Annotated in this window: 37 protein-coding genes and 1 tRNA gene (1 of these 38 cut by a window edge); 27 read left to right on the forward strand and 11 right to left on the reverse strand. The window is 73.0% G+C overall.

Annotated elements, in window-relative coordinates:
* On the reverse strand, positions 1 to 126 hold the start of the coding sequence (locus tag ACPXCB_RS19315) for an HNH endonuclease family protein (protein WP_425877029.1). 528 nt of this gene lie to the left of the window's left edge; only the first 126 of its 654 coding nucleotides appear in the window; it begins with the start codon at positions 124 to 126; the stop codon falls past the left edge of the window.
* 453 nt (positions 127 to 579) lie between these two features.
* Complete coding sequence (locus ACPXCB_RS19320; RefSeq protein ID WP_425877063.1) at positions 580 to 2,199, reverse strand: dolichyl-phosphate-mannose--protein mannosyltransferase; 1,620 nt, start codon at positions 2,197 to 2,199, stop codon at positions 580 to 582.
* A 162-nt stretch (positions 2,200 to 2,361) separates the two neighbouring features.
* On the opposite strand from ACPXCB_RS19320, the gene rsmI reads away from it, so the two are divergent.
* Positions 2,362 to 3,228, forward strand: coding sequence for a 16S rRNA (cytidine(1402)-2'-O)-methyltransferase (gene rsmI, locus ACPXCB_RS19325; protein ID WP_425877030.1), 867 nt, complete (start codon positions 2,362 to 2,364; stop codon positions 3,226 to 3,228).
* 84 nt (positions 3,229 to 3,312) lie between these two features.
* Here rsmI and ACPXCB_RS19330 read toward each other — a convergent pair whose 3' ends face one another.
* Entirely contained in the window at positions 3,313 to 4,311 is a 999-nt protein-coding gene (locus ACPXCB_RS19330; protein WP_425877031.1) for a hypothetical protein, read from the reverse strand.
* Positions 4,312 to 4,460: 149 nt separating this feature from the next.
* Here ACPXCB_RS19330 and metG point away from each other — a divergent pair, with 149 nt between their 5' ends.
* On the forward strand, positions 4,461 to 6,263 hold the full coding sequence (gene metG, locus ACPXCB_RS19335) for a methionine--tRNA ligase (RefSeq protein ID WP_425877032.1): 1,803 nt from the start codon (positions 4,461 to 4,463) through the stop codon (positions 6,261 to 6,263).
* Positions 6,264 to 6,357: 94 nt separating this feature from the next.
* Here metG and ACPXCB_RS19340 read toward each other — a convergent pair whose 3' ends face one another.
* Both ACPXCB_RS19340 and ACPXCB_RS19345 read right to left on the reverse strand, forming a co-directional pair.
* On the reverse strand, positions 6,358 to 7,209 hold the full coding sequence (locus ACPXCB_RS19340) for an alpha/beta fold hydrolase (protein WP_425877033.1): 852 nt from the start codon (positions 7,207 to 7,209) through the stop codon (positions 6,358 to 6,360).
* A gap of 89 nt (positions 7,210 to 7,298) precedes the next feature.
* Positions 7,299 to 8,408: a hypothetical protein gene (locus ACPXCB_RS19345; protein WP_425877034.1), complete on the reverse strand. Its 1,110-nt coding sequence runs from the start codon at positions 8,406 to 8,408 to the stop codon at positions 7,299 to 7,301.
* 82 nt (positions 8,409 to 8,490) lie between these two features.
* Between ACPXCB_RS19345 and ACPXCB_RS19350 the strand changes: the two genes are divergently transcribed.
* The 6 genes from ACPXCB_RS19350 (at position 8,491) to ACPXCB_RS19375 (ending at position 14,563) form a co-directional block, all read left to right on the forward strand.
* On the forward strand, positions 8,491 to 9,417 hold the full coding sequence (locus ACPXCB_RS19350) for a TatD family hydrolase (RefSeq protein ID WP_425877035.1): 927 nt from the start codon (positions 8,491 to 8,493) through the stop codon (positions 9,415 to 9,417).
* Between the two features lie 51 nt (positions 9,418 to 9,468).
* Positions 9,469 to 10,338, forward strand: a complete 870-nt coding sequence (rsmA, locus tag ACPXCB_RS19355; RefSeq protein ID WP_425877036.1) for a 16S rRNA (adenine(1518)-N(6)/adenine(1519)-N(6))-dimethyltransferase RsmA — start codon at positions 9,469 to 9,471, stop codon at positions 10,336 to 10,338.
* Positions 10,339 to 10,348: 10 nt separating this feature from the next.
* Positions 10,349 to 11,305 (forward strand): 4-(cytidine 5'-diphospho)-2-C-methyl-D-erythritol kinase, encoded by a 957-nt coding sequence (locus ACPXCB_RS19360; protein ID WP_425877037.1) that lies wholly within the window; start codon positions 10,349 to 10,351, stop codon positions 11,303 to 11,305.
* A 172-nt stretch (positions 11,306 to 11,477) separates the two neighbouring features.
* Positions 11,478 to 13,283, forward strand: coding sequence for an ABC-F family ATP-binding cassette domain-containing protein (locus ACPXCB_RS19365; protein ID WP_425877038.1), 1,806 nt, complete (start codon positions 11,478 to 11,480; stop codon positions 13,281 to 13,283).
* Between the two features lie 115 nt (positions 13,284 to 13,398).
* Complete coding sequence (locus ACPXCB_RS19370) at positions 13,399 to 13,854, forward strand: DUF4383 domain-containing protein (protein WP_425853989.1); 456 nt, start codon at positions 13,399 to 13,401, stop codon at positions 13,852 to 13,854.
* Between the two features lie 232 nt (positions 13,855 to 14,086).
* On the forward strand, positions 14,087 to 14,563 hold the full coding sequence (locus tag ACPXCB_RS19375; RefSeq protein WP_151453465.1) for a DUF4383 domain-containing protein: 477 nt from the start codon (positions 14,087 to 14,089) through the stop codon (positions 14,561 to 14,563).
* 12 nt (positions 14,564 to 14,575) lie between these two features.
* On the opposite strand, the gene ACPXCB_RS19380 is transcribed toward ACPXCB_RS19375, so the two are convergent.
* Both ACPXCB_RS19380 and ACPXCB_RS19385 read right to left on the reverse strand, forming a co-directional pair.
* Positions 14,576 to 15,265 (reverse strand): TetR family transcriptional regulator, encoded by a 690-nt coding sequence (locus ACPXCB_RS19380; RefSeq protein WP_425877039.1) that lies wholly within the window; start codon positions 15,263 to 15,265, stop codon positions 14,576 to 14,578.
* 71 nt (positions 15,266 to 15,336) lie between these two features.
* Complete coding sequence (locus tag ACPXCB_RS19385; protein ID WP_425877040.1) at positions 15,337 to 16,293, reverse strand: acyl-CoA desaturase; 957 nt, start codon at positions 16,291 to 16,293, stop codon at positions 15,337 to 15,339.
* A 135-nt stretch (positions 16,294 to 16,428) separates the two neighbouring features.
* Between ACPXCB_RS19385 and ACPXCB_RS19390 the strand changes: the two genes are divergently transcribed.
* From ACPXCB_RS19390 to ACPXCB_RS19430, 9 genes are all read left to right on the forward strand, one after another.
* Positions 16,429 to 17,295, forward strand: coding sequence for a helix-turn-helix domain-containing protein (locus ACPXCB_RS19390; RefSeq protein WP_425877041.1), 867 nt, complete (start codon positions 16,429 to 16,431; stop codon positions 17,293 to 17,295).
* Between the two features lie 8 nt (positions 17,296 to 17,303).
* Positions 17,304 to 17,375: transfer RNA gene (locus ACPXCB_RS19395), tRNA-Gln, on the forward strand.
* Positions 17,376 to 17,438: 63 nt separating this feature from the next.
* On the forward strand, positions 17,439 to 19,016 hold the full coding sequence (glmU, locus tag ACPXCB_RS19400) for a bifunctional UDP-N-acetylglucosamine diphosphorylase/glucosamine-1-phosphate N-acetyltransferase GlmU (protein ID WP_425877042.1): 1,578 nt from the start codon (positions 17,439 to 17,441) through the stop codon (positions 19,014 to 19,016).
* Between the two features lie 55 nt (positions 19,017 to 19,071).
* Complete coding sequence (locus ACPXCB_RS19405) at positions 19,072 to 20,052, forward strand: ribose-phosphate diphosphokinase (protein ID WP_151453461.1); 981 nt, start codon at positions 19,072 to 19,074, stop codon at positions 20,050 to 20,052.
* Positions 20,053 to 20,487: 435 nt separating this feature from the next.
* On the forward strand, positions 20,488 to 21,177 hold the full coding sequence (locus ACPXCB_RS19410; RefSeq protein WP_311413706.1) for a 50S ribosomal protein L25/general stress protein Ctc: 690 nt from the start codon (positions 20,488 to 20,490) through the stop codon (positions 21,175 to 21,177).
* Between the two features lie 105 nt (positions 21,178 to 21,282).
* On the forward strand, positions 21,283 to 21,873 hold the full coding sequence (gene pth, locus ACPXCB_RS19415) for an aminoacyl-tRNA hydrolase (protein WP_425877043.1): 591 nt from the start codon (positions 21,283 to 21,285) through the stop codon (positions 21,871 to 21,873).
* Positions 21,874 to 21,995: 122 nt separating this feature from the next.
* Positions 21,996 to 22,829: an inositol monophosphatase family protein gene (locus ACPXCB_RS19420; RefSeq protein ID WP_425877044.1), complete on the forward strand. Its 834-nt coding sequence runs from the start codon at positions 21,996 to 21,998 to the stop codon at positions 22,827 to 22,829.
* Between the two features lie 81 nt (positions 22,830 to 22,910).
* On the forward strand, positions 22,911 to 23,822 hold the full coding sequence (cysD, locus tag ACPXCB_RS19425) for a sulfate adenylyltransferase subunit CysD (protein WP_425877045.1): 912 nt from the start codon (positions 22,911 to 22,913) through the stop codon (positions 23,820 to 23,822).
* Positions 23,822 to 25,126: a sulfate adenylyltransferase subunit 1 gene (locus tag ACPXCB_RS19430; RefSeq protein WP_425877046.1), complete on the forward strand. Its 1,305-nt coding sequence runs from the start codon at positions 23,822 to 23,824 to the stop codon at positions 25,124 to 25,126. The genes cysD and ACPXCB_RS19430 overlap by 1 nt, the downstream gene beginning before the upstream one ends.
* A 126-nt stretch (positions 25,127 to 25,252) precedes the next feature.
* On the opposite strand, the gene galK is transcribed toward ACPXCB_RS19430, so the two are convergent.
* Entirely contained in the window at positions 25,253 to 26,413 is a 1,161-nt protein-coding gene (galK, locus tag ACPXCB_RS19435) for a galactokinase (protein WP_425877047.1), read from the reverse strand.
* The gene (gene galE, locus ACPXCB_RS19440; protein ID WP_425877048.1) at positions 26,410 to 27,393 is read right to left on the reverse strand and encodes a UDP-glucose 4-epimerase GalE; all 984 of its coding nucleotides are present in this window, start codon (positions 27,391 to 27,393) and stop codon (positions 26,410 to 26,412) included. Before galE ends, galK begins: the two co-directional genes overlap by 4 nt.
* A 175-nt stretch (positions 27,394 to 27,568) precedes the next feature.
* Here galE and ACPXCB_RS19445 point away from each other — a divergent pair, with 175 nt between their 5' ends.
* The 6 genes from ACPXCB_RS19445 (at position 27,569) to ACPXCB_RS19470 (ending at position 32,227) form a co-directional block, all read left to right on the forward strand.
* Entirely contained in the window at positions 27,569 to 28,594 is a 1,026-nt protein-coding gene (locus ACPXCB_RS19445) for a hemolysin family protein (RefSeq protein WP_425877049.1), read from the forward strand.
* 33 nt (positions 28,595 to 28,627) lie between these two features.
* Positions 28,628 to 29,653 carry a tryptophan--tRNA ligase gene (gene trpS / locus ACPXCB_RS19450; RefSeq protein ID WP_425877050.1) on the forward strand — a complete coding sequence of 342 codons (1,026 nt, stop codon included), beginning with the start codon at positions 28,628 to 28,630 and terminating at the stop codon, positions 29,651 to 29,653.
* A 46-nt stretch (positions 29,654 to 29,699) separates the two neighbouring features.
* Complete coding sequence (locus tag ACPXCB_RS19455; protein ID WP_151453451.1) at positions 29,700 to 30,257, forward strand: 2'-5' RNA ligase family protein; 558 nt, start codon at positions 29,700 to 29,702, stop codon at positions 30,255 to 30,257.
* Between the two features lie 134 nt (positions 30,258 to 30,391).
* Positions 30,392 to 31,315, forward strand: coding sequence for a YihY/virulence factor BrkB family protein (locus ACPXCB_RS19460; RefSeq protein WP_425877051.1), 924 nt, complete (start codon positions 30,392 to 30,394; stop codon positions 31,313 to 31,315).
* Between the two features lie 14 nt (positions 31,316 to 31,329).
* The gene (locus ACPXCB_RS19465) at positions 31,330 to 31,698 is read left to right on the forward strand and encodes a GntR family transcriptional regulator (RefSeq protein ID WP_425877052.1); all 369 of its coding nucleotides are present in this window, start codon (positions 31,330 to 31,332) and stop codon (positions 31,696 to 31,698) included.
* Positions 31,699 to 31,786: 88 nt separating this feature from the next.
* Positions 31,787 to 32,227: a hypothetical protein gene (locus ACPXCB_RS19470; protein WP_425877053.1), complete on the forward strand. Its 441-nt coding sequence runs from the start codon at positions 31,787 to 31,789 to the stop codon at positions 32,225 to 32,227.
* A 159-nt stretch (positions 32,228 to 32,386) separates the two neighbouring features.
* Here ACPXCB_RS19470 and ACPXCB_RS19475 read toward each other — a convergent pair whose 3' ends face one another.
* Entirely contained in the window at positions 32,387 to 34,021 is a 1,635-nt protein-coding gene (locus ACPXCB_RS19475; protein WP_425877054.1) for a glycoside hydrolase family 13 protein, read from the reverse strand.
* 203 nt (positions 34,022 to 34,224) lie between these two features.
* Positions 34,225 to 35,313 carry a LacI family DNA-binding transcriptional regulator gene (locus ACPXCB_RS19480; RefSeq protein ID WP_425877055.1) on the reverse strand — a complete coding sequence of 363 codons (1,089 nt, stop codon included), beginning with the start codon at positions 35,311 to 35,313 and terminating at the stop codon, positions 34,225 to 34,227.
* 200 nt (positions 35,314 to 35,513) lie between these two features.
* Between ACPXCB_RS19480 and ACPXCB_RS19485 the strand changes: the two genes are divergently transcribed.
* The 4 genes from ACPXCB_RS19485 (at position 35,514) to ACPXCB_RS19500 (ending at position 41,273) form a co-directional block, all read left to right on the forward strand.
* A complete protein-coding gene (locus ACPXCB_RS19485; protein WP_425877056.1) occupies positions 35,514 to 36,767 on the forward strand; it encodes a sugar ABC transporter substrate-binding protein in 1,254 nt (417 codons plus the stop codon).
* Positions 36,767 to 38,398, forward strand: a complete 1,632-nt coding sequence (locus ACPXCB_RS19490) for an ABC transporter permease subunit (protein ID WP_425877057.1) — start codon at positions 36,767 to 36,769, stop codon at positions 38,396 to 38,398. The genes ACPXCB_RS19485 and ACPXCB_RS19490 overlap by 1 nt, the downstream gene beginning before the upstream one ends.
* Positions 38,395 to 39,318, forward strand: coding sequence for a sugar ABC transporter permease (locus tag ACPXCB_RS19495; protein ID WP_425877058.1), 924 nt, complete (start codon positions 38,395 to 38,397; stop codon positions 39,316 to 39,318). The genes ACPXCB_RS19490 and ACPXCB_RS19495 overlap by 4 nt, the downstream gene beginning before the upstream one ends.
* Positions 39,319 to 39,461: 143 nt before the next feature.
* Complete coding sequence (locus ACPXCB_RS19500; protein ID WP_425877059.1) at positions 39,462 to 41,273, forward strand: glycoside hydrolase family 13 protein; 1,812 nt, start codon at positions 39,462 to 39,464, stop codon at positions 41,271 to 41,273.
* Positions 41,274 to 41,346 lie beyond the last annotated feature (73 nt).

Consider the following 41,346-nt stretch of genomic DNA (forward strand, 5'->3'; position numbering starts at 1 on the left):
CAGGTTGGCGACGAGGGTGCGCAGCGGCACCGAGACGGTGGCCGCGTGGGCGGGGGCCGACAGGCCGAGGGTGGCGGCGGTGACGGTGGCCAGCAGGCCGCCGGTCCAGCGGAGGGTACGGGTCATCGTGAACTCCGTCCGATCGATCGGGATGGCTGACAGTGCAACCGGCCCGGATGCCGACGGACCGGACCCAGGGTTACTGGAGAACCAAATCGATCGATACGTTACGGGAAGTCCCCATCGATGGGAATCCCGACGGCTGCGAAATCTGGCAGAGCCAGGTCCCGTTGGCGCTGCCGATCCGTACCGTTTGCGCAAGATGACGGACCGTTAGTGCCGGATGTAAACCCTCCGTGCGGTGTCGTGTTGGTCGGAAATCTGACCGAAGTCGACCCGTTGTGCCAGTGGTAGGTGGTGGTTAAGCTTCTGATGCGCGCCCCAATCGCCCGCTTCCCCCGTGGCAGGCGATCGGGGCGCGCATCTACGTCGAACGGGCCCACACGCCACCGCGTGTGGGCCCGTTCTCCGTGCACCCACCGCGCCGCCCGGGCCGCGCGGCGGGTGCCGTGCCGTCCGTCAGATCCAGCGGCCGTCCAGCCACATCCGCGCCGACCACTCGGCGTACGGCAGCAGCTTCCCGACGAAGATCGGATGGAAGTACGCGAAGCAGAGCGCGACCAGCAGGACGTACGCCCCGGCGATCACCCCGCCGACCAGCCTGCGGTCCCGGATCTCGTCCGACTCCCCCCGCACGGCCTCAGGGCCGCCGTCTCCCGGCTGCGCGGCGACGACGCCCGGTGGACCGGCCGGCGTGATGATCGCGCCGAGCACGTAGACCACCGCCAGCACCAGGAACGGCAGGACCGGCGCGGTGTAGAAGGAGAACATCGTCCGGCCGTCGAGCGCGAACCAGAACCAGGGCAGCAGCCCGGCCGCCACGACGAGCAGGATCGCCCCCGCCCGCCAGTCCCGCCGGGCCAGGCCCAGCCAGGCCAGCGCCGCCAGGGCGGGCAGGAACGACCACCAGAGCAGGGGGGTGCCGAGCAGCAGGACCTCGGAGGCGCAGCTCGGCGCCCCGCAGGACCCGTTGCCTGACCAGTAGAAGGCGACCGGCCGGCCGAGCAGCAGCCACTGCCACGGCCACGACTGGTACTTGTGCGAGTCGTCGAGGCCGGTGTGGAAGCCGTACGCGGCCTTGTGGTACTCGATCAGGTTGTTCAGCGCGCCGAAGACCGGGGTGTCGCTCAGCGGGGCGTTCGGGTAGCGCTCGGCGAGCCGGTAGTAGCCCTCGTCGCCGAGCAGCCAGCCGGACCAGGTGCCGACGTAGGTGACCACGATCAGCACCCCGGCCAGCACCAGCCACGGCACCTCGTCGAGGAGGGTGTCCCGCCACGGCCGGCGTACGCCGGCGGAGCGGCGGACCCCGACCTCCCAGAGGATCACCAGCAGCGCGAAGACGGGCAGGAAGTAGAGCGCGCTCCACTTGACCGCGCAGGCACAGCCGAACAGGACCCCGGCGGCGAGCCGCCACCACGGCCAGTTCCGCCAGCCGCCCGCCGGCCGTCCGGCCCGCCCGGGCCGGCCCGGGTCCAGGCCGGCCTCCAGCGCCCGGGCCCACCGGCGGCGCCGGGCGTCGCGGTCGAGCACCAGGGCGCCGAACGTGGCCAGCACGAAGAACAGCAGGAAGATGTCGAGCAGCGCGGTGCGGGACAGCACCAGGTGGAAGCCGTCCAGCGCGAGCAGCAGGCCGGCGGCGCAGCCCAGCGCGGTCGAGCGGAACATCCGCCGGCCGATGCGGACCAGCAGCAGCACCGACAGGGTGCCGACGACCGCCGCCGAGACCCGCCAGCCGAACTCCGGGGCGGTCGTCATCAGGTGCCCCGGCACGGAGATGCCGTGCTCGGCGTCGGCGTAGCCGAAGGCCCACTCGCCGAGCCCGATCAGCCACTTGCCCAGCGGCGGGTGGACCACGTACGACGCGCCGCCGTCCTTGTAGTTCCACTCGACGCCCTTGTCGATGAGCCCCCAGCCCTCCCGGGCGTAGTAGGTCTCGTCGAAGATCTTGCCCGGCGGGTGGCTCAGGCCGACGAAGCGCAGGATCGCCGCGATGGCGACGATCACGCCGGTGGCGAGCCAGGAACGCCCGTCCAGCCGGGTCTCGACGGTGGCCAGCCGCCGCCGGACCACGCCGGGGATCCCGCCGGAAGCCGGGGACCTGCCCTCCGGCGGACTCCCGTCCGTGAGGTCCTGCCCCGCCTGGTCCGCGCTCTGTGCTGTCGACGCACTCGTCACCCGGCGATCGTAGGCTGCGAAGGTGCCCGGTGGCGCCCGTCGTCTCCGATACCGGTAAAGCCGTCGATGAAGGAGTTGCATCTCGTGGGTGAAAAGTCCGAAACCGGGCGCCTGGTCCTGCTCGGCGCGCCGCTCGGCAACCCCGCCGACGCCTCCGCCCGGTTCCGCGAGGTGCTCGCCGCCGCGGACGTGGTGGCCGCCGAGGACACCCGCCGGCTCACCCGGCTGGCCCGGGACCTCGACGTCACCGTCGGCGGCCGCATCGTCTCCTACTTCGAGGGTAACGAGGAGCGGCGCACCCCCGAGCTGGTCGACGTGCTGACCGCCGGCTACCTGGTCGCCCTGGTCACCGACGGCGGCATGCCGAGCGTCTCCGACCCGGGCTACCGGCTGGTCCGGGCCGCCCTCGACGCCGGCGTGCCGGTCACCGCCGCGCCGGGTCCGAGCGCGGTCACCACCGCCCTGGCGCTATCCGGCCTGCCCTGCGACCGGTTCTGCTTCGAGGGCTTCCTGCCGCGCACCGGCGGCGCCCGCCGGTCCCGCCTGCGGGCGCTGGCCGCCGAGGAACGGACGCTGGTCTTCTTCGAGGCGCCGCACCGGATCGCCGCCGCGCTCGCCGACCTGGCCGCCGCGTTCGGCGCCGACCGGCCCGCCGCGCTCTGCCGCGAGCTGACCAAGACGTACGAGGAGATCGTCCGCCGCCCGCTCGGCGAGCTGGCCGGCTGGGCGGCCGAGGGGGAGCCGCGCGGCGAGATCACCCTCGTCGTGGCCGGCGCGCCCGAGTCGGCCCCCGAGCGGCCCGACGACGACACGCTGCGTGCCGCCGTCGCCGCCCGCGAGGCCGCCGGGCTGTCCCGCCGGGACGCGATCACCGAGGTCGCCACGGAGTACGCGCTGCGCCGGCGCGACGTCTACGCCGTCGTGCACGCCTGACACCCGACTGGAATCCCGACCAGGACTGGCCGGGCACCCTCGGCGGCGGCCCGGCCGTCGGGCGCTTGGCAGCACCCGACGGGTTCACCAGGCGGCGACGAGGAAGCCGAGGGTGATCGCCAGCGGGCCAGCCACGGCGCCCGTCACCGCCCAGCGTCGCAGCCGGGGGTCGGCGATCCGGGCGGACCCGGTCCACCGGACGATCCCCGCGCCGCAGCCCAGCACCACCAGCAGGCCGAGCAGCCAGCGCAGGTGCCCGGCCGTGCCGGTGTCCGTGTACGCGGTGCCGCCGTCCGGGCCGGTCATCCGGGCCGGCAGGATCGTGCCGGTCGCGGTGCGCTCCGCGGCCACCCCGCTCACCCGCACGCCGTACGCGGTCCACGTCTCGTCGGCGGGGGCGAAGTTGCCCCGGCAGCGCTGCGCGAGGCCGCCCCCGGTGCAGTCGGCGATCACCACCGTGCCCCGGGTGGCGTGCCCCACCGCCAGCCAGAACGGGCCCGCGCTGACCCAGGCGAAGAACGCCGCCACCAGGCTCAGCGCCAGCAGGACGGCCAGCCCCGGCAGCGGATCGGGCGGACGCGGGGTGCGCCGGGCCCGCCGCCGCGCGGCATCCTCCCGGGCCGACCGCTCCCGCTCGTGCGGCGGTTCCTCTCGGATCGGCGTGCCGTCCCAGTGCACCAGCTCGATCGGCGGCCAGTACGCCCCGTCGGCACCGTCGGACCCGTCCCCGCCGTCCGGCGTACGCCCGCCGTCGCCCCCGTCCGGCGGGTCACCGGCGGAAGGACGCCCCCGGCGGGGCCAGCGGTTCGGCTGCCGGACGGGGACCCGGCGCGGCAAGGCGTCGACCGGCGCCCCGGTCGTGGGCTCCACCTCGACGGCGGGCGCGGTGGACGGCGGGGCTGCCACCGGTCCGGCGGCCTCGACGGGCGGTTCCGGTGGCGACTCCGGCGGCGCGGCCGGCTGGACCGCCCGGGGGTGTGGCGCGCGGGTGCCGCGCGGCGCCCTCCCCGCGCCGCCGTCCGCCGGGCCGGAGGGACGGTCGTCACGATCCCGGGCCGCTCGTCTGCCAGTCACGGCGTTCATTGCACCCCGCGACCAGGGTGTCCGTCGGCAGCTCAGGCCGCGTGTCGGCGACAAATCGGGTGAACAGCGGACCCGGTTCCGCCGGGCCGCCGGGCCCGGGGCCCTATTGGTTCGCGGTCACCGCGAGCGGGTCACTAGGCTTGCTGGTCATGAGTCACGTTCTCGCGGCGGTCGCCTGGCCGTACGCCAACGGCCCGCGCCACATCGGCCACGTCTCCGGTTTCGGCGTTCCCTCCGACGTCTTCAGCCGGTACATGCGGATGGCCGGGCACGACGTGCTCATGGTGTCGGGCACCGACGAGCACGGCACCCCCATCCAGGTGCAGGCGGATGCCGACGGCGTCACCCCGCGCGAGCTGGCCGACCGCTACAACCGGGTGATCGTGGAGGACCTGCACGGCCTGGGGCTCTCCTACGACCTGTTCACCCGCACCACCACCCGCAACCACTACGCGGTGGTGCAGGAGCTGTTCGAGGGGATGTACCGCAACGGCTACATCGTCCCGAAGACCACCATGGGGGCGATCTCCCCGTCCACCGGCAGGACGCTGCCCGACCGCTACATCGAGGGCACCTGCCCGATCTGCGGCTACGACAGCGCGCGCGGCGACCAGTGCGACAACTGCGGCAACCAGCTCGACCCGATCGACCTGATCGACCCGAAGTCGCGGATCAACGGGGAGACCCCGAAGTTCGTCGAGACCGAGCACTTCTTCCTCGACCTGCCCGCCCTCGCCGACGTGCTGCGACAGTGGCTCGACACCCGCGAGGGCTGGCGGCCCAACGTGCTGCGCTTCTCGAGGAACCTGCTCGACGACCTCCAGCCCCGGGCCATCACCCGTGACCTGGAATGGGGCGTGCCGATCCCGCTCGACGGCTGGCGGGACCGCCCCGACAAGCGCATCTACGTCTGGTTCGACGCGGTGATCGGCTACCTGTCCGCCTCGATCGAGTGGGCCCGCCGCTCCGGCGACCCCGAGGCGTGGCGCCGGTGGTGGTCCACCGACGGTGAGGGGAAGGACGCCCGCGCCTACTACTTCATGGGCAAGGACAACATCGTCTTCCACTCGGTGATCTGGCCGGCGCTGCTCTCCGGCTACTCGGGCGAGGGCAGCCGGGACGGCGAGCCGGGCAACCTGGGCCGGCTGAACCTGCCCACCGAGGTGGTCTCCAGCGAGTACCTCACCATGGAGGGGAAGAAGTTCTCCTCGTCGCGCCGGGTCGTCATCTACGTCCGGGACTTCCTGGAGCGCTACGACGCCGACGCGCTGCGCTACTTCATCGCCGCCGCCGGCCCGGAGAGCAACGACACCGACTTCACCTGGGCCGAGTTCCTCCGCCGCAACAACGACGAGCTGGTCGCCGGCTGGGGCAACCTGGTCAACCGGTCCGTCTCCATGGCGGCGAAGAACTTCGGCGCGATCCCGCCCGTCGACCCGGCCGGCCTCACCGAGGCCGACGAGGCGCTGCTCGCGGTCGCCCGGGCCGGCTTCGACACCGTCGGCGACCTGATCGCCCGGCACCGCCAGAAGCAGGCCATCGGCGAGGCGATGAGGGTGGTCGCCGAGGCCAACCGGTACCTCTCCGAGCAGGCGCCGTGGAAGCTCAAGGGCGAGGACGACAAGCCGCGGATGGGCACCATCCTGCACGTCGCCCTCCAGGTGGTCAGCGACGCCAACACGCTGCTCACCCCGTTCCTGCCGCACTCCGCGCAGCAGGTGCACGAGCTGCTCGGCGGCACCGGCGTGCACGCCCCGATGCCGGTCATCGAGGAGGTCGAGGACCTCGACGGCGGGCCCGCGTACCCGGTGCTGACCGGCGACTACACCGTCGGCGCGCGCTGGGAGTCCGTACCGCTGGAGGCCGGCCGGCCGCTGGCCGCGCCGAAGCCGGTCTTCCGCAAGCTCGACCCGTCGATCGTCGACGAGGAACTCGCCCGCCTGGCCGGCTGACGGCCACCTGCGTGCCGACGGGCGCGACCCCCGAGGGGGCCGCGCCCGTCACCGTCGTGCCGGCTGCCGCGCCCGGACCTGGCGCCGGTGCGCGTCAGGCCCTGGCCATCGCCGGCGCGCCGATGAAGTCCATGATGCTGCGGTTGACCTCGGCCGCGTTCGTCCACGGGGTGCCGTGCGGTGCGCCCTTCAGCGTGACCAGCTGGCTGCCGGGCAGCATCGGCGCGAGCCGCTGACCGGTCTTCGGGTACGGCAGCACCGCGTCGGCGTCGCCCTGCACGATCAGCACCGGCACGTCGATGCGGGACACGTCGCCCCGGAAGTCGGTCTGCCAGGCGTCCACGCTGTCGTGGGTGCCCTTCGCCGAGGCCCGGGCGCCGATCTCCCAGTGCGCGCGGAACGCCTCCTCGCTGACCAGCCTGCCCTTGTTCTCCTGGTAGTTGAAGAACGCCTCGCAGAAGGTGGTGAGGTAGGCGAACCGGTCGTCGATGATGGCCTGCTGGAAGCCCTGGAAGAGGCTCTTCTCGACCCCCTCCGGGTTGTCGGAGGTCTTCAGCAGGAACGGCGCGAGCGGGGCCAGCAGCACCGCCCGGTCCACCCGCTGCGAGCCGTACACGCCCAGGTAGCGGGTCACCTCGCCGGTGCCCATCGAGTGGCCGACCAGGATCGCGTTGTGCAGGTCCAGCTCCGTCATCAGCACGTCGAGGTCGGCGGCGAACGTGTCGTAGTCGTACCCGGACGCCGGCTGCGCCGAGTTGCCGAAACCCCGCCGGTCGTACGTGATCGTCCGGTACCCGGCAGCCAGCAGCGGTCCGACCTGCTTCTCCCAGGTCGCCCCGTTGAACGGGAAGCCGTGGATCAGCACGATCGGCTGACCGGAGCCGTGGTCCTCGTAGTACAGGTCGACGGGGGCGGAGTTCTCCGTCCCCACGGTGATGAAAGGCATGCGCGTCTCCTGGTCACGTGACGGTCGGACGCCCGCGCTTTCCCACCCCACCCGGGGTTATGCCGCCCGGAACCGGCGCCCAGCCCCGCTCACAGCGCGTACGGCAGGTCCACCACCCGGTCGTCGGTGATCTCGGACGCGGGCGCCCACGTCTCGTAGACGCCCCGCTCCTGGCACTGCGCCCCGGTCTCCGCCACCGCGTCCGGGCCGGGCCGACGCAGCCGCAGGCGCAGCCACCCGGACTCCTCCCGCAGCACCAGGCAGGGCACGCCCCGCCAGTCGACCAGCCGCGTGGAGCGGGGCGCCTCGCCGGTCGGCACGTACTCCTGGTCGGGGGAGAGCCCCGGCACCGCCGCCAGCAGGTGCCGCCACTGCGGGCCGGCCATCCGCAGCCAGCCGCGCTGCTCGGCCTGGTAGCTGTAGAGCACCACCTCCACGCCGTCGGCCGGGTACGCGAGCAGGGTGGCGTTCGCCGGCATCGGCAGGTCCGCGAAGTCCCGGGTGACGAACTCCGGGACGAGCTGGGCGCTGCTGGGCACGAAACCGGTGCCGAGCACCGCCCCGCCCAGCCGGTCCCGGGGCGCCAGCGCGGTCAGCCCCCGGTGCGCCCCGCCGACCGGCACGTCGTAGTCGGCCGGGTCGGCCGCCCGCCAGCGCAGCGCGTACGTCACGTCCGCGCCGTCGGGACCGTCCGCGCCGTCGGTGCGCAGCACGGCCGTCGCCGACGGCGTACGCAGGTGCGCCACGTCGTGCTCCCGGTGGCAGAACCCGTGCGGCAGCCACCCGCGCACGTAACCGGCGAGCTGCCGCGCGGAGAGCACCTTCACCATCCGGGTGCCCCGCCGGACGACCGCGGAGGCGCGCACCGCCGCCAGCGTCGGATCCCCGGCCGCCGCGGGCTGCTGGCTGAGCCGCTGCACGTACGCCCAGCCCCGCTCCCGGTGCAGCGGCACCAGCAGCGGGGACTCCGCCTCGTCGCCCGGCTCGGCCACGGGAGGCACGACGGTGACCTCGGTGGCGTGCACGAACCTGCGCCACGGCAGCGCGGCGCCGGACCCGGGCGCCCACTCGAAGCCGGGCGCCTCCTCGGCACTGAACAGCTCGTACGCCGCGCCCCGGGCGATCTCCTCCGCCGGGTACACCACGCCCCCGTACGTCACACGCGGGCCGTTTCCGCTGGCCTGAGGGGTGATGGTCACGCCGACGACGCTAGGCGCGAGATGTGCCGTTCCGGTGAACGGCCGGTGGCGTCCCCGGAACACGGGCCACCGGCGGTGTGTGATGCTGGCCGCGATGAGCGAGCCCACCGAAACCCGCAAGCAGCGCGCCGCCCGCCGGGCCGGGGAGTTCCCGCCCGTGCCCGAGCCGCTGCCCCGCCCCGTGCTGGACAGCCACACCCACCTCGACATCACCGTCAGCGAGGCCGGCGTACCCCCGCAACCGCGGGCGGACCGGGACGCGGGCGTCGTACCCGTCGAGGACCCCGTCGCCGTGGCCGTGGCCGTCGCCGCCTCGGTGGGCGTCGACCGGCTGGTGCAGGTGGGCGTGGACGTCGCCTCCTCCCGCTGGGGGGCCGACGTCGCCGACAGCCACCCGGCCGTGCTGGCCACGGTGGCGCTGCACCCGAACGAGGCCCCGCGCCTGCCCGACCTGGACGAGGCGCTGCGCGAGATCGAGGCGCTCGCCGCCCGGGACCGGGTGCGGGGGATCGGCGAGACCGGGATGGACTTCTTCCGCACCGGCGAGGAGGGACGCGCCGTCCAGGAGGAGAGCTTCCGGGCGCACATCGCCATCGCCAAGCGGTACGGCAAGGCCCTGGTCGTGCACGACCGGGACGCGCACGCCGACGTGCTGCGGATCCTCGACGACGAGGGCGCGCCGGACACCGTGGTGCTGCACTGCTTCTCCGGCGACGCGGACTTCGCCCGCGAGTGCGTCCGCCGGGGCTACCTGCTCAGCTTCGCCGGCACGGTCACCTTCGGCAGCGCCGCCGCGCTGCGGGAGGCCGCCGCGCTGACCCCGGTCGAGCAGATCCTGGTGGAGACCGACGCGCCCTACCTGACCCCGATGCCGCACCGGGGCCGGCCGAACGCCTCGTACCTGATCCCGCTGACCGTACGGTCGCTGGCCGAGACGACGGGCACGGACCTGGACGAGCTCTGCGCCGCCGTCTCCGCCACCGGCGACCGCGTCTTCGGCCCCTGGTGAAAGGAAGGGCCCCTTCCTTTCACCTACGGCGGTCCGCATAGGCTACGGGGCGTGACCGGTCTCCTCGGCCCGGCGGAGATCCGGGAACTGGCCGCCCGGCTGGGCGTCACCCCCACCAAGAGGCTCGGCCAGAACTTCGTGCACGACCCGAACACCGTCCGGCGCATCGTCACCGCCGCCGGGCTGGCCCCGGACGACGTGGCGCTGGAGGTCGGCCCCGGCCTCGGCTCCCTCACCCTCGCCCTGCTCCCGGCCGCCGCGCACGTGCACGCCGTGGAACTCGACGCGACGCTGGCCGGCGCGCTGCCCGACACCGCCGCCCGGCACGCCGGGCCCGACGCCGCGCGGCTGACCGTGCACCACGCCGACGCGCTGCGCGTCCGCGCCGCCGAGCTGTCCGACCCGCCGCCGACCGCGCTGGTGGCGAACCTGCCCTACAACGTGGCCGTGCCGGTGGTGCTGCACCTGCTCGCCGAGCTGCCCAGCCTGCGGCACGGGCTGGTGATGGTGCAGAAGGAGGTCGCCGACCGGCTCGTCGCCGGCCCCGGCTCCAAGGTGTACGGCGTGCCGTCGGTCAAGCTCGCCTGGTATGCCTCGTCCCGCGCCGCCGGGAAGGTTCCGCCGAACGTCTTCTGGCCGGTGCCGAACGTCGACTCCGGGCTGGTCGCCTTCACCCGCCGCGAGCCGCCCCGCGCCGACGTACCCCGGAAACGGGTCTTCGCCGTGGTGGACGCGGCCTTCGCGCAGCGCCGCAAGACCCTGCGCGCCGCGCTGGCCGGCTGGGCCGGCGGCGCGGACCGGGCCGCCGAAGCGCTCACCGCCGCCGGCGTCGACCCCGGCGCACGCGGGGAGTCGCTCACCGTCGAGCAGTTCGCCGCCATCGCCGCGTCGGCCCCGGCCGCCCCACCCGCCGCGCAGTAGGCTGACGCCCGTGACCGAGGCCTGGGGACCGGACGACGAGGACGAGCAGCGCCGGCGCGGAGCCAGCGGACCGGTGCGGGTCCGGGTGCCCGCCAAGGTCAACCTGCACCTCGGGGTGGGACCGCTGCGCCCCGACGGCTACCACGAGCTGAACACCGTCTACCACGCCATCTCCATCCACGACGAGCTGACCGCCCGCCGGGGCGACACACTCACCCTGACGATGGAGGGCGAGGGCGCCGGCGAGCTGGCCCTGGACGACACCAACCTGGCCATCCGGGCGGCCCGCGCCCTCGCCGGCTACGCGGGGGTGCCGCCGCACGCCCGGCTGCACCTGCGCAAGCAGATCCCGCTGGCCGGTGGGCTGGCCGGAGGCAGCGCCGACGCGGCCGCGGCGCTGGTCGCCTGCGACACGCTCTGGGGGACCGGGCTGTCCCGCGACGAGCTGGCCCGGATCGCCGCCGATCTCGGCTCCGACGTGCCGTTCCTGATCCACGGCGGCACCGCGCTCGGCACCGGCCGGGGCGAGTCGGTCAGCCCCGTGCTGGCCCGCCCCACCACCTGGCACTGGGTGGTGGCCGTGGCCGACGCCGGCCTCTCCACCCCGGCCGCCTACCGGGAACTGGACCAGCTGCGCGCGGCCGGCACCGCCGGTGAGCCGCTGGGCAGCACCGACGCGCTCTTCGCCGCGCTGCGCCAGCGGGACCCGCGGGTGCTGGCTGCGGCCCTCGGCAACGACCTCCAGGACGCCGCCCTGGCCATGCGCCCGTCGCTGGCGGAGACGCTGAAGGCCGGCGAGGCGGCCGGCGCGCTGGCCGGCATCGTTTCCGGCTCGGGGCCGACCTGCGTCTTCCTCGCGACGGACGCCGCCGACGCCGAGCGCATCGCCGCGGAGCTGACGTCCGCCGACGTGTGCCGTGAGGCGCGTACCGCGTACGGTCCGGTGCCCGGCGCGCGGATCGCCTGACCAGCCCACCCCGCCCCGATCCCGCGCTCCCGGCCCCCGGGTACCGCCTCTCCAGGCGGCGCCGGGCGGAGCCCGCGCCCGGCGGGCGGCGGGGCGGTCCGCGTACGCTGGAGGCTCAGGCGTCCCAGGTGCCGGCCGGCACCGGGACGCCTTGATCATGGGAGGTGAGGTCGTGGCCAACATCGTCAACCTGGACCGGGTGTCCAAGGGCTACGGGGCCGCCGGGCCGCTGCTCACCGACGTCTCGCTCGGCCTGGACGACGCCGACCGGATCGGCGTGGTCGGCCTCAACGGTGCCGGCAAGTCCACCCTGCTGCGGCTGCTCACCCGCATCGAGGAACCGGACGACGGGCGGGTCACCCACCGCCGCGACCTGCGGGTCGCCTGGCTGCCGCAGAGCCTCCAGCTCACCCCCGAGGCCACCGTCCGGGACGTGGTGCTCGGCACCGCCTGGCTCGGCGAGAGCATGGGCGCCGAGCACGAGTGGGCCGGCGACGCCGGCGTGCGGGCCATCCTCGACGGCCTCGGCATGCCCCACCTCGGCCTCGACCAGCCCGTCGGCCCGATGTCCGGCGGCGAGCGGCGGCGGGTCGCGCTGGCCGCGCTGCTGGTCCGCGAGTCCGACCTGCTCATCCTCGACGAGCCCACCAACCACCTCGACGTCGGCGGCGTCGACTGGCTGGCGAAGTACCTCGCCGGCCGCAAGGGCGCGCTGGTCGTGGTCACCCACGACCGGTGGTTCCTCGACGCCGTCTGCACCACCACCTGGGAGGTCGCCGACCAGACCGTCCGGGCGTACGAGGGCGGCTTCGCCGCCTGGACCCTCGCCCGGGTCGAGCGGGAGCGGGTCGCCGCGGCCACCGAGGCCCGCCGGCAGAACCTGCTCCGCAAGGAGATCGCCTGGCTGCGGCGCGGGCCGCCCGCCCGTACCTCCAAGCCGCAGTTCCGCATCGACGCCGCCAACGCCCTCATCGCCGACGTCCCGCCGGCGCGCGACACCATGTCGCTGCAACGGCTCGCCACCGCCCGGCTCGGCAAGCAGGTGTACGACCTGGCGCAGGTCACCCTGCACGCCGGCCCGAAGGAGATCCTGCGCGACACCACCTGGCAGGTCGGCCCCGGCGACCGGATCGCCATCCTCGGCCGCAACGGGGCCGGCAAGACCACCCTGCTGCGGATGCTGGCCGGCCTCACCCGCCCCGACGGCGGGCGCTTCGCCACCGGTTCGACCGTCCGGCCGGCCTTCCTCTCGCAGGAGCTGGCCGAGCTGCCCGGGCACCTGCGGGTGCTCGAAGCGGTCGAGGAGGTCGCCCGGCGGGTGCAACTCGGCGACCGGGAGGTCTCCGCCTCCCAGCTCGCCGAGGTGTTCGGCTTCGACGACCGGCGGCTCTGGACGCCCGTCAGCGACCTCTCCGGCGGCGAGCGTCGCCGGTTGCAGATGCTCCGGCTGCTCGCCGGGGAGCCGAACGTGCTGCTGTTCGACGAGCCCACCAACGACCTGGACACCGACACCCTCGCCGCGCTGGAGGACCTGCTCGACTCCTGGCCCGGCACCATCATCGTGGCCAGCCACGACCGGTACCTCATCGAGCGGGTCACCGACGTCGCGTACGGGATGTTCGGCGCCGGCCGGCTGGTGCACCTGCCCGGGGGCGTCGACGAGTACCTCGCCCGGGCCGCCGGCCAGCCCAGCCCCGCGATGCCGGGAACGGCCCCCGGGACCGGCGCCGACACCACCGCCGCGACCGGCATGTCCGCCGCCGAGGCGCGGCAGGCCCGCAAGGAACTGGCCCGGCTGGAACGGCAGGTCGGCAAGCTGGAGCAGAAGGAGGCGACGCTGCTCGACCAGCTCGCCACGCACGCCACCGACTACGCGAAGGTCGCCGAACTCGACGCCCAGCTCAAGGAGCTGCGGGCCGAGCGGGAGCGGACCGAGGAGTCCTGGCTGGCCCTGGCCGAGGAGATCCCGGCGACCTGAGTCGCCTCCCTGGTCGCGGCGCCGCACACCGGAGGCCCCCGTGTGCGGCGTCACACCTCGGGGTGCGGGACAATCGTCGGCGACCCCTCACCCGAACGGCGTTGGAGACTCAGACATGGCCCACACCCCCGTCAACCACCCCGCGCGGCCGGTCTACCGGGCGATCGGCGGGCTGACCGGTCTGTACCTGGTGGCCTTCGGCGTGCTCGGCATCATCGCGAGCGCCGGCAACGAGGCCCTCGCCCAGGATGACACCCAGGTCCTCGGTCAGGGCACGAACCTCGGTTTCTCGCTGCTCAGCGTCCTGCTGGGGGCCGCGGTGCTGGCCGGCACCGCGATCGGCCGCAACATCGACGTCATGATCAACCAGTGGCTGGCGTACGCCATCATGGTGATCAGCCTCGCCGGTCTCGCCTTCATCCAGACCGAGGCCAACATCTTCAACTTCAGCATCTTCACCGTCATCGCGCTGATGGTGGTCAGCCTGGTCCTGCTGATGGTCGGCATGTACGGCAAGGTCGGCACGGACGAGGAGCAGGAGGCCTGGCAGAAGGCCCGGCTCGTGCTCTGATCTCTTCTGCTGCTGGGTTTCGCCGGAGCCCGACCCGCTCCGGGCGGTCAGGCTTGATCCCTGCGCGGGTCGGGCTCCGGCGAAAACCTGTCGTGGTCCCGCTCCCGCCTGGCCGTTGCTGCCCGGTGGGGGTGGGACCTTCGTGGTTTCCACCTCTGTCGGGCGGTTTGGCGGACGGGTGACCTCCTCCTCCGGGACAATCGGGGCGAATGTCCTGACTGGTGGAGGAGTCATGCCGCACTTTCCCGTGAACCATCCGGCGCGGCCGGTCTACCGGGTCCTCGCCGGCCTGGTGGGGCTCTACATCCTGGTCTTCGGGGTCTGGGGCGTCGCCCTGACGGCGGGCGACCCGCTCTTCGACCGGGGCGACAACTGGGCCCTCGGGCTCCGCACCAACCTGGCCTTCTCGCTGGCCTCCGTCGCCTTCGGGATCGTGCTCATCGTCGGCGCGTCCCGGCGCGGCAACCTCGGTCACTACATGAACCTGACCGCCGGGGTCGTCTTCCTGGTCACCAGCGTCCTCATGATGTCCGTGCTCCAGACCGAGGCCAACTTCCTCAACTTCTCGATGTCCACGGTCATCGTCTCGATGCTCTTCGGCCTGCTCCTGCTCGGCACCGGCCTGTACGACAAGGTCGGCACCGACGAGCACGCCGAGGAGGAACGGCGGCTCCGGCACCACCCGGTCTCCGAGGCCCACGGCCGCTGACCGACGTCGGGGTCAGCGACCCCGTACCGTGATCAGGGTCGGCTTGGCCTCCAGGTGCGACAGCCCGCTCCAGGCAAGGTTGACCAGGTGCGCCGCCACCGTCTCCTTGCGCGGCTTGCGCACCTCCAGCCACCAGCGGCCGGTCAGCGCCACCATCCCCACCAGCGCCTGCGAGTAGAGCTCGGCCAGCTTCGGGTCGTAGCCCCGGCTGGAGAACTCGGCGCCCAGGATGTGCTCCACCTGGTGCGCCACGTCGTTCATGACGCTGCTGAAGTTGCCCGCCGCCGACAGCACCGGCGACTCCCGGACCAGCACCCGGAAGCCGCTGGTCTCCTCCTCGATGTACGTCAGCAGGGCCAGCGCCGCCTGCTCCAGCAACTCGCGGGGGTGCCCGGCGGTCAGAGCCGTGGTGATCCGGTCCAGCAGGGCGCGGACCTCCCGGTCCACCACCACCGCGTAGAGCCCCTCCTTGCCGCCGAAGTGCTCGTAGACCACCGGCTTGGAGACCTTCGCGCGGGCCGCCACCTCCTCGATGGAGGTGGCGTCGAAGCCGCGCTCGGCGAAGATCTGCCGGGCGGTCGAGATCAGCTGCTCCCGGCGCTGGGCCGCCGACATGCGTACGCGTGAGGAGGGTTTGGGGGCCGCGGCGGGAATCGCCCGCCGCCGGCCGGTCGTGCCGTCGTTGCCAGGGACATCCGCCATGTTCTCGTCATTCCGCCGGCGCTCGGTCACCCGGCCATCCTGCCAGGCGACCTCCGCGCCCATCGACCGCTCTACCGCCCAGTGGCCGGTTCGACGAGCTTGGCCGCGATGCGGTCGGGCTTCGGCCAGCGCACGTCCCACGCCGCGCCGAGCCTCTCGAACAGCCAGATCACCCGGGCCGAGATGTCCACCTGGCCGCGCAGTACGCCGTGCCGGGCGCTGGTCGGGTCGGCGTGGTGCAGGTTGTGCCAGCTCTCGCCGAACGACACGATCGCCAGCGGCCAGAAGTTCGACGCGCGGTCGCCCTGGCGCATCGCGAACGGCCGCTCCCCGTAGACGTGGCAGACGGAGTTGATGGACCAGGTCACGTGGTGCAGGAGCGCGATGCGCACCAGGCCGGCCCAGAAGAGCGCGGACAGCGCTCCCCGCCACGACCAGGTGAGCAGGCCGCCCATCAGCGCCGGACCGAGCACCGAGACCACCACCAGCAGCGGGAACAGCCGGTCCACCCGGTTGATGTCCCGGTCGGCGAGCAGGTCCGGGGCGAACCGCTTCCGGTTGGACAGCTCCCGGCCGAAGAGCCAGCCGACGTGCGCGTGGAACAGGCCCTTCGTCAGGCCGCGGACACTCTCCCCGAACCGCCACGGCGAGTGCGGGTCGCCCTCCAGGTCGGAGAAGGCGTGGTGGCGCCGGTGGTCGGCCACCCACTGGATGATCTCGCCCTGCACGGCCAGCGAGCCGGACACCGCCAGCGCGATCCGCAGCCAGCGCTTCGCCTTGAACGACCCGTGCGTGAAGTACCGGTGGTAGCCGACCGTGATGCCCAGCCCGGAGAGCACGTACCAGAACCCGGCGACGGCCACGTCGGTCCAGCTCAGCCAGCCACCCCAGGCGACCGGTACGGCGGCGACGAGGGCCAGGAAGGGGATCACCACGAACGCCCAGAGGGCGATGAGGATGCCCCGGGACTGGGTGCCCTGGGTGAGGGGCTTCGGTCCGGCGGCGGGATCGAGGGACGTAGCGGACATGGGCACCTCGCAGAGGGACGGAGTGATCACGAAGTTACGCCTACGTCACCGTAACTTAGGGGCTGGCGGAGCGCATGGGACAGCGTCAGGGATGAATGTCTGACGCTGTCGTACGTCCGTTCTAAAGTGCTGCTCATGGACGATCCCATGGCTGACGAGGTGCGCCGGCTGCGCACCGTCGAACAGCTCTCCGTCCGCGAGATCCGGGCGCGGACCGGGCTCGGCCGCAACCGGGTCCACGACCTTCTCCGGGGCGTGCCGCCGCCCGAGCGGACCCGTCGGCCCAATGCCAAGGACGACCTCAGGGCGGCGGCGGTCGAACTGCGCGCCGAGGGGCGTTCCGTCAACGACATCGCCCGCCAGCTCGGCGTGGCGAAGTCGACCGCCTACCAGTGGGTCAGGCACCTGCCGCTGGTCGAGGAGGGGGCGGGCGCTGAGCGGCGCCGGGCCCACGCGGCGCTGATGACCGAGGCGCGGTGGTCGGCGCATCGGAAGGCCCGCGACGCGGCCCGGACCGCGGAGCAGGTGCGCGCGGCCCGTCTGGTGGGCTCCCTCGCCGACCGGGATCTCCTGCTCCTCGGTGCGGCGGTCTACTGGTGCGAGGGGACGAAGTCCAAGCCGTGGCGGCGGGACGACCGCCTCCAGTTCGTCAACAGCGATCCGGGACTGCTCGCGCTCTTCCTGCGTTTTCTCGAGGTGTGCGGGGTCGACCGTGCCGTGCCCAGCTATCGCATCAGCATCCACGAGACGGCCGACCTCGACGCGGCGCTGAAATGGTGGGCCCGGAAGCTCGACCTGCCGGTCGGTCGTTTCCAGCGCGCCAACCTGAAGAAACACCGTCCAGCCACGCTGCGGCGCAACGTCGGAGACGACTATCGTGGCTGCCTGGTGATCACCGTGCCGCGTAGCCGCGAGCTCTACTGGCGGATCGAAGGTATGATCGCCGAGCTGTTCCAGACCGTCGGGCAAGGCGCACCGTCATTGACGGTGCGCGAAGCTTGACGTCTTTATGGGGTGTGGGGTAATGGCAACCCGCAGGCCTTTGGAGCCTTGAGCTCCTGGTTCGAATCCAGGCACCCCAGCTCACACCGCGTCTCACGGCATTCGTGTGGCCATGCCGAACGGCGGCTCGATGTCTGGTTAGCATGGCCGCGAGACTGTTCGCCGTCCCGACGGGAGCCCGTGTCGTGTCCCAGCCCCACCTCCGCACCGTTGTCGTGCTCGCCGCCGGTGAGGGCAAGCGGATGAAGTCGGCGCTGCCCAAGGTGCTGCACCCGCTGCTCGGCCGTACCCTCGTCGGCCACGTGCTCGCCGCCGCCGCTCCGCTGGCCGCGGACCGCACGGTGGTCGTGGTGGGGCACGGTGCCGACCAGGTCCGCGCGCACCTCGCGGAGATCGCCCCCGAGGCCACCCCGGTGCTCCAGGCCGAGCAGCTCGGCACCGGGCACGCCGTCCGGATCGCGCTGGACGCCGCGCCGGACGCCACCGGCACCGTGGTCGTGATCAACGGTGACGTGCCGCTGCTCCGCCCGGAGACGGTGGCCGCGCTGGTGGCGGCGCACGAGGAGGCACGCGCGGCGGCGACTGTGCTCGCCGCCGAGGTGCCCGACCCGACCGGCCTGGGCCGGATCGTGCGCGACACCGACGGGCGGCTGGAGCAGATCGTCGAGGAGCGCGACGCGACCCCCGCGCAGCGGGCGATCCGGGAGATCAACGCTGGCATCTACGCGTTCGACGCCGCCCGGCTGCGCGACGCGCTGGGCAAGCTGTCGACCGACAACGACCAGGGCGAGGAGTACCTGACCGACGTCTTCGCCCTGCTGGGCTCGGCCGGCGAGCCGGTGGCGGTGCACGTGGCGGCGGACCACGTGGAGACGCTGGGCTGCAACGACCGTGTCGAGTTGGCCGCCCTGCGCCGGCTGCTGCGCGACCGGGTCAACGAGGCGTGGATGCGTACCGGGGTCAGCCTGCTCGACCCGGACACCACCTGGATCGACGTGACGGTAGCTCTCGACCGGGACGCGGTGGTCGACCAGAACACCCAGCTGCGCGGCGGCACGGTGGTCGGCACGGGCGCGGTGGTCGGGCCGGACGTGACGCTGATCGACACCGTCGTCGGCCCGGGCGCCACGGTGCTGCGCAGCCACGCGGTGGGCGCGGAGGTCGGTGCGGGCGCCAGCGTCGGGCCGTACGCGTACCTGCGGCCGGACGCCCGGCTCGCCGAGAAGGCCAAGGTCGGCACGTTCGTCGAGGTGAAGAACTCGGAGGTGGGTGCGGGCGCGAAGGTGCCGCACCTGTCGTACGTGGGGGACGCGACGATCGGCGCGAAGGCGAACATCGGCGCGGCGACGATCTTCGTGAACTACGACGGGGTGAACAAGCACCGCACCACGGTCGGCGAGGGTGCGTTCGTCGGCTGCGACACCAGCCTCATCGCGCCCGTCGAGGTGGGTGCCGGGGCGTACGTGGCGGCGGGCAGCGCGATCGCGCAGGACGTGCCGGCGGGCGCGCTCGGGGTGACCCGGGCGCCGCAGCGCAACCTCGACGGCTGGGTGGCCCGCAAGCGGGCGGGCACGGTCTCCGCCGAGGCGGCAGCGCGGGCCCAGGCGGCGGATGAGGGTGCGTCGGCGGCGGGACTCAGGGCAAGTGAAGGTGAGGCAATCCACGGGGACGCCGAGCCGGTCAGGTCGGCCTCGGGCGCGGGGGATACTGCAACCGAATAGTCCCCGGCCCACCACCACCGCCGGGTACCACCGACCAACGGGAGCAGACGGGCCCATGGGCAGCATCGTCGCCGAAAACCGCAAGAGCCTGATGCTTTTTTCCGGACGTGGCTTTCCGGAGTTGGCCAAGGAGATCGGTGAGGTGCTCGGCGTCGCGCCGACGCCGGCCGACGCGTACGAGTTCGCCAACGGTGAGATCTTCGTGCGGTTCAAGGACTCGGTACGCGGTTCGGACGCCTTCGTGGTGCAGTCCGTCACGCACGGGGTCAACACGTGGGTCATGGAGACCCTGATCATGATCGACGCGCTGAAGCGCGGTTCGGCCAAGCGCATCACCGTGGTGCTGCCGTTCTACCCGTACGCCCGGCAGGACAAGAAGCACCGCGGCCGGGAGCCGATCTCGGCCCGGCTGGTGGCGGACCTGCTGAAGACGGCCGGGGCGAACCGGATCCTCACCGTCGACCTGCACACCGCGCAGATCCAGGGCTTCTTCGACGGCCCCGTCGACCATCTCTTCGCGATGGACATCCTCGCCGAGTACGTCCAGCACAAGTACGCCGGCCGCCCGATGACGGTGGTCGCGCCGGACTCGGGCCGGGTACGGGTGGCCGAGCGGTGGACGGACCGGCTGGGCGGCTGCCCGCTGGCGTTCATCCACAAGACCCGGGACCCGCTGAAGCCGAACCAGGTGGTGGCGAACCGGGTGGTCGGCGAGGTCGAGGGCCGGGTCTGCCTGATCGTCGACGACATGATCGACACGGGCGGCACGATCTGCGGGGCGGCGGACATCCTCCGGGAGTCCGGCGCGGCCGACGTGATCGTGGCCTCGACGCACGCGCTGCTCTCCGACCCGGCGACCGAGCGGCTGAAGAACGCCCCGATCAGCGAGGTCCTGGTGACCAACACGCTGCCGTTGCCGCCGGAGAAGCAGCTCGACAAGATCACCGTGCTGTCGATCGCGCCGCTGCTGGCGCGGGCGATCCGCGAGGTCTTCGACGACGGCTCGGTGACGACCCTCTTCGGCGGCCTGAGCTGACTGTCTGACGCCGGGCCGGGCGGGCACCGCCGCCCCCGGTCCGGCGTCGGCGCTCCGACAGCGGCGACGCTGCGTCGACCGGTCAGGGGCGGGGAGGCCGGTCGGCGGCGGGCCGGCCCGGCGGCCGAGCGGTCGCCCTACGGCGGCGACGGGCGTCGCCCGGTGACGGTGCTGCCAGGGCAGGTCCAAATCGCCCTGCGGGCCTGCGGGAACGGTGATAAGGGGACTGCCGGAACGCGCGGAATCAGCTCGGGTAGACTGGTGCGGTTGCCACGGCGAGGGTGCCCGGCGGGCCGCTGCGAAGCGCCGCACGGAGGCACCGTCATCGACGCGGTGCTCCGGGCAGTCGTTCTCGACGCATGAGCCCCAGCGAGCCCCTCGCCCCAGCACCGCCAGACGACAAGCCGCCGCAGCGAAAGCATCAGGAGTTCTCCCGTGTCCGAGGTAAAGATCAGCGCCGAGCCCCGCACCGAGTTCGGCAAGGGTGGTGCCCGTCGTACCCGCCGGGCCGGCAAGGTGCCCGCCGTGCTGTACGGCCACGGCGAGAAGCCCAAGCACATCGCGCTGCCGTCGCGTGAGTTCGCCGCCGCGATCCGCAAGGGCGGCGCCAACCAGCTCTTCGCGATCGAGGTCAGCGACGGCACCCAGGTGCTGGCGCTGCCGAAGGCGATCCAGCGCGACCCGATCAAGGACACCTTCGAGCACGTGGACCTGCTGCTGGTCCGCCGGGGCGAGAAGGTCACCGTCGACGTCCCGGTGCAGCTGACCGGCGAGGCCGCGAGGGACACCCTGATCGTGCACGACCACGACACCCTGTCGGTCACCGCCGACGCCACCAAGGTGCCGGACCACCTGGAGGCCTCGATCGAGGGCCTGGAGGCCGGCACCCAGGTCACCGCCGGCGACGTGGAGCTGCCGGCCGGCGTCGAGCTGGCCGCCGACTCGGAGCAGACCGTCGCTTCGGTGACCGCCGCGCCGACCGCCGAGCAGCTCGAGGCCACCCTCCCCGAGGTCGAGGAGGCCGCCGAGGAGGCCGAGGCCGGTGTCGGCGAGGAGACCGCCGAGGCCGCCGAGGCTCCGGCCGCGGAGGGCGAGGAGAACGCCGAGGCGAAGACCGAGGCCTGATCGGTTCGCATCGTTGCGACAGGCGTCCCCGCGCGGTCGGGGGCGCCTGTCGGCGTATCGGTGTCCGGGCGGGCGGGTGACGGCGAGCAGCGGGAGGGGCGGGGCGTGACGGACGAGACGGGGCCGTGGCTGGTGGTCGGCCTGGGCAACCCGGGTCGGGAGTACGCCGGCAACCGGCACAACGTCGGCTTCATGGTGGCCGACCTGCTGGCGGGTCGGCTCGGCGCGAGGTTCGGCCGGCACAAGCGGGCGGTGGCGGAGGTCGCCGAGGGGCGGCTCGGTCTCGGCGGGCCGAAGCTGGTGCTGGTCAAGCCGCTGACGTACATGAACCTCTCCGGCGGGCCGGTGACCGGTCTGGCCCAGTTCCACAAGGTGCCGCCGGGCCGGGTGGTCGCGGTGCACGACGAGTTGGACATCGGGTACGGGCAGGTGCGGGTGAAGTGCGGCGGTGGCGAGGGCGGGCACAACGGCCTGCGCTCGATGTCGAAGTCGCTGGGCACGAAGGAGTACGTCCGGGTGCGGTTCGGCATCGGCCGGCCCCCGGGGCGGCAGGACCCGGCGGACTACGTACTGTCGGATTTCGGCGCGGCGGAGCGCAAGGAGCTGGAGTTCCTGGTGGACCGGGCCGCGGATGTGGTGGAGTCGGTGATCACCAGGGGCGTGGAGCCGACGCAGAACCTCTTCCACGGGGTGTGAGGGCCGGCTCGGGCGCTGGGGGCCGGTAGTCTTCGCCTTTCGGCGCGACGGGACCGTCGGGGCGGCTCGTCGGCGGCGGCGTGCCGGGGTGCGGAGCACGCGAGGCGACGGGAGCAGGAGTCATGGGCAGTCCTCCGATGATCGACGGCGCTTTCGCCCGGTGGCTGGCGGCCCGGGCCGGTCAGGCGCTGCTCGGCCTGCGGTCCGAGATGGGGTTCGCCGACGCGGGGGCGTTGAAGTCGGCGGGCGACAAGGTCTCGCACGACCTGATCCGCACCGAGCTGGCGAAGTGGCGGCCGGCTGACGCGGTCCTCTCCGAGGAGGACGAGGGTTCGCGGCTGGCCTGGGCGGCGGAGGTGAACGTCGAGGCGGTCTCCCGGCTGACGGCCGACCGGGTGTGGATCGTCGACCCGCTGGACGGCACCCGGGAGTTCGCCGAGGAGGGCCGTTCGGACTGGGCGGTGCACGTGGCGCTCTGGGCGCGTGACGCGCCGACGCCACACGGGCTGGTGGCGGGCGCGGTCGGGCTGCCGGCGCAGCAACGGGTGCTGGGCACCGACTATCCGCCGGCGTACCCGCAGCTGACCCCGGAGGCGGCCGCGGCGCCCGGCGGGCGGACGATCCGCCTGGCGGCGAGCCGGAGCCGGCCGCCGGTGTTCCTGACCGACCTGGCGGAGGACGTCGGGGCGCACCTGGTGCCGATGGGCTCGGCCGGGGCGAAGATCGCCGCGGTGGTCACCGGTGAGGTGGACGCCTACATCCACGCGGGCGGCCAGTACGAGTGGGACTCGGCCGCGCCGGTCGCTGTGGCGACGGCCACCGGGCTGCACGCTTCCCGGATCGACGGTTCTGCGCTGAGATACAACGAGGCGGATCCGCGCCTGCCGGACCTGCTGGTCTGCCGCAAGGATCTCGCCAGTCGGTTGCTTGCAGCGTTGCAGCGTCATTCCGGGTAGCCTGAGCGGCACTTCTTGGCATGCCCGACCGGAAAGGTCTGGAATATCGATGAGCGGATTCGAGCGAAGCGAGCCCGTGTCATGACCGCCCCCGCCGCCTACCAGGTGTCGCACCTCGACGCGCTGGAGGCCGAGAGCATCTTCGTGATGCGCGAGGTGGTCGCCGAGATGGAGCGGCCGGTGCTGCTCTTCTCGGGCGGCAAGGACTCGATCGTGATGCTCCGGCTGGCCCAGAAGGCGTTCGCCCCGGCCAACATCCCGTTCCCGGTCATGCACGTGGACACCGGGCACAACTTCCCCGAGGTCCTGGAGTACCGGGACCAGCGGGTCGCCGAGCTGGGGCTGCAACTGGTGGTGGCGAGCGTGCCGGAGGCGCTGGCCAGCGGTCTGGTGCGGGAGTCGGGCGACGGGATGCGTAACCGGATCCAGACGCCGGTGCTGCTGGACGCGGTGGAGAAGCACCGGTTCGACGCGCTCTTCGGCGGCGCCCGCCGCGACGAGGAGAAGGCCCGGGCCAAGGAGCGGGTGTTCAGCTTCCGCGACGAGTTCGGCCAGTGGGACCCGAAGAACCAGCGCCCGGAGCTGTGGTCGCTCTACAACGGCCGCCACCACCCGGGCGAGTCGATCCGGGTCTTCCCGCTGTCGAACTGGACCGAGCTGGACGTCTGGCACTACATCGCCCGTGAGCGCATCGCCCTGCCGTCGATCTACTACGCCCACGAGCGCGAGGTGGTCGAGCGCGACGGGATGCTCTACGCGGTCAACGAGTTCTTCCGTCCCCGGGCGGGCGAGGACCGGTTCAAGGAGCGGGTGCGCTACCGGACGGTGGGCGACGCGTCCTGCACGGCGGCGGTCCGTTCCGACGCCGACACGGTCGAGAAGGTCATCGAGGAGGTCGCCGCCACCCGGATCACCGAGCGCGGCGCGACCCGGGGTGACGACCGGGTCAGCGAGGCCGCCATGGAGGACCGCAAGCGGGAGGGCTACTTCTGATGACCACCGAGACCGTCGCGCCCACGGCCGCCGAGACGCCCGGCAGGCCGATGGACCTGCTGCGCTTCGCCACCGCCGGCAGCGTCGACGACGGCAAGTCGACCCTGATCGGCCGGCTGCTCTACGACACGAAGTCGCTCTTCACCGACCAGCTCGCCGCCGTCGAGGCGGTCAGCGCGGCCCGGGGCGACGAGTACACGAACCTGGCGCTGCTCACCGACGGCCTGCGGGCCGAGCGCGAGCAGGGCATCACCATCGACGTGGCGTACCGCTACTTCGCCACCCCCCGGCGGAAGTTCATCATCGCGGACACCCCGGGGCACATCCAGTACACCCGGAACATGGTCACCGGGGCGTCGACGGCCGACCTGGCGCTGATCCTGGTGGACGCCCGCAAGGGCCTGGTCGAGCAGTCCCGCCGGCACGCGTTCCTCTGCTCGCTGCTGCGCGTGCCGCACCTGGTCCTCTGCGTCAACAAGATGGACCTGGTCGACTTCTCGCAGGAGGTCTTCGAGCGGATCGCGGACGAGTTCACCGCGTTCGCCGCGAAGCTCGACGCGCCCGACCTGACGGTGGTGCCGATCTCGGCGCTGCGCGGCGACAACATCGTCACCCGGTCGGAGAACATGCCCTGGTACGAGGGCCCGTCGCTGCTGCACCACCTGGAGCGGGTGCACATCGCGAGCGACCGCAACCTGGTCGACGTCCGGTTCCCGGTGCAGTACGTGATCCGCCCGCAGTCCACCACCGTCACCGACTACCGGGGCTACGCCGGCCAGGTCGCCTCCGGCGTGCTGAAGCCGGGCGACGAGGTGATGGTGCTGCCGTCCGGGTTCACCAGCCGGATCGCCGCCGTGGAGACCGCCGACGGGCCGGTCGCGGAGGCGTTCCCGCCGATGTCTGTGACCGTACGCCTGGAAGACGAGATCGACATCTCCCGGGGCGACATGATCTGCCGTCCGAACAACGCCCCGGCGGTGTCCCAGGACATCGAGGCGATGGTGTGCTGGATGGACGAGACCCGTCCGCTCCAGGTCGGCGGCAGGTACGCGATCAAGCACACCACCCGCTCCGCGCGGGCGATCGTGCGCGGGCTGCACTACCGGCTGGACGTCAACTCGTTGCACCGCGACGAGTCCGCCGACGGGCTCGGGCTCAACGAGATCGGCCGGGTGCGGTTGCGGACCACCGTGCCGCTGCTCGCGGACGAGTACCGCCGCAACCGCACCACCGGCGGCTTCGTGATCATCGACGAGGCCACCAACCGCACCGTCGGCGCGGGGATGATCGTCGAGGCGCAGTGAGTCCCGCCGACGGGCGGGTGCCGACGCCCGCCCGTCGCCTGCCGGGCTGACCGCGCCCGGCGCAGGGCCCCGGGCCGGCAGTCGCCGCTGCCCGCCGGGCGGCCGGCGGGGTCGCCGCGTCGGTGCTCAGTCCAGCCGGGTCGCGCCGGGGCCGGGCAGGACGGTGACGTGGCCGGGCGCGGCGAAGCCCCGCTCGGCGTACGCGGCCGTGACGGCGGCGGCGACCGCGTCGGCCCGCTCCGCGTCGACGAGGGCGAGGACGCAGCCGCCGAAGCCGCCGCCGGTCATCCGGGCACCGAGCGCCCCGGCGCCCAGGGCCGCCTCGACGGCCGTGTCGATCTCCGGGACGGTGATCTCGAAGTCGTCGCGCATCGAGGCGTGCGAGGCGGTCAGCAGCGGGCCGATCTCGCGTACCCGCCCGGCGCGCAGCAGTGCGACCGTGTCGAGCACCCGCTGGTTCTCGGTGACGACGTGCCGTACCCGGCGGCGGGTCTCGTCCTCGTCGAGTCGGGCCAGGGCGTCGGCCAACCCGTCGGCCGGGACGTCCCGTAGCGCCGCGACGCCGAGCAGCCCGGCCGCCCGCTCGCAGGAGCCGCGGCGGGCGGCGTACTCGCCGTCGGCGTGCCGGTGCGGGGCCCGGCTGTCGACGACCAGCACGGCGAGGCCGGCGGCGTCCAGGTCGAAGGGGACCTGCTCGACGGACTCGTCCCGGCAGTCGAGGAAGAGCGCGTGCCCGGCGCGGCACCGGATCACCGCCGACTGGTCCATGATCCCGGTCGGCGCGCCCACGTAGTCGTTCTCCGCGCGCTGGGCCAGCCGGGGCCGTCGCTCGGCGGGCAGGTCCAGCCCGCCCAGGTCGACCAGGGCGGCCAGCACGGCGGCCTCCAGCGCGGCCGAGGAGGACAGCCCGGCGCCCAGCGGCACGTCGGAGGCGATCGCCAGGCGCGCGCCGGGTGCCGCGTGCCCCGCCTCCCGCAGCGCCCAGACGACCCCCGCCACGTACGCCCCCCAGCCGTCGATCCGGCCGGGCTCGGCGAGCTCGTCGGCGCCGAAGGTGATCGTCTCGCCGGTGAGCTCGGAGCAGACCGTCCAGGTGTCGCCGGGCTGCGGGGCGGCTGCCACCACCGTGCGCAGCGGCAGGGCGAAGGGGAGCACGAAGCCGTCGTTGTAGTCGGTGTGCTCGCCGATGAGGTTCGCCCGCCCGGGAGCCGCCCAGCGGCCGGCGGGCGGCTCGCCGTACGCCGAGCGGAAGCCGGCGGTGGCGCGGGCAGCGACGTCGTCGGTCACCGCGGCCCCACGACGTGCGTGCGGTAGAAGGCCCAGGCGTCGGTGACGATGTCGGGCAGGGTCGGCTTCTGCGGCACCCAGCCCAGCTCCTCGCGGGCCAGCGCGGACGACGCGACCAGCTCGGCGGGATCGCCCTCGCGGCGCGGCGCCACCTCGACCGGCACGGGGTGGCCGGTGACCTCGCGGACCACGTCGACCACCTGCCGGTTGGTGAAGCCGTTGCCGTTGCCCAGGTTGTAGATCCGGTGCTGACCGGCGGTGGCGGCGCCGAGCGCCAGCAGGTGGGCGCGGGCCAGGTCGGCGACGTGGATGTAGTCGCGCACGCAGGTGCCGTCGACGGTCGGGTAGTCGTCGCCGAAGAGCTGGAGCTTCTCCCGCCGGCCGGCGGCCACCTCCAGCGCGATCGGGATCAGGTGGGTCTCGGGGTCGTGCCGCTCGCCGAGCGCGACGTCGCCGTCGAGGTACGCGCCGGCCACGTTGAAGTAGCGCAGCGAGACGGCGGCCAGGCCGTGCCCGATCGCCTCGGAGGTGAGGGCCATGTCGACGGCGAGCTTGGTGGCGCCGTACGTGTTGGTGGGGGCCTTGACCGCGGTCTCCGGGATCGGCAGCTCGGTGGGGTTGCCGTAGACGGCGGCGGTGGAGGAGAAGACCAGGCGGGGTACGCCGGCGGCCCGGACGGCGTCGATCAGGGCGATCGAGCCGACCGTGTTGGCGTGCCAGTAGAGCTCGGGCCTGGTCATCGACTCGCCGGCGGCGATCAGCGCGGCGAAGTGCAGCACCCCGTCGAAGCCCGCGCCCGGGGTGAGCACCCGCGCGGCGTCGTGGATGGACGCGTCGACGTACGTCGCGTCGGGGGCGAGCGCCTCCCGGTGGCCGGTGCGCAGGTCGTCGAGCACCACCACCTCGTGGCCGGCGTCGAGCAGCATCCGGGTCACCACGCTGCCGATGAAGCCGGCGCCGCCGGTGACGAGCAGTTTCACGTCGGTCTCCTCCTGCCTGGCCGCCCGGTCGCGGCCCGTGTCGTGATCACCCTACGGCCGGTCGCCCGGTGGCCGCCCTCCGTCGGCGACCTTGCTATTCCACCATGATTCCCCAACTTCGAACAGAGCCGAACACGGACAGCCCGCCGGCGTCGTGCTGTCTACCATCACAGTCATGCGGGAAGCGGGTCCTCCCGGGCCGCGGCGACGCGCCCGGAGCCGGCCAGGCCGCGAGCCGGGGCCGCTGCCCCGGGCCGTCGGCCGGATGGTGGTGCGCGCCGCCGACGCCGCCACCCGGGCGGTGACGGCCCTGCTCGGCACCAGCCCGGCGGCCGGCCGGGAGCGGATCAGCGAGGCGGAGCTGCGCGACCTGGTCGCCGCCAACACCCTGCTCGACCCGGTCGAGCGCCGGATCATCGACGAGGTGCTGGTCGCGGGCGCGAGCCTGGTCCGCGAGGTGATGATGCCGCGCACCGAGGTCGTCTTCCTCTCCGCCCGGCTCACCATCGCCGAGGCGGAGCGGCTGGTCCGGGCCGAGACGCACACCCGCTACCCCGTGGTCGACGGTACCCACGACGACGTGGTCGGCTTCGTGCACCTGCGCGACGTGCTGCTCCGCCCCGACCTCGACCCCTGCACCACCGTCGGCGAGCTGACCCGGGAGGTGAAGCGGCTGCCCGGCAGCAAACGGGTGCTCGCCGCGCTCAGCGAGATGCGCCGGGAACGCCACCACCTCGCCGTGGTGGTCGACGAGTACGGCGGCACCGCCGGCATCGTCACCCTGGAGGACCTGATCGAGGAGCTGATCGGGGAGATCCACGACGAGTACGACACCGCCCCCGACCCGGTGCACGCGGGCCTGCCCGCCGTGGTGGACGGCCGGCTCAACCTCGCCGACTTCGCCGAGCGCACCGGGGTGAGCCTGCCGCCCGGCCCGTACGAGACGGTCGGCGGATTCGTGATGGCCGCGCTGGGCCGGCTCCCGGTCGCCGGCGACGAGGTGCCGGTGACCGCTGGCCCGTCCGGCGACGGCGGCGCGGCACCCGACGACCCGTCCGGCGGATGGCTGCTGCGGGTGCTCACGCTGGAGGGACGACGGGTGGCCCGGCTCACGGTCACCGCCGGGCGCCTACCGGAGCCACGGCGCGAGGCCGCCGCCCCGACACCGACGGGGCGGAGCCGACCCGCCGGCCCGTCATGACGCGCACCGGGTCTTGCTGACAGAATTGCCGCCATGTCCGACGTACCCGCCCGCCCGCGCGTCTTCTCCGGCATCCAGCCGACGGCCGACTCGTTCCACCTCGGCAACTACCTGGGCGCCGTGCGGCACTGGGTGGCGTTGCAGGACACCCATGACGCCTACTACTGCGTGGTCGACCTGCACGCGATCACCGCGGGGCACGACCCGAAGACGCTCATGCAGCGCTCCCGGATGGCGGCCGCCCAGCTCTTCGCCGTCGGCCTCGACGCGGAGCGCAGCACGCTCTTCGTGCAGTCGCAGGTGCCCGAGCACTCGCAGCTGGCCTGGGTGCTGGGCTGCATCACCGGCTTCGGCGAGGCGAGCCGGATGACGCAGTTCAAGGACAAGTCGCAGAAGCAGGGCGGCGAGCGGGCGAGCGTGGGCCTGTTCACCTACCCGGTCCTGCAGGCCGCCGACATCCTGCTCTACCAGGCCAACGCCGTGCCGGTGGGCGAGGACCAGCGCCAGCACCTGGAGCTCTCCCGCGACCTGGCCCAGCGGTTCAACTCGCTGTTCGGGCCGACCCTGACCGTGCCCGCGCCGCACATCGTCAAGGACACCGCGAAGATCACCGACCTCCAGGACCCGACGGCCAAGATGTCGAAGTCGTCCTCGTCGCCGGCCGGCATCGTCAACCTGCTGGAGGACCCGGCCCGCTCGGCCAAGAAGATCCGTTCCGCGGTCACGGACACGGGGCGGGAGATCGTCTTCGACACCGGGACCAAGCCCGGCATCTCCAACCTGCTGACCATCTACTCGGCCCTGAGCGGGCGCAGCGTCGACGACCTGGTCGCCGCGTACGCAGGCAAGGGCTACGGCGACCTGAAGAAGGACCTCGGCGAGGTGGTGCGGGAGTTCGTCGGCCCGATCCAGGAGCGCACCCGGACCTACCTCGACGACCCGGCGCAACTGGACAAGCTGCTCGCCGCCGGCGCGGAGAAGGCCCGCGCGACCGCCGGCGAGACGCTACGCACCGTGTACGAGCGGGTGGGCTTCTTCCCGCCGGTGCGCGGCGAGTAGCGCCCCGGCGGGACGGGTGAGGGCGGACGGGCCGGTGGCCGGAGGGATGACGCACAGCGTGGATCGCAGGGACGGGACGCCGGACGCCGGTGACACCATCGAGATCGGCATCGCGGTCGACATCCCGGAGCCGTGGGGCGGCATGCTCACCCGGCGGCGGGTCGAGGCCGGCGACCCTCGGGTCGTGCCCGCGCACGTGACCCTGCTCGGGCCGACCGAGATCCCGGTGGCGACGCTGCCGGCGGTGGAACGGCACCTCGGGGCGGTCGCCGCCGCCCACCTGCCGTTCACCCTGCACCTGCGGGGCACCGGCACGTTCCGGCCGGTGACCCAGGTCGTCTTCGTGGCGGTGGCCGCCGGGATCAGCGAGTGCGAACTGCTCGCCGCCGCGATCAGGGCCGCCCCCGAGCTGCACCGCGAGACGCGCTTCCCGTACCATCCGCACGTCACGGTCGCGCAGGACGTCGCGCCGGAGGCGCTGGACCGGGCGTACGAGGACCTGGCCGACTTCTCGGCCATGTTCGAGGTCGAGGCGTTCACCCTCTTCTCGCACAGCGGGCAGACCCGGTGGCAGCCGCGCCGGGACTTCCGGCTGGGCGGCTGAGCGGTCGCCCGGGTGCGCCACGAGCGCCACGGTGCCCACCTCCCCGACGCCGGCCCACGCCGGACGACCGACGCCCGGTGCGGGCCGGCGTCCGGTTGCCCGCGCGGGGGCGAAAGATCGGCGAGGATGACGGCGTGAACGTGCTGGGCCGTATCGAGGCGGGCATCGACCGCAGGATCAGCGCCGCGCGCCGCCGGTGGGGCGTCGCGGACCACCTGTGGCGGGCCGGCGTGCTCTACACCGACGTGCTGGGCGGGCGGCTGGCCGCCGCGATCGCCTACTACGGCTTCTTCGCGGTCTTCGCGCTGGCGCTGGTCGGGTACTCGATCTTCGGGGCCATCCTGGAGGACAACGACGAGGTCAGCGACGCCGCCGCCGACTTCCTCCGGGAGAACCTGCCGTTCCTCGACCCCGTGCAGATCGCCGACAGCAGCGGCACGGTCGGGGTGGTCGGCCTGATCATCCTGGCGTTCACCGGGATCGGCTGGGTGGAGGCGATCCGCTCCTCCCAGCGGCTCATGTACGGGCTCAACCAGCAACCGGGCAACCTGGTGGTCCGCCGCCTGGTCGACCTCGGCGTGCTGGTGATCATCTTCGTGCTGCTCGGCGTCTCGGTGGCGGCGGTGGACACCCTGGAGTCGCTGCTGCGCTTCCTGCTGCGCAGCACCGGCTCGGCGGGCCTGACCACGGTCAGCGCGGTGCTCAGCGTGCTGGTCAACGCGGTGCTGGCCACCCTGCTGCTGGTGGCGGTGCCGAGGCTGCGGATGACCCGGTCCCGGCTGCGCCCCGTGGTGCTGCTGGTCGCGGTCGGCATCACGCTGCTGAACACCGTCGGGCGCTTCTACGTGGTACGCACCGAGCGGAACCCGGCGTACACGGTCGTGGCGGGCGCCGTGGGTCTGCTGCTCTACCTCTACCTGCTCAACCAGCTGGTGCTCTTCGGCGCGGCGCTGGCCGCGACGAGCCCGCGCGGTCGGGTGGTGGACCTGGCGGCGAGCCCGGCGCCGGCCGAGACGGACGCGGAGACGGATCCCGGCACCCCGGGCGGGGCCGGATGAGCGGGGGAGCGGGCGTGCGGATCTCGGTCGACCAGGCCTCGGCGGTGCCGCCGTACGAGCAGGTGCGCGGGCAGCTCGCGGAGCTGATCGGGACGGGCCGGCTGGCGGTGGGCACCCGGCTGCCCACGGTCCGAGGGTTCGCGGCCGACCTCGGGCTGGCGGTCAACACCGTGGCGCGGGCCTACCGGGAGCTGGAGGCGGCCGGTCTGCTGGAGACCCGCGGCCGGCACGGCACTTTCGTCGCGCCCGGGCGCGACGACGCGACGGACCGGTTGCAGCGGGTCGCGGCCGACTACGCCGCCGAGGCCGCCCGGTTGGGCGTGCCGCCCGCGGCGGCGCTGGCTCTGGTCCGCGCGGCGTTGGACGCGGCCCGACCGGGCTGACGCGCGTGGGAGTCCCGACAGCCACGACGGCGGTGAAATAGGGGCGAATGCCTCCCGGTCCGGGGGCGTGACGGACCATGATGGGCGCGTGGGCGCACTCGTGACACTGGACCTGCCGGACGACTCGCCGATGCTCGGCCTGCCGTGGATCATCACCTTCGGTCCGCTCGGCGACGCCGACGAGTGGGAGCCGGTGGTCTGCGGCCCCTACGAGCGGCCGCACGCCCTCGCGCTGGCCGAGGCGATCGTCGCCGAGGAGCAGCTGATGGCGGTGGTCGAGCCGCTGCTGCCCGCGGTCTCGGCCGAGGAGATCCGGGGCGAGATCGCCGCGGCGCAGGTCGCCGCCGAGGACGAGGCGGCGCAGCTCGACCAGGCCGACCTCTACGGCGACTTCGAGGACACCATCGACGAGGAACTGGAGGCGGCGGCCGAGGAGGCCGACCGGGCGGAGCCGCTGGCCCCGCCCACCGAGGCCGAGCTGCGGGCCGGCTTCGGGCGCATCGCCGCGAAGCTCACCGGCGGCGTCTGAGCCCATCCGGGCGGGCGCATCCAGATGGACGCCGGCGCCGCCGGAGCGGACTCCGATGACGCCGGCGCCACCTCACCCCCCCACCACAAGGGGTCGATGGCCCAGTCGCCCGTCGGCGCGGGGCACGACGAACGACCAGGTCGATGACGGGTTACCCGCTCAGCGCCGTTCGAACCAGGCTGCCGCGTCGATTCCGAGCAGATGGCCGGAGCCCTGCCCGGTGAGCGGCTCGCTGGCGGCGATCGGCACGCCGTACCCGTCGATCAGGGCCGGCGCACCGCTGATGTTGACCACGCAGGTCAGCACGGTGTCGCCGGCGGCGCGGCTGAAGGCGAGCACGCCCGGCCCGGCCTCCAACCAGGTGACTCCGCCCGCGTCGGCGGCCAGCGCCGGGTGTTCCCGGCGGATCCCCAGCGCGGTGCGGTAGAGCTCCAGCGTCGAGCCGGGCACGCCGGCCTGGGCGGCGACCGAGAGGCCGCGCCAGGTCGCCGGGGCCGGCAGCCAGCTCAGTTCGCTGCCCTGCGGCCCGAAGCCGTACGGGGCCAGCTCGCCGCTCCACGGGATCGGCACCCGGCAGCCGTCCCGGCTCTCGCCGGTGCGCAGGAACGCCGGGTCCTGGCGCAGCTCGTCCGGCAGGTCGAGCACCTCCGGCAGGCCCAGTTCCTCGCCCTGGTAGATGTAGGCGCAGCCGGGCAGGGCGAGCATCAGCAGGGTGGCGGCCCGCGCCCGGCGCAGCCCCTCGGCGCCGTCGCCGTAGCGGGTGACGTGCCGCTGCTTGTCGTGGTTGGACAGCACCCAGGTGGTGGGCGCGCCGACGATCGTCGACTCGGCGAGCGCGGTGTCGATGACCTTGCGGAACGAGTCGGCCGACCAGGTCGCGTCGAGGAAGTCGAAGCTGAACGCCTGGTGCAGCTCGTCCGGGCCGATGTAGCGGGCGAGGCGCTGCGGGGTCTCGGCCCACGCCTCGGCGACCGCCATCCGGCCGCCCGGGTAGCTGTCCAGGATCGGCCGCCAGGCGCGGTAGATCTCGTGCACCTCGTCCTGGTCGAAGTAGGGGAGCCGGCCCTTGCCGAGCAGTTCCGCCTGGCGCTGACCGGTGGTCATCGAGCTGAACCCGACGTCCGGCAGCCCCTCGGCCTTGATCATGCCGTGCGCCACGTCGATCCGGAAGCCGTCCACGCCCCGGTCGAGCCAGAAGCGCAGGACGCCCTCGAACTCGGCGCGCACCTCGGGGTGGCGCCAGTTCAGGTCCGGCTGGGCCGGGTCGAACAGGTGCAGGTACCACTGGCCGTCGTCGATGCGCGTCCAGGCGGGGCCGCCGAAGATGCTCTCCCAGTCGTTCGGGGGCAGCTCGCCGTTCTCGCCCTTGCCCTCGGCGAAGAGGTAGCGCGCGCGCTCGGCGGAGCCCGGTCCGGCGGCCAGCGCCGCCTGGAACCACGGGTGCGCGCTGGAGGTGTGGTTGGGCACCAGGTCGACGATGATCCGCAGGCCGAGGGCGTGCGCGTCGGTGATCATGTTGTCGAAGTCGGTGAGGGTGCCGAACATCGGGTCGACGTCGCGGTAGTCGGCGACGTCGTACCCGCCGTCGATCATCGGGGAGGTGTAGAAGGGGGTCAGCCAGAGCGCGTCCACCCCGAGGTCGCGCAGGTACGGCAGGCGCTCACGGATGCCCTGGAGGTCGCCGACGCCGTCGCCGTTGGAGTCGGCGAAGCTGCGTACGTACACCTGGTAGACGACCGCGGAGCGCCACCAGTCGTCGTCGGAGGTCAGCGGTGTGGGGTTGCTGACGGTCATCGGTGGCGTTCCCCGTTCTGTGGCGCGGGACGGCGGCACCCGGCGTGGCGCGGGTGCGGGTGCGGTGTCTGAGCAGAATGCCGCCCGTGACTGCAAGAGTCAAGCATTCCTTGCGCAAGAAATGGCGTGGGTCACGGTGCGCGGCGACCCTCGACCGCCCGGCCCTCCCGGAAGCGGGCCGTCAGGGCGGCGGGCGCGGGCGGTCAGGCCGGGACGGCGAGCGCGGGCGGGGCCGGGCGCTGCCGCGTCGGGGCGCCCGGGGCCGGCCGCGCGGCGTCGGTGGGGGCGACCGCGGTGGAGCCGCGCACCACCAGTTCCGGGCGGAACACGTACTCCGAGTGCGGGGCGGCGTGCCCGTTGATCTCGTCGACCAGGGCCCGGACGGCGGCGACGGCCATCGCGGCCACCGGCTGCCGCATGGTGGTCAGCGGCGGGTCGGTGAAGGCCATCAGCGGGGAGTCGTCGTAGCCGACCACCGACAGCTCGCCGGGCACCGACATGCCGCGCTGCCGGGCGGCCCGGATCGCGCCGAGCGCCATCAGGTCGGAGCCGCAGACTATGCCGGTGACGCCGCGCTCCAGCAGCCGGGCGGCGGCGGCCTCGCCACCCTCCACACCGAACAGGGAGAGCTCGGCCAGCTCGTCGAGGCCGGCCTCGTCGACGCCGACCAGCCGGCCCATCGCGGCCCGGAAGCCGGCCACCCGGCGCTGCACCGGCACGAACCGGTCCGGGCCGGTGATCAGGCCGATGCGGCGGTGCCCGAGCGCCACCAGGTGGGCCACGGCCAGCTCGGTGGCCTCGCCGTCGTCACAGGAGACGAAGGGCGCGGGGATGCCGGGCGCGTACCCGTTGATCATCACGACGGACAGCGGGCGGGCGATCAGGGCCCGGTAACGGTCGTGGTTGGCGGCGGTGTCGGCGTGCAGGCCGGAGACGAAGACTATTCCGGAGACCTGCCGGTCCAGCAGCATCTCGACGTACTCGTCCTCGGTGACCCCGCCGGCCGTCTGGGTGCACAGCACGGGGGTGAAGCCGCTCTGCGCCAGGGTCGACTCGATCACCTGGGCGAAGGCGGGAAAGATCGGGTTGTCGAGTTCGGGGACCACCAGACCCACGAGGCCGGCGCTGCGCTTGCGTAGCCGGGCCGGGCGCTCGTAGCCGAGCACATCGAGGGCAGTGAGTACGGCCTGCCGGGTCTCGGGGGCCACTCCCGGGCGGTCGTTGAGCACCCGCGACACCGTGGCCTCGCTGACTTCGGCCTGTTGGGCGATGTCGGACAGTCGAGCGCGCATGGGCGCACTTTAGCTCACGGGCAAGTTCTTGCGTACACTTCTGCAAGCCCTTCCATTCTCTGAAACCTCTTGCTAACGTCCCCGCAACACGCGAGAGCAGCGGCGCAGCACGCCGAGCGCCGGTTGGCAAGAAACTTACAGAGCTTCCACTGGCGGGTCCGCCCTTCCCCCGGCGTGCCGCCATGACGACAGGAGTACCGATGCGCATCCGTACCGCGGGTGTGGTCGCCGTCCTCGGCCTGGCGCTCGCCGCCTCGGGCTGCGGCAGCGACAGCAGCGACGAGCCGGCCGCGAAGGAATCCAGCAAGGCCGCCACCGGCGGCAAGCTGGTGATCTGGGCCGACGACAAGCGCACCGCCGCCCTCAAGCCGTTCGCCGAGAAGTTCGGCAAGGAGAACGGCGTCACGGTCGAGGTCCAGGCCGTCTCCAAGGACCTCCAGACCAACTTCGTCACCGCCTCGCAGCAGGGCAGCGGCCCGGACGTCGTGGTTGGCGCGCACGACTGGATCGGCAACCTCGTCCAGAACGGCGCCATCGACCCGGTGCAGCTCGCCGCCGAGCAGAAGAGCGGCTTCAACGAGACCGCCGTCAAGGCCGTCACGTTCAACGGCCAGATCTACGGCGTGCCCTACGCCATGGAGAACCTGGCGCTGATCCGCAACACCGAGCTGGCCCCCGAGGCGCCGAAGACCATCGAGGACCTGGTCGCCGCCGGCAAGAAGCTCAAGGCCGAGAAGAAGGCCAGCGAGATCCTCTGCCTCCAGTCCGGCCAGAACGGCGACGCCTACCACATCTACCCGCTCTACACCTCCGGTGGCGGGTACCTCTTCGGCACCGGCGCCAACGGCGACTACGACCCGAAGGACCTGGGCGTGGGCAAGCCGGAGTCGATCGAGGCGTTCAAGAAGATCGCCAAGCTCGGTGAGAAGGGCGAGGGCGCGCTGAAGCGCTCGATCACCGGCGAGAACTCGATCGCCACGTTCACCGGCAAGAAGTGCGCCTACCTGGTCTCCGGCCCGTGGGCCATCGCGGACGCCAAGAAGGCCAACATCAAGTACGACATCTCCCCGGTCCCCGGCTTCGCCGGTGGCAAGGAGGCCCAGCCGTTCGTGGGCGTCCAGGCGTTCTACGTGGCCGCCAAGGGCAAGAACAAGGCCCTGGCCCAGGAGTTCGTGGCCAACCACGTCACCACCCCCGAGCTGGCCGTGGCGCTCTACAACGCCGAGCCCCGCCCGCCGGCGCTGACCGCCGCTCTCGACCAGGTCAAGGGCACCGACCCGGACCTGGCGAAGTTCCAGGAGGCTGGCAAGAACGGCCAGGTGCTGCCGGCGATCCCGGCCATGGCCACCATCTGGGACCCGTTCGGCAAGGCCGAGGCCGCCATCATCGGCGGCGCCGACCCGGCCAAGACGATCACCGCGGCCGGCAAGACCATCTCCGGCCAGATCAAGTAATGAGCACGTCGCTGTCCGGCCCGGGGGCTGCCACGCAGCCCTCGGGCCGGGAGCCCGTCGACCCGGGCACGTCCCGCACCGCGCGGCACCACGCGCCGATCACCGTGACGGGGCTGCTCGTCAAGGTGCTCCTGCTCGGCCTGACCGCCGGGATCGCGATCTGGGCGGCCTTCCCGCTCGTCGAGGCGGAGATGTGGGCCGGGCTGGCGCTGCTGGTCGCCACCACCGCCGGCCTCTTCTACCTCTACCTGACCCGCCGGCACATCCCGGCGAAGTACCTGGTCCCCGGCACGCTCTTCCTGATCGCGTTCCAGATCGTCCCGGTGCTGTACACGGCGAGCACCGCCTTCACGAACTTCGGCGACGGCCACCGCGGCACCAAGGAAGACGCCGTCGTCGCCATCCAGACCGCCTCGGTCAAGCAGGTGCCCGGCTCCACCGAGTACGCCCTCTCCGTCGCCACCCAGGGCGACCCGGCGACCGGCCCGCTCGTCTTCCTGGTCAGCGACCCGGGCACCGGCACCGTCTCGGCCGGCGACGCCGGCGGGCTGCGCCAGCTCGACCCGGCCGACGTCACCGTGGCCCCGGGCGGCAAGGTCACCGCCGCCGACGGCTACACGGTGCTCAACTTCGGTCAGGCCAGCGCCCGCAGCCAGGAGATCACCGACCTGGTCGTGCCGACGTCCGGGGGCGCGCTGCGCTCCGCCGGCCTGTCCCGCGCCTACGAGGGCAAGGCGATCCGGGCGTACGACGCCGGCTGCGACTGCATCAAGGACACCGAGAGCGGCAGGACCTGGACGGCGGACGAGGAGACCGGCGCCTTCGTGGCCGCCGACGGCGAGCGGCTGGCCCAGGGCTGGAAGGTCACCGTCGGGCTCAAGAACTTCTCCCGGGTGCTCACCGACCCGGCCATCTCCGGGCCGTTCTTCGGCACGCTGCTGTGGAACTTCGCCTTCGCCATCGGCTCCACCGGCGGCACGTTCGTCCTGGGCATGGTCATCGCCCTGGCACTGCACTCGCCCCGGATGCGGGGCACCAACTTCTACCGGGTCCTGCTGATCCTGCCGTACGCCATGCCGTCCTTCGCGATGCTGCTGGTCTGGCGGGACATGTTCAACACCGACTTCGGCCTGATCAACAACCTGTTCGGGCTCGGGGTGGACTGGTTCGGCCAGGAGTGGTCGGCCCGGATCGCGGTGATCCTGGTGCAGCTCTGGCTCGGCTACCCGTACATGTTCCTGGTCGCCACGGGCGCGCTCCAGGCCATCCCGAAGGAGCTGACCGAGGCGTCCTCGGTCGACGGCGCGTCGCCGTGGCAGTCGTTCCGGTCGGTCACGCTGCCGCTGCTGCTGGTCGCGCTCTCCCCGCTGCTGATCGCGTCGTTCGCGTACAACTTCAACAACTTCAACGCGATCTACCTGACCACCGAGGGCGGCCCCTTCCCGGCGGACAACCCGACCGCGGGGGCGACGGACCTGCTGATCACGTACACCTACCGGCTGGCCTTCGGCGCGCAGGGCGCCCAGTTCGGCCTGGCGGCCGCGGTGTCGATCTTCATCTTCACCATCGTCGCGGTGGTGTCGGCGGTGAGCTTCCGGCGCACCCGTAAGCAGGAGGAGGTGTACTCGTGACCTCGCTCAGCGGCACTCCGGTCGCGGGCGGCGCGACCGGCGCCCCGGCCGTCAACCGCAACGCGGGCCGGCGTCGCAACCGGTGGTTCGCCCAGGTCGGCTGGCGCCACCTGGTGGGCGTGCTGGCCGTCGCGTTCAGCCTCTTCCCGATCCTGTTCGTGCTCTCGGCCGCGCTCAACCCGCTCGGCACGCTCTCCTCGACGGAGCTGGTGCCGACCGGGGCGTCGGTGGAGAACTTCACGAACCTGTTCGACCGTACGGCGTTCGGGTGGTGGTTCCTCAACTCGCTGCTCATCGCCGGGGTGGCCTCGTTCGCGTCGGTCTTCCTGTCGGCGCTGGCGGCGTACGCCTTCTCCCGGATGCGCTTCGCCGGCCGGCGGGTCGGGCTGCTCGCGCTCCTGCTGATCCAGATGTTCCCGCAGTTCCTGGCGATCGTGGCGATCTTCCTGATCTTCACGACGATCACCGACCTGTGGCCGGCGATCGGCTTCAACACGCCGTGGGGCCTGCTGCTGCTCTACCTGGGCGGCGCGCTGGGCGTGAACACCTGGCTGATGAAGGGCTTCTTCGACACGCTCCCCCGGGAGCTGGACGAGTCGGCCACGATGGACGGCGCCAGCCACTCCCAGGTCTTCTTCCGGATCATGCTGCCGCTGGTGGCGCCGATCCTGGCGGTGACCGGCCTGCTCGCCTTCATCGGCACCATCAACGAGTTCCTGATGGCGAACGTCTTCCTGACCAACAGCGAGTCCAAGACGCTCGCGGTCGGGATGTTCGGCCTGGTGGCCGGCGAACGCAACAACAACTTCGGGATCTTCGCGGCGGGCACCCTGCTCACCGCGATCCCCACGGTGCTGGTCTTCCAGATGGTCCAGCGCTACATCGTCTCCGGCCTCACCGCCGGAGCCGTCAAAGGCTGAGCCTCCTCGGCTCACCGCTGCGGCAAGGGCGTCGGCGTCCGACGTACACCGGAGCAGTCACGGATCGACCGCCGCGGTCGGGGAACCGGCCGCGGCGGGAGACCCATTTCTCTCCCCGTCCGACCGACGCGAAAGGCACCACCATGTCCCTGTTGCCGCACCACGACGGTTCCGCCCTGTACGTCCCCGAGCAGGAGCCCGCCCTCGGCGACGTCGTCGACGTCTTCGTCCGGGTGCCGGCCGGCGCCGACGTCCGGCAGGTGCACGTGCGCACCACCGGCGACGGCGAGCCCCGGTTCACCGAGGCGGTCGTCGACCGCACCGACGGCGCCGACGTCTGGTGGCGGGTGCCCGTCGAGGCCCGCAACCCGGTCAGCAACTACCGGTTCATGCTCACCGGCAGCCGCGGCAGCCGCTGGCTGAACGCCGCCGGCGTGGTGGGCCACGACGTGCCCGACAACGGCGACTTCAAGCTGGTCACCCACGCCCCGCCGCCCGCCTGGGCCCGCGACGCGGTGATCTACCAGATCTTCCCGGACCGGTTCGCCCGCTCCGCCGCCGCCGAGGGCCGCGAGCTGCCGGACTGGGCGATCCCGTGCGACTGGGGCACCCCGGTCATCGGGCGCGGCCCCGAGACGCCCCGGCAGTTCTACGGCGGCGACCTGGACGGCGTCGCCGAGCGGCTGGACCACCTGGACCGCCTCGGCGTGAACACCGTCTACCTGACCCCGGTCTTCCCGGCCCGCTCCAACCACCGCTACGACGCGGCCAGCTTCGACACCGTCGACCCGCTGCTCGGCGGGGACGCCGCCCTGGCCCGCCTCGCCGACGCCGTACGCGCCCGGGGCTGGCGGCTGCTCGGCGACATCACCAGCAACCACACCGGCGACGCGCACGAGTGGTTCACCCGGGCCGCCTCCGACGTGTCCGCGCCCGAGCGGGAGCTGTACTACTTCGACGAGGTGACCGGGGACTACGAGTCCTGGAACGGGGTCAAGTCGCTGCCGAAGCTGAACTGGGGCAGCGCCGAGCTGCGCCGGCGCTTCGCCACCGCCGACGACTCGCTGCTGCGCCGCTGGCTGCGCCCCCCGTACGGGCTGGACGGCTGGCGGGTGGACGTGGCGAACATGACCGGGCGGCGGGGCGCCGACGCGTACACGCACGAGGTGGCGGCGCTGCTGCGCGAGGTGGTCGCCCGCACCCGGGCCGACGCCCTGCTGATGGCCGAGCACGGCCACGACCACACCGGCGACCTCGACCGCGACGGCTGGCACGGCACGATGAACTACGTCGGCTTCACCGACCCGGTCTGGTCCTGGCTGCGGCACGGCGACCAACCCGTACCGAACTTCCTCGGCACACCGGGCGGGGTGGTGCGCCGGGACGCGGACGCGGTGCTCGCCACCATGGACGCCTACCGCTCGCTGGTCTCCTGGCGGTCGTACAGCCACTCGTGGCAGCTGCTCGGGTCGCACGACTCCGCCCGGATCCGCACGGTGGTCGGCGACGCCGCGCGGCAGGAGGTCGCCGCCGGCCTGCTCGCCACGATGCCCGGCACCCCGATGATCTTCGCGGGCGACGAGCTGGGCCTGACGGGCAGCAACGGCGAGGGCTCGCGTACGCCGATGCCGTGGCACCGGCCGGAGAGCTGGGACGCCGCGACGTTCGCCGCGTACCGCGCCCTGATCGCCCTGCGTCGCGCGGAGCCCGCGCTGCGCCACGGCGGCCTGCGCTGGCTGCACGCGGACGCGGACACCCTGGTCTTCCTGCGCGAGGCCCCGACGGGCACGGTGCTGGTGCTGGCCCGCCGCGCCGCCGGCGAGCCGGTGCGCCTGACCGGGCTGGGCCCGGCCGAGAACCTGTACGGCGGCGCCCCCGCCCTGCGCCCCGACGCCGACGGCGCGGTCACCCTCCCGGCGGACGGCCCCACCTTCCAGGCATGGCGGCTGCCCTGACTGTGAGGCTGGCCGGGTCGGTCCGTACGTGATGGGCTGATGGCTGGCGGCAGTGGATGTGACCCTTGCTCTG

Source organism: Micromonospora sp. DT62 (assembly GCF_049847285.1).
GTDB lineage: Bacteria > Actinomycetota > Actinomycetes > Mycobacteriales > Micromonosporaceae > Micromonospora > Micromonospora reichwaldensis.

What these genes read in the sequence shown, in the direction of transcription:
- ACPXCB_RS19380 (WP_425877039.1), bottom strand. Translation starts at nt 15,265, where the DNA reads ATGGCGGATGTCCCTGGCAACGACGGCACGACCGGCCGGCGGCGGGCG.
- ACPXCB_RS19445 (WP_425877049.1), top strand. Translation starts at nt 27,569, where the DNA reads ATGCGGGAAGCGGGTCCTCCCGGGCCGCGGCGACGCGCCCGGAGCCGG.
- ACPXCB_RS19455 (WP_151453451.1), top strand. Translation starts at nt 29,700, where the DNA reads ATGACGCACAGCGTGGATCGCAGGGACGGGACGCCGGACGCCGGTGAC.
- ACPXCB_RS19405 (WP_151453461.1), top strand. Translation starts at nt 19,072, where the DNA reads ATGGGCAGCATCGTCGCCGAAAACCGCAAGAGCCTGATGCTTTTTTCC.
- ACPXCB_RS19370 (WP_425853989.1), top strand. Translation starts at nt 13,399, where the DNA reads ATGGCCCACACCCCCGTCAACCACCCCGCGCGGCCGGTCTACCGGGCG.
- ACPXCB_RS19480 (WP_425877055.1), bottom strand. Translation starts at nt 35,313, where the DNA reads ATGCGCGCTCGACTGTCCGACATCGCCCAACAGGCCGAAGTCAGCGAG.
- cysD (WP_425877045.1), top strand. Translation starts at nt 22,911, where the DNA reads ATGACCGCCCCCGCCGCCTACCAGGTGTCGCACCTCGACGCGCTGGAG.
- ACPXCB_RS19375 (WP_151453465.1), top strand. Translation starts at nt 14,087, where the DNA reads ATGCCGCACTTTCCCGTGAACCATCCGGCGCGGCCGGTCTACCGGGTC.
- ACPXCB_RS19420 (WP_425877044.1), top strand. Translation starts at nt 21,996, where the DNA reads ATGGGCAGTCCTCCGATGATCGACGGCGCTTTCGCCCGGTGGCTGGCG.
- ACPXCB_RS19490 (WP_425877057.1), top strand. Translation starts at nt 36,767, where the DNA reads ATGAGCACGTCGCTGTCCGGCCCGGGGGCTGCCACGCAGCCCTCGGGC.
- ACPXCB_RS19330 (WP_425877031.1), bottom strand. Translation starts at nt 4,311, where the DNA reads ATGAACGCCGTGACTGGCAGACGAGCGGCCCGGGATCGTGACGACCGT.
- ACPXCB_RS19350 (WP_425877035.1), top strand. Translation starts at nt 8,491, where the DNA reads ATGCTGGCCGCGATGAGCGAGCCCACCGAAACCCGCAAGCAGCGCGCC.
- metG (WP_425877032.1), top strand. Translation starts at nt 4,461, where the DNA reads ATGAGTCACGTTCTCGCGGCGGTCGCCTGGCCGTACGCCAACGGCCCG.
- ACPXCB_RS19485 (WP_425877056.1), top strand. Translation starts at nt 35,514, where the DNA reads ATGCGCATCCGTACCGCGGGTGTGGTCGCCGTCCTCGGCCTGGCGCTC.
- ACPXCB_RS19500 (WP_425877059.1), top strand. Translation starts at nt 39,462, where the DNA reads ATGTCCCTGTTGCCGCACCACGACGGTTCCGCCCTGTACGTCCCCGAG.
- glmU (WP_425877042.1), top strand. Translation starts at nt 17,439, where the DNA reads ATGGCCGCGAGACTGTTCGCCGTCCCGACGGGAGCCCGTGTCGTGTCC.
- trpS (WP_425877050.1), top strand. Translation starts at nt 28,628, where the DNA reads ATGTCCGACGTACCCGCCCGCCCGCGCGTCTTCTCCGGCATCCAGCCG.
- ACPXCB_RS19385 (WP_425877040.1), bottom strand. Translation starts at nt 16,293, where the DNA reads ATGTCCGCTACGTCCCTCGATCCCGCCGCCGGACCGAAGCCCCTCACC.
- ACPXCB_RS19475 (WP_425877054.1), bottom strand. Translation starts at nt 34,021, where the DNA reads ATGACCGTCAGCAACCCCACACCGCTGACCTCCGACGACGACTGGTGG.
- ACPXCB_RS19390 (WP_425877041.1), top strand. Translation starts at nt 16,429, where the DNA reads ATGGACGATCCCATGGCTGACGAGGTGCGCCGGCTGCGCACCGTCGAA.
- ACPXCB_RS19430 (WP_425877046.1), top strand. Translation starts at nt 23,822, where the DNA reads ATGACCACCGAGACCGTCGCGCCCACGGCCGCCGAGACGCCCGGCAGG.
- rsmI (WP_425877030.1), top strand. Translation starts at nt 2,362, where the DNA reads ATGAAGGAGTTGCATCTCGTGGGTGAAAAGTCCGAAACCGGGCGCCTG.
- ACPXCB_RS19340 (WP_425877033.1), bottom strand. Translation starts at nt 7,209, where the DNA reads ATGCCTTTCATCACCGTGGGGACGGAGAACTCCGCCCCCGTCGACCTG.